The 57,671-nt window shown below is 63.4% G+C and carries 48 protein-coding genes (1 of these 48 running past the window's edge); 24 read left to right on the top strand and 24 right to left on the bottom strand.

Going from position 1 to position 57,671, the window contains the following annotated elements:
* The coding region (locus ACFSUD_RS10490) for a family 16 glycosylhydrolase (protein WP_386374140.1) at positions 1-2,474 on the bottom strand (2,474 nt) is incomplete at its 3' end.
* Between the two features lie 544 nt (positions 2,475-3,018).
* Here ACFSUD_RS10490 and ACFSUD_RS10495 point away from each other — a divergent pair.
* The 4 genes from ACFSUD_RS10495 to ACFSUD_RS10510 all read left to right on the top strand — a co-directional run bounded on the left by ACFSUD_RS10495 (position 3,019) and on the right by ACFSUD_RS10510 (position 7,450).
* Positions 3,019-4,275 (top strand): O-antigen ligase family protein, encoded by a 1,257-nt coding sequence (locus ACFSUD_RS10495; RefSeq protein WP_386374142.1) that lies wholly within the window; start codon positions 3,019-3,021, stop codon positions 4,273-4,275.
* A 96-nt stretch (positions 4,276-4,371) separates the two neighbouring features.
* Positions 4,372-5,466 carry a glycosyltransferase family 2 protein gene (locus tag ACFSUD_RS10500; RefSeq protein ID WP_386374144.1) on the top strand — a complete coding sequence of 365 codons (1,095 nt, stop codon included), beginning with the start codon at positions 4,372-4,374 and terminating at the stop codon, positions 5,464-5,466.
* Entirely contained in the window at positions 5,463-6,374 is a 912-nt protein-coding gene (locus ACFSUD_RS10505; RefSeq protein ID WP_386374146.1) for a glycosyltransferase family 2 protein, read from the top strand. The genes ACFSUD_RS10500 and ACFSUD_RS10505 overlap by 4 nt, the downstream gene beginning before the upstream one ends.
* 56 nt (positions 6,375-6,430) lie before the next feature.
* The gene (locus ACFSUD_RS10510) at positions 6,431-7,450 is read left to right on the top strand and encodes a lysylphosphatidylglycerol synthase transmembrane domain-containing protein (protein ID WP_386374148.1); all 1,020 of its coding nucleotides are present in this window, start codon (positions 6,431-6,433) and stop codon (positions 7,448-7,450) included.
* 16 nt (positions 7,451-7,466) lie between these two features.
* Here the strand turns inward: ACFSUD_RS10510 and ACFSUD_RS10515 are convergent, their stop codons facing one another.
* Positions 7,467-8,711 (bottom strand): glycosyltransferase, encoded by a 1,245-nt coding sequence (locus ACFSUD_RS10515; RefSeq protein ID WP_386374150.1) that lies wholly within the window; start codon positions 8,709-8,711, stop codon positions 7,467-7,469.
* An 84-nt stretch (positions 8,712-8,795) separates the two neighbouring features.
* On the opposite strand from ACFSUD_RS10515, the gene ACFSUD_RS10520 reads away from it, so the two are divergent.
* The 7 genes from ACFSUD_RS10520 to ACFSUD_RS10550 all read left to right on the top strand — a co-directional run bounded on the left by ACFSUD_RS10520 (position 8,796) and on the right by ACFSUD_RS10550 (position 17,861).
* A complete protein-coding gene (locus ACFSUD_RS10520; protein ID WP_386374152.1) occupies positions 8,796-10,067 on the top strand; it encodes a polysaccharide biosynthesis/export family protein in 1,272 nt (423 codons plus the stop codon).
* Between the two features lie 231 nt (positions 10,068-10,298).
* Positions 10,299-11,336: a glycosyltransferase family 2 protein gene (locus ACFSUD_RS10525; RefSeq protein ID WP_386374154.1), complete on the top strand. Its 1,038-nt coding sequence runs from the start codon at positions 10,299-10,301 to the stop codon at positions 11,334-11,336.
* Complete coding sequence (locus ACFSUD_RS10530) at positions 11,336-12,421, top strand: glycosyltransferase (protein WP_386374155.1); 1,086 nt, start codon at positions 11,336-11,338, stop codon at positions 12,419-12,421. The genes ACFSUD_RS10525 and ACFSUD_RS10530 overlap by 1 nt, the downstream gene beginning before the upstream one ends.
* Entirely contained in the window at positions 12,418-13,449 is a 1,032-nt protein-coding gene (locus tag ACFSUD_RS10535) for an NAD-dependent epimerase/dehydratase family protein (protein ID WP_386374156.1), read from the top strand. Before ACFSUD_RS10530 ends, ACFSUD_RS10535 begins: the two co-directional genes overlap by 4 nt.
* A 23-nt stretch (positions 13,450-13,472) precedes the next feature.
* On the top strand, positions 13,473-15,788 hold the full coding sequence (locus ACFSUD_RS10540) for a GumC family protein (RefSeq protein WP_386374158.1): 2,316 nt from the start codon (positions 13,473-13,475) through the stop codon (positions 15,786-15,788).
* Positions 15,766-16,728 carry a sulfotransferase family protein gene (locus ACFSUD_RS10545; RefSeq protein ID WP_386374160.1) on the top strand — a complete coding sequence of 321 codons (963 nt, stop codon included), beginning with the start codon at positions 15,766-15,768 and terminating at the stop codon, positions 16,726-16,728. Before ACFSUD_RS10540 ends, ACFSUD_RS10545 begins: the two co-directional genes overlap by 23 nt.
* Positions 16,725-17,861 (top strand): NAD-dependent epimerase/dehydratase family protein, encoded by a 1,137-nt coding sequence (locus ACFSUD_RS10550; RefSeq protein ID WP_386374162.1) that lies wholly within the window; start codon positions 16,725-16,727, stop codon positions 17,859-17,861. Before ACFSUD_RS10545 ends, ACFSUD_RS10550 begins: the two co-directional genes overlap by 4 nt.
* Here the strand turns inward: ACFSUD_RS10550 and ACFSUD_RS10555 are convergent.
* Positions 17,847-19,013, bottom strand: coding sequence for a glycosyltransferase (locus tag ACFSUD_RS10555; RefSeq protein ID WP_386374164.1), 1,167 nt, complete (start codon positions 19,011-19,013; stop codon positions 17,847-17,849). The genes ACFSUD_RS10550 and ACFSUD_RS10555 overlap by 15 nt on opposite strands.
* Before the next feature lie 618 nt (positions 19,014-19,631).
* Between ACFSUD_RS10555 and ACFSUD_RS10560 the strand changes: the two genes are divergently transcribed.
* Complete coding sequence (locus tag ACFSUD_RS10560) at positions 19,632-20,750, top strand: glycosyltransferase (protein WP_386374166.1); 1,119 nt, start codon at positions 19,632-19,634, stop codon at positions 20,748-20,750.
* A 35-nt stretch (positions 20,751-20,785) separates the two neighbouring features.
* Positions 20,786-21,697, top strand: a complete 912-nt coding sequence (locus tag ACFSUD_RS10565) for a hypothetical protein (RefSeq protein ID WP_386374168.1) — start codon at positions 20,786-20,788, stop codon at positions 21,695-21,697.
* On the opposite strand, the gene ACFSUD_RS10570 is transcribed toward ACFSUD_RS10565, so the two are convergent.
* The 4 genes from ACFSUD_RS10570 to ACFSUD_RS10585 form a co-directional block, all read right to left on the bottom strand.
* A complete protein-coding gene (locus tag ACFSUD_RS10570) occupies positions 21,681-22,469 on the bottom strand; it encodes an acyltransferase (protein WP_386374170.1) in 789 nt (262 codons plus the stop codon). The two genes, ACFSUD_RS10565 and ACFSUD_RS10570, sit on opposite strands and share 17 nt — an antisense overlap.
* Positions 22,470-22,526: 57 nt before the next feature.
* A complete protein-coding gene (locus tag ACFSUD_RS10575) occupies positions 22,527-24,575 on the bottom strand; it encodes an acyltransferase family protein (protein WP_386374172.1) in 2,049 nt (682 codons plus the stop codon).
* 447 nt (positions 24,576-25,022) lie between these two features.
* A complete protein-coding gene (locus ACFSUD_RS10580; RefSeq protein WP_386374174.1) occupies positions 25,023-25,733 on the bottom strand; it encodes a sugar transferase in 711 nt (236 codons plus the stop codon).
* Positions 25,734-25,988: 255 nt separating this feature from the next.
* Entirely contained in the window at positions 25,989-26,936 is a 948-nt protein-coding gene (locus ACFSUD_RS10585; RefSeq protein ID WP_386374176.1) for a glycosyltransferase family 2 protein, read from the bottom strand.
* Between the two features lie 165 nt (positions 26,937-27,101).
* Between ACFSUD_RS10585 and ACFSUD_RS10590 the strand changes: the two genes are divergently transcribed.
* From ACFSUD_RS10590 to ACFSUD_RS10605, 4 genes are read left to right on the top strand one after another with little or no spacing between them, the layout of a single operon-like run.
* On the top strand, positions 27,102-27,839 hold the full coding sequence (locus ACFSUD_RS10590) for a family 16 glycosylhydrolase (protein ID WP_386374417.1): 738 nt from the start codon (positions 27,102-27,104) through the stop codon (positions 27,837-27,839).
* On the top strand, positions 27,832-28,788 hold the full coding sequence (locus ACFSUD_RS10595; protein ID WP_386374178.1) for a glycosyltransferase family 2 protein: 957 nt from the start codon (positions 27,832-27,834) through the stop codon (positions 28,786-28,788). Before ACFSUD_RS10590 ends, ACFSUD_RS10595 begins: the two co-directional genes overlap by 8 nt.
* Positions 28,785-29,942, top strand: a complete 1,158-nt coding sequence (locus ACFSUD_RS10600; protein WP_386374180.1) for a glycosyltransferase family 1 protein — start codon at positions 28,785-28,787, stop codon at positions 29,940-29,942. The genes ACFSUD_RS10595 and ACFSUD_RS10600 overlap by 4 nt, the downstream gene beginning before the upstream one ends.
* 9 nt (positions 29,943-29,951) lie before the next feature.
* Positions 29,952-30,911, top strand: a complete 960-nt coding sequence (locus ACFSUD_RS10605; protein WP_386374182.1) for a sulfotransferase family protein — start codon at positions 29,952-29,954, stop codon at positions 30,909-30,911.
* A gap of 34 nt (positions 30,912-30,945) precedes the next feature.
* Here the strand turns inward: ACFSUD_RS10605 and ACFSUD_RS10610 are convergent, their stop codons facing one another.
* The 3 genes from ACFSUD_RS10610 to ACFSUD_RS10620 are packed head-to-tail and all read right to left on the bottom strand — an operon-like array spanning position 30,946 to position 33,721.
* Complete coding sequence (locus tag ACFSUD_RS10610; protein ID WP_386374184.1) at positions 30,946-31,788, bottom strand: methyltransferase domain-containing protein; 843 nt, start codon at positions 31,786-31,788, stop codon at positions 30,946-30,948.
* A 43-nt stretch (positions 31,789-31,831) separates the two neighbouring features.
* Complete coding sequence (locus ACFSUD_RS10615; RefSeq protein WP_386374186.1) at positions 31,832-33,001, bottom strand: glycosyltransferase family 4 protein; 1,170 nt, start codon at positions 32,999-33,001, stop codon at positions 31,832-31,834.
* Positions 33,002-33,721, bottom strand: a complete 720-nt coding sequence (locus ACFSUD_RS10620) for a class I SAM-dependent methyltransferase (protein WP_386374188.1) — start codon at positions 33,719-33,721, stop codon at positions 33,002-33,004. It abuts the gene before it with no gap.
* 798 nt (positions 33,722-34,519) lie between these two features.
* Between ACFSUD_RS10620 and ACFSUD_RS10625 the strand changes: the two genes are divergently transcribed.
* The gene (locus ACFSUD_RS10625) at positions 34,520-35,941 is read left to right on the top strand and encodes a lipopolysaccharide biosynthesis protein (RefSeq protein WP_386374190.1); all 1,422 of its coding nucleotides are present in this window, start codon (positions 34,520-34,522) and stop codon (positions 35,939-35,941) included.
* Here the strand turns inward: ACFSUD_RS10625 and ACFSUD_RS10630 are convergent.
* The 6 genes from ACFSUD_RS10630 to ACFSUD_RS10655 all read right to left on the bottom strand — a co-directional run bounded on the left by ACFSUD_RS10630 (position 35,927) and on the right by ACFSUD_RS10655 (position 41,767).
* Positions 35,927-37,465, bottom strand: coding sequence for an FAD-dependent oxidoreductase (locus tag ACFSUD_RS10630; RefSeq protein ID WP_386374192.1), 1,539 nt, complete (start codon positions 37,463-37,465; stop codon positions 35,927-35,929). The genes ACFSUD_RS10625 and ACFSUD_RS10630 overlap by 15 nt on opposite strands.
* A 13-nt stretch (positions 37,466-37,478) precedes the next feature.
* Positions 37,479-38,306 carry a hypothetical protein gene (locus tag ACFSUD_RS10635; protein ID WP_386374194.1) on the bottom strand — a complete coding sequence of 276 codons (828 nt, stop codon included), beginning with the start codon at positions 38,304-38,306 and terminating at the stop codon, positions 37,479-37,481.
* A gap of 66 nt (positions 38,307-38,372) precedes the next feature.
* Positions 38,373-39,470, bottom strand: a complete 1,098-nt coding sequence (locus ACFSUD_RS10640) for an acyltransferase family protein (protein ID WP_386374196.1) — start codon at positions 39,468-39,470, stop codon at positions 38,373-38,375.
* A gap of 231 nt (positions 39,471-39,701) precedes the next feature.
* Positions 39,702-40,325 (bottom strand): class I SAM-dependent methyltransferase, encoded by a 624-nt coding sequence (locus ACFSUD_RS10645; RefSeq protein WP_386374198.1) that lies wholly within the window; start codon positions 40,323-40,325, stop codon positions 39,702-39,704.
* 4 nt (positions 40,326-40,329) lie between these two features.
* Positions 40,330-41,082, bottom strand: coding sequence for a CDP-diacylglycerol--serine O-phosphatidyltransferase (gene pssA, locus ACFSUD_RS10650; protein ID WP_386374199.1), 753 nt, complete (start codon positions 41,080-41,082; stop codon positions 40,330-40,332).
* A gap of 10 nt (positions 41,083-41,092) precedes the next feature.
* Entirely contained in the window at positions 41,093-41,767 is a 675-nt protein-coding gene (locus ACFSUD_RS10655; protein ID WP_386374201.1) for a phosphatidylserine decarboxylase, read from the bottom strand.
* A gap of 273 nt (positions 41,768-42,040) precedes the next feature.
* Between ACFSUD_RS10655 and ACFSUD_RS10660 the strand changes: the two genes are divergently transcribed.
* On the top strand, positions 42,041-42,271 hold the full coding sequence (locus ACFSUD_RS10660; RefSeq protein WP_386374203.1) for a (2Fe-2S)-binding protein: 231 nt from the start codon (positions 42,041-42,043) through the stop codon (positions 42,269-42,271).
* Between the two features lie 21 nt (positions 42,272-42,292).
* Positions 42,293-42,778 carry a bacterioferritin gene (bfr, locus tag ACFSUD_RS10665; protein WP_386374205.1) on the top strand — a complete coding sequence of 162 codons (486 nt, stop codon included), beginning with the start codon at positions 42,293-42,295 and terminating at the stop codon, positions 42,776-42,778.
* Positions 42,779-42,990: 212 nt separating this feature from the next.
* Here the strand turns inward: bfr and ACFSUD_RS10670 are convergent, their stop codons facing one another.
* Both ACFSUD_RS10670 and ACFSUD_RS10675 read right to left on the bottom strand, forming a co-directional pair.
* On the bottom strand, positions 42,991-43,638 hold the full coding sequence (locus ACFSUD_RS10670; protein ID WP_386374207.1) for a LysE family transporter: 648 nt from the start codon (positions 43,636-43,638) through the stop codon (positions 42,991-42,993).
* Between the two features lie 92 nt (positions 43,639-43,730).
* Positions 43,731-45,413: an FMN-binding glutamate synthase family protein gene (locus ACFSUD_RS10675; protein WP_386374209.1), complete on the bottom strand. Its 1,683-nt coding sequence runs from the start codon at positions 45,411-45,413 to the stop codon at positions 43,731-43,733.
* A 301-nt stretch (positions 45,414-45,714) separates the two neighbouring features.
* On the opposite strand from ACFSUD_RS10675, the gene ACFSUD_RS10680 reads away from it, so the two are divergent.
* From ACFSUD_RS10680 to ACFSUD_RS10690, 3 genes are all read left to right on the top strand, one after another.
* Positions 45,715-47,508 (top strand): hypothetical protein, encoded by a 1,794-nt coding sequence (locus tag ACFSUD_RS10680; protein ID WP_386374211.1) that lies wholly within the window; start codon positions 45,715-45,717, stop codon positions 47,506-47,508.
* Positions 47,509-47,562: 54 nt separating this feature from the next.
* The gene (locus ACFSUD_RS10685; RefSeq protein ID WP_386374213.1) at positions 47,563-48,633 is read left to right on the top strand and encodes a TAXI family TRAP transporter solute-binding subunit; all 1,071 of its coding nucleotides are present in this window, start codon (positions 47,563-47,565) and stop codon (positions 48,631-48,633) included.
* A 325-nt stretch (positions 48,634-48,958) separates the two neighbouring features.
* The gene (locus ACFSUD_RS10690; protein ID WP_386374215.1) at positions 48,959-49,516 is read left to right on the top strand and encodes a L,D-transpeptidase; all 558 of its coding nucleotides are present in this window, start codon (positions 48,959-48,961) and stop codon (positions 49,514-49,516) included.
* 62 nt (positions 49,517-49,578) lie between these two features.
* Here the strand turns inward: ACFSUD_RS10690 and ACFSUD_RS10695 are convergent, their stop codons facing one another.
* The 6 genes from ACFSUD_RS10695 to ACFSUD_RS10720 all read right to left on the bottom strand — a co-directional run bounded on the left by ACFSUD_RS10695 (position 49,579) and on the right by ACFSUD_RS10720 (position 56,804).
* Positions 49,579-51,213, bottom strand: a complete 1,635-nt coding sequence (locus ACFSUD_RS10695) for a hypothetical protein (protein WP_386374216.1) — start codon at positions 51,211-51,213, stop codon at positions 49,579-49,581.
* Between the two features lie 164 nt (positions 51,214-51,377).
* Positions 51,378-52,112 carry a hypothetical protein gene (locus ACFSUD_RS10700; RefSeq protein ID WP_386374218.1) on the bottom strand — a complete coding sequence of 245 codons (735 nt, stop codon included), beginning with the start codon at positions 52,110-52,112 and terminating at the stop codon, positions 51,378-51,380.
* 61 nt (positions 52,113-52,173) lie between these two features.
* Entirely contained in the window at positions 52,174-52,893 is a 720-nt protein-coding gene (locus tag ACFSUD_RS10705) for a hypothetical protein (protein ID WP_386374220.1), read from the bottom strand.
* Positions 52,890-53,750 (bottom strand): hypothetical protein, encoded by an 861-nt coding sequence (locus ACFSUD_RS10710; RefSeq protein ID WP_386374222.1) that lies wholly within the window; start codon positions 53,748-53,750, stop codon positions 52,890-52,892. The genes ACFSUD_RS10705 and ACFSUD_RS10710 overlap by 4 nt, the downstream gene beginning before the upstream one ends.
* Before the next feature lie 95 nt (positions 53,751-53,845).
* Positions 53,846-54,757, bottom strand: a complete 912-nt coding sequence (locus ACFSUD_RS10715) for a hypothetical protein (RefSeq protein ID WP_386374224.1) — start codon at positions 54,755-54,757, stop codon at positions 53,846-53,848.
* A 25-nt stretch (positions 54,758-54,782) separates the two neighbouring features.
* Positions 54,783-56,804, bottom strand: a complete 2,022-nt coding sequence (locus ACFSUD_RS10720) for a glycosyltransferase family 2 protein (RefSeq protein WP_386374226.1) — start codon at positions 56,802-56,804, stop codon at positions 54,783-54,785.
* Between the two features lie 254 nt (positions 56,805-57,058).
* Here ACFSUD_RS10720 and ACFSUD_RS10725 point away from each other — a divergent pair, with 254 nt between their 5' ends.
* Positions 57,059-57,671: the 5' portion of a M4 family metallopeptidase gene (locus tag ACFSUD_RS10725; protein ID WP_386374228.1), read on the top strand. The gene runs 494 nt beyond the window's last position; the window shows 613 of its 1,107 coding nt (coding positions 1-613); the start codon lies at positions 57,059-57,061; the stop codon falls past the right edge of the window.

The raw sequence follows: 57,671 nt of genomic DNA on the forward strand, positions 1-57,671 counted from the left end.
GTATCGGGCGCGCTGAGCTGCATGTTCCCGTCATCATCGCCGGTATCGGGCGGCGCGCCGCCCTCGAGGATCAGTGATTTTGCGGCGAGGAAGCTCGTCTCGTCCATATCCCGGATCAAAGCGAAGGAGACAGTGCCGCTCGGCAGGTTGATCTTAAGCTGAAGATCGCCGCCGGACGTGTCGCGAAAGCTCAGCCGATCCATCAGCTCGCTCGCGCTCCAGCCATAGAAGCTGCCGATCTGCGAAATATCGACCTTGTCGCCTTCGGCAATCGAGAAATCCTCGATGATATCGCGTCTGCCGTCGAGATCTGCGGCCTTGTAACGGAACACATCGGCCCCCGAACCGCCGGTCAGCCGATCGAGCCCGGGACCGCCCTCCAATGTGTCATTGCCACCGGCCCCGTTGAGATTGTCATCCCCGGCAAGCCCGTAGATCGGCAGGGACCGGTCGCCGTCATAGATGGAATCATTGCCGGACGTGCCGACAAGCTCCTCCAGCGGCGTATAATTCTCGGTGAACTGGGTCGTCGCCAGGCGGATCTCGCTTGCCGCGACATTTTCCACCAGCGCGAGCACGAAGGTGCCCGACGGCGTGGTGATCGCGACCTCGGCCCCGCCGCTGACATCGCTTACCGTAACATTGGCAGCGATTTCCGATGCGTCCCAGCCGAAACTGTCGATGATCGCGCCGAGATCGATGACATCGCCATCGGCGGCGGAATAATCCGTGATCCTGTCGGTCGCGCCATCGAGCGCGTCGAGACCATAGGCGAAAGTGTCGAGCCCGGTGCCCCCCTCCAGCGTGTCGGCACCGCCGCGCCCTTCGAGGAAATCGGCGCCGCCCCGGCCGCGCAGGATGTTGTCCTGCGCATCACCGCCGATCCGGTCGCCTGCTTCGCCGCCGATTGCCTCGCGCGCGGGGGCGAGGGTCTCTGCGATATTGGCGAGATAGCCGTCGGTGAGGCCGATCTCGGATTCGAGCAGGGCGAAAAGTGCCTCGGCATAATGCTGATAACCGAGGTTCGAGAAATGGATGAGGTCTGGCGAGATGTCTTCCATCGTCGTGACCGGATTGTGGAACAGGATCAGCGTTGGATGCTGCGCCTGAAGTTCCGTCACCGTCGCGATCAGACCTTTAACATAAGTGCCATTATTGGCATCCCCCGCGACCATCTGGTTATCGACGATCGAATAGCCCTCGTTGAGATAGCTGGCATATTCGAACGGCACCCCCGCCTTGACCTTCGGCGGCAACGTCGAGATCACTAGGTATTTCTCCGCGGAGCCGGTGACCGCGTAGAACTGGCTTACCGCGGCGGCGATACCGGAAATGATCTCCGGGAAGTCGACATTGCGGAAATTATCTTCGCCGTTGTTCTGGAAATCGTTGGTTCCGGCCATGAAGAGCACGATATCGGGCACTTCATCAGCCAGCGCTTCGGAGAAATCAGACGGGCCGTTCCCGTCATCGACGATGGCCGCGAGATGCTTGCCGCCCACCCCGGCATGATCGCGGTCGGGCATGGTGTCGGGTCCGGTGACTAGCGGGCCGACATAATCGGTCCAGCCGCCGTTGGCGAGGATATGCTCCCATAGATCGAGCCGGTAGCCGTCGCGCTCCGCGGGCGGATCGCTCGGATGACCGGAATGCACCCAGCCTTCGGTCAGCGAGTCGCCGATGGCCATGATCCGCGGCGCCTTGGCATAGGTGTCGGCCGCCAGATCGATGATCAGCGCCTGGTCATGTCCGGCGAAGGACACGGCATCGCCCCCCGCGTCCGAGGGCGTTACGGTATAGGGTGTATAGCTCACGGAGGAATAGACCGCCTGGGTGCTGGCATCCGGCGCAATCGGCCCGTGCCAATGTTCCAGCCCGGTCCCACCGGTCCAGATGTTGGCGTAGATCTTCATCGCCTCATCCGGGATCGGCACGGAGCCGGAGCCGCTTTCGATCTCATAGATCAGCGCGTCATCCGCATACCAGCGGATCGAATCGGGCTGCCAGTCGATCCGGTAGACATGCAGCGCGTCGGCCGCATCGAACCCGAGCGGAATCTGGACACTGCCGTTGTCACCCAGTTTCTCGTTCCCGTAGAAGTAGTTGACGTTCATCACACTGGTGTCGCCACCGAGAAACTCGATGTCGATTTCGTTATGCCTGTCGGCACCGAACAACGTGTTGGTGAAGAGGAAGAAGGACGATACCACCCCCGATTCGCCGGACGGCATCATCTCGACTTCATAGCTGCCATAGCCATAAAAATGATCGGATTGGAATTCCGCGCCGCTATAGGGTTTGCCTTCTATATCCGCGCCGTCGAAGGTCAGGGTCACCTCGCCTGCGTCGCTTGTCAGGTAGGTTTCGTTCCAGCCGGTCTGGTTCCACTGAGCGGCAACTACAAAGTCCGAAATAAACCAGAAATCTTCACTGAAATTGTCAAAATTGTCGCTGAACTTCGTAATGTCGAACATATACATTCCTCACAAAGTTACTCGGTTAAAATAGGGCATTATATCTTCGGCCCCCGAAACGATGTTTCGAAGGCAATAAGGATCATTGATATTGCTACGCAGGGTCGTGAGAAATTGGCGCCGCCGCGACAGTTGAATGGGGGTGGTCGTTAACGAAAATAACAATCAAAAAATCATCCCGACTATGGCGAGCGATCGTTGGCTGGTCAACGCCTGTGCAGCGCAAAGGGTCATTCTCCCGAAAAGGTTGAGTTTTGACCGTCTAAATTACCCGGCCTGATTGAATCTTCGCCAGATTGGTGCGGTTTGGGATAGCGCATGTGGCATCCGGTCCCCGTGTGAGGAGATGATTCCCATAAGTCGGTTTGAGCTGGCATCTGCCCTATGGAGTCATTATGCACCGACTTCTATCTGAGCGTTCCGGCGCCTGTTTTTCGGGTTATTGAACGAATACCCACGCGCGGCGCCGGGCCCTGCTGATATTCCTTTCTCGAAAAGCTTGCTCAAATGGATTTCCCGGCACACACTCCGCGAACAGCATGTGATGGTGACGATGAGCAATTACGCGACCTATCAGCCTTCCCGCAATGCGCTTCAATTGCGTATCACGGCAGCGCAGCGAGATTTCTGGGCCTTCGCCCTGTGGGTGCTGGTGACCTTCGTGCAGTTCAAGAATGACGAGCTGCTGCTCTACCCGCTGGCTCTTTATTTCGCCTATGCGATCTGGCGCGATCAGAAACAGGTTCTGCCGCTGATGGCGCGGGGCTGGGTCGTGTTGCTCTTTGCCCTGTGGTGTCTGATCTCGCCGATCTGGGCTGTCGAGCCGATGGGTGCCTTCAAGAACGCGCTGTATCTGCTGCTGACGATCCTGATCTGCTTTCACGTCGCGGCGGTGCTTTCCGCGCGGCAGATCATGCATGCGGTCGTGTTTGCGACCGGGGCGATCGCCGTGCTGAGCCTCTATGTCGGCCTGACAAGCGGACATCTCAATCTCGGGGTCTTTCCGCAGAAGAATACCATGGGCAAGAGCATGGTCATCCTGTTTGCCGCGGCGAGCGCCACGGCGATGGATTCCGGCAGCCGGCCGTTTCTGCGTCTTCTTGCGGCGGCGCTCGCCATTCTTGCGGCGTTCCTCGCGGCGGTCAGCGAATCCGCCACCGCCGTTCTGCTGCTTCTTGGCGTTGGCGGCGTGGTGCTCCTTGGCAAGATCATCGTGAGCGGCGGTCCGCAGCGGGCCAGCCGCCTGTCGCTGGCGTTCCTGTTCATCTCGGCCCTGTTCTTCGCCGCCAGCGTGGTGGTGCCGACGCTGCAGGAAAACCCGGTGGACCAGGTGCTCGACAAATTCGGCAAGGACAGCACGCTCACCGGCCGGACGCTACTGTGGGATTTCGCCGACGAGCAGATCGCCGAACGCCCCTTCGTCGGGGTCGGAGCCGAAGGTTTCTGGCGCTATAACGCCTCGCCGACGGTCCAGATGATCTTCGAAGAGTTCCACAAGAGACCGGGGGACGCGTTCAACTTTCACAACAGCTATTACGAGATCGCCGTGCATCAGGGGCTGATCGGGCTGACGCTCGCGGTGGTCGCGACGCTCTGGGCGCAGGGCAAGCTGGTTGCCGGAGCCTGGCGGCTGGCCACCATGCCCTTCGTCTTCTTTTTGGCGCAATCCGTCGCGGTTCTGGCGCGCACCGTGACTGAATCCGATTTTCTGCGGCCCTTCGTGCTGTTCCACATGCTATTCTGGATCGGCGCGCTCATCGTCCTGAAGGAGGGAATGCACCGACAAAACGACAGGAGCTAGCGCCACGCCGCGCTGCGACGGGCCGATATTTCTGCTGCCCGAAGCTCCGCCAGAAGCCAGATGATTTGATCAATTATGTTTTCGGGAAATTTCGAATTGAATGATGTCACGCCGCCAGAGGATTGTCTGAACGTCCCGGCCCGCGCTCCGGCGGCACCGGAAGATCCGGGTCATGCGCCGCTGTCTGCGGCCCGCGTGCTCGTTGCCGTACCGACGCTCAACGAGGAAGGAGCGATCGAAACCTGCCTGCGCTCGCTGCTGGGAGAGGATCCGTTCATGGCCGGGGTCGATATCGTCATCGCGGATGGCGGAAGCGACGATGCCACGATCGCGATCGTGCGCCGGTTGCAGAGCGAATTTCCCAATCTGGACCTGATCGAGAACCGGGCCCGCCTTCAATCGGCGGCGATCAATGCGGTCGTCGCCCGGTGCCGCTTGCCGCATCATGCCGTGCTGGTGCGCTGCGATGCGCATGCGGTCTATCCGCCGGGCTATGTCCGGGCGGTGGCCGCCGGTCTTCTGGCCCGGCCCGAGGCGGCTTCGCTGGTGGTGCCGATGGACGCGGTCGGGGAGACCTGTTTTCAGCGGGCAGCGGCCTGGATCGTCGATACGCCGCTCGGTTCGGGCGGTTCCGCGCATCGCGGCGGGCGGCTTTCGCAATGGGTCGATCACGGGCATCACGCCGGGTTCAGGCTCGACTGGTTTCACAAGATCGGCGGATATGACGAGAGTTTCAGCCATAATGAGGACGCCGAATACGATCATCGCCTCGGCGCGGCGGGCGGGCGGATCTGGCTCGAGGCGGACATCCGGCTTGATTACCACATGCGCCCGAGCCTGTCGGCGCTGGCCCGGCAATACTGGAACTACGGACGTGGCCGGGCGCGCACCATGAGGAAACACCGGATGCGGCCCCGGCTGCGGCAGCTGATCCCGGTCCTGCATGTCCTGATGCTGATCCTATCGCTGCTGCTGCTCGGCTGGCATCCCGCTGCGCTGGCCTACCCGGCTCTCTATGCCGCGCTGTTGATGGCGGTATCCCTGCTCGGCGCGTTCCGCCTGAAAAGCCTCTGCGGCCTCTGCGCCGGTCCCGCCCTGGGCGCGATGCATCTGGCATGGGGGAGCGGTTTCCTGCGGGAGATCCTGACGGCGGAACGCCCGAGAGCGCAGCGCGCGAAGGTGCGGACATGAGCGCAACCCAATCGAAGCCGACGCGGATCGACGTGCTGCTCTGCACCTTCCGCCGCCCTTCGGTGACGCAAACTCTGATGTCGCTTGATGCGCAGGTTCAGCCGGACGGGGTCGAGATGCGGGTCATCGTGGCGGATAATGACGATTGGCCAAGCGCGCGGGAGACGGTCGAGGCGGCGGCGGCGAAGATGCGCGTGCCGGTGCTCTATCATCATGCGCCCGCGCGCAACATCTCGATCGCGCGCAATGCCGGTCTGGCGACGGCGGACGCGGATTGGATCGCCTTCATCGATGACGACGAGACCGCCAGCCCGGACTGGCTCGCCACGCTGCTGGCCCGGGCGGTGGCGAGCGGTGCGGACGGGGTCTTCGGCCCGGCGCTGGCCCGCTATGCGCCCCAGGCCCCGGCCTGGATGCGGCAGCAGGATGTTCATTCCAACATTCCCGAGCAGCGCCGCGGTGCGGTTCAGACCGGCCATACCTGCAACGCGATGCTGGCCTGGCGCGGGAAACCATGGCGGGACGAGCGTTTCGACCTCGCCCGCGGGCAGACCGGCGGCGAGGACACCGAATTCTTCTTCCGGATCGCCCGTCTCGGGGCGCGGTTCGTGATTGCCGAGGATGCCATCGTTACCGAGGACGTCACCCCCGGTCGGCTGAAACTCTCCTGGCTGCTGCTGCGCAAATACCGCATGGGCCAGAGCTATGCCGCGGCGGCACCCGCGCCGCTGGCGCGGTTGGCGCTGGCGTTGAGCGCGCTTGGAAAGCTACTGATCTGCGCGGTCGCGACGGTGGCGTTCTGCTGGTCCGAATCGCGGCGCATGTTCTGGCTGTTGCGCGGCGCGTTGCATCTCGGCGTCGTGTCAGGGTGCCTGGCGCTGGCCCAGCCGAAACTCTATGGTCGCTGACCCGATGCCCCTCGGGATGCGCGCAGGGCAACGGAATGAGACGGGAGGAGCCCTCGATGAGCAAGGTCGATGAGGTCCGACCCATGTTGCTGACGCGAAGGCGCGGGCAGCCGGACAGCGGCGCTTCGAAACCCTCGCGCAACTGGTGGCTCTTCGCGATCAAACTCCTGGCATCTGCCGGGCTGATCGCCTGGATCCTGCTTGGTGCCAATCTTTCGGAAGTGGGTGCGGCCCTGCGCGATGTCGATCTGCGATGGATTGGGCTTGCGATGCTGCTGCAATGCTTCGGCGCGGCAATCATCTCGCGCCGCTGGCAGGGATTGCTCGCGGTGCAGGATGTGCGGCCGCCCTGGCTCTATCTGTTCCGCTCCACCATTGTCTCGAGCTTCTTCCGGCAATTTCTGCCCTCGATCATCGGTGGCGATGTGATCCGCAGCCATGATGCCTGGCGCGCCGGTGCCAGCCTGTCGCTGGCGCTGATGTCGCTGCTGCTCGACAGGTTGCTCGGCCTTCTGGCGCTGGCGCTTCTGGCGTTGCTGGCCATGCTCTCCGTCAGCGAGGTGACGGAGCGGCTGCCTGCCCTGCAGCTCTGGCTGATCTGCGCCTTCGCCGGGCTCGCCGCGATCCTGTCGCTGGTGGTCTTGCCCCGCCGCCGGACAGGCGGCGGGGCGGCGCGATTGCCGGGGTTTCTGCCCGATAAACTGCGCAGGAAGCTCGGTGACATCGGCAAGGCGATGACGATCTATCGCGGCAAATCGGCCGCGCTCTGGCGAGGCCTGGCATTGTCGCTGCTGCTACAGGTCAATGTCGTCACCTTTTACTGGGCCCTTTCCCAAGCCCTGGGCCTGCCGCTCAGCTACGGCAGCTTCTTTGCCATCGCCCCGATCGCGATCTTCGTGATGATGATCCCGATCAGCATCAACGGCATCGGGGTGCGCGAGGCGATTTTCCTGTTCCTGCTCGCGCAATGGGGAATCGGCTCCGCCGAGGCGCTGGCGCTGGCCTGGCTCGAATACGGGACCTTCCTGGCTTTCGGGCTGCTCGGTGGAATCGTCTACGCCCTGCGCAGATATTGACGCCGCCGTCAGACGGTCAGATGGTCACATGGGCCCGCGGCGGGAGCCTGTCGCGTTCTTCCAGCCGGTCGGGTGCCGTGCCGCGCTTTCGTGCCGCGAGCCGCAGGCGCGCTGACAGCCCCGCGATGGCGAAAGCCTCGGCATAATCCCGTCGGCGCAGCGCGGCGCGCCCGCGCCAGACGATGCCGCGCACCAAGGCCCGGGCGATGTCGCCACCGGCAGAGGATTGCAGCGCGACATCGCGCAGCGCGCCCTGAACGTCGCGGTCCAGCACCTCGACACAGCCATGTTTGCCAGACAGCGCCCGGCGGCAGATCGCGATCTCGACATCGCTGAGAGCCGTGTCAGGGGCGATCCGCGCGGCCGCGGCGAAGTCTTCGACAGCGCGTTGCCAATCGGTCCGCCGGGCAAAGACGCAGGCGCGTTGCAGATATGCGGCACGCCGCACCAATGCGGGATCCGGCGAATGGAACATCGCCTCGTAAAGCCGCATCGGCAGGGAATCATGGAACGGTGCGAAGACCGCGCGGTCGGCGGCCTTCCAGGTCTCCTCGGAGCGCGCGGCGGCGTGACGGGCGGCGGCCGGGCCGCGATCGCCGTCATGTTTGCGCTGCAGGAACAGCGGCGTTTCCAGCACCTCAATCGGGCCATGGCAGGCGAGCCGGACGATCATGTCATAATCGATGGCGCGGGGCAGATCCTCCCGAAACGGTCCGACCGCATCGAAAGCCGCACGACGCACCATCGTGGCATTCTGGAACAGGAAGATATCCTCAAGCAGGTGGCGCAGGATCGTCCCCCGCGAAAGATCCGGCCAATATCCGGGGCCGATTTCCCTGCGCGCGCCGGTGGCCTCATCATCCGAAAACCGCCGGTAGCCGCCCGCTGCGGCGGTCAGGGACGGATCGGCGTCGAGACGTGCCGCCAGCGTCGCCGCGGCGGTCGGCAGCGCAATGTCATCATCATCACAAACCCAGATGTAATCGCCCCGCGCCTGTGCCAGGGCCCGGTTCAATGCGCGGGATTTGCCGCCGTTCTCGGTTCGGAAATATCGCAGCCGCGGCAAGGGGCCATCGGCCTTCCTGTCGCCGCATACCGCCCCGGCGGAACGCGCGGCCGCCTCGGTCCCATCGGTGGAACCGTCATCCCAGATGATAATTTCATCGACAGGTCGATTTTGGCTGCGTATGCTTTCAATGGCATCACCCAGCATTGCGGCGCGATTGTAGGTTGGGATGACCGCAGTGATGGTTCCTGGCATCAGGGTTCCGATCTAGGGTTTATTGTAAGGAATTTTCTACTGTATTCTCGCGTAATATCAAGTATTCAGGTCCAAGTCGCCCTCATGCTGCAATTCGCGGCCCTGCTGGCCTTCGCCTGCGTGGTTTCGGTCTCTGCCGCGTTCGCCCAGGAACTCGCGCAGGAAGATGATCCCGGCCAATCGGGGGATGTCGCTCAATACCTGCTTGGTGTTTCCGACCGGATCGCGATCCGCATGCTGGCCTGGGATGCCGCGACGCTCACTTTCCGCAGCCTGACGGAGATCGAAGGCGAATACACGGTCACCGCCGAAGGCAAGCTGCAGCTGCCGCTGGTCGGCGCGCTCAAGGCCGCGGGGTCGACGCCGGATGCACTGGCTGCGACCATCACCGAGCGGATGCAGCAGATCTTCGGCTTCAACGAGGCGCCCAGCACCACCGTCGAAGTGCGCACCTATCGGCCGGTCTATGTGATGGGCGACGTTCAGCGCCCCAGCGCCTATGAATACCGCCCGGGCCTGCGCGCCGATCAGGCATTGGCAATGGCCGGCGGCGTCTTTCGCAGCGAAAGCGGCGAACGGGGGCTGATGCGGGCCCAGATCAGGGATGCCGGACAGCTGCGGGAATTGCAGATCGAGAGAGTGCAGCTCGCGGTTCAGGCTGCCCGGCTCGAAGCGGAGACGACGCAGGCGGAATCGGTGGATTTCCCCGAACGCATGTCCCATCCGGAGGGCGAGACGGCGCTTGCGCAGATCTATGAACGCGAGCGCCGGGTCTTTGACAGCCGCAAGGAATCCCTGCGCCGCGGTCTTGCCTCGCTCGACAAATCCGAAGCGCTGCTGGCGACCGAAACGGCCGCGCTCGAAGAAAAGCTGCAGGGTCTGGCCCGGCAGATCGAGATGATGACGACCCAGACCGGCAATATGGAGCAGCTGCTCGAACGCGGGCTGGCGCGCTCGCCGACGCTGATTTCGCTGCAAAGCAGCCTGATCGACCTGCAGGCCCGGGAGACGGATACCGAGACCGCGCTATTCAGGGCCCGTCAGCAGGTGATGGACATCGAACGGTCGCGGATCGACCTTGAGGCGCGGCGTCAGGAAGAGGCGCTGACCCAGTTGCAGCGCGTCAAATCAGACCTGGCGCAGATCGATGCCCGTCTGACGATGCTGATCGCCCTGCAGAACGAGGGCGACGCGGAAATCGCGGCGATGGCGCAGGATCTGGAGCTGCGTCCCGTTTTCCGGGTCACAAGGGAAGATGGCAGCTCGTTCCTCGCGGAGCGCACCATGGTTCTGCAACCGCTCGATGTTCTGGAGGTCGAGCTGATCGCGGTGCCGAGCGACCTGCCGGGTCAATAACATGAGACCGCCTTCCGGTCCGGCGGATACGGAGGGTGCTGGCGGTTCGGAGCGGTCAAAAAAGCGGTGTAAGTTGATGCTGGAGCTAAAGAAAACCGTGAAAACTGCCGAATCGGTGCTATAGTCGGTTCATATTTACAAGTTCTTCTCGCCTCCGGTCATATTGGACCGGATTTTATACTGAGATTTCTACACCAGGTTTTTCCGCTACCCTTTATTCGAGGAGATAGCATGTCCAAGGCTTTTCAATCGCCCGACCTCGCCCAGGAGATCGAGATTTCGGTCTGCGTGCCGGTTTACAACGAAGAGGAAAGTGTCCGGCCGCTCTACGACGCCATCGTGGCCAGCCTCGAGCCTACCGGGCGCAGTTTCGAGATCGTCATCGTCGATGACGGCAGCCGCGATGACACCGTCGCGAGATTGACCGAGATTTCCGCGCTCGATCCGCGGCTCGTCGTTGTGACCTTTCTTCGCAACGAGGGGCAGACCGCGGCGATGACTGCCGGGGTCGAACATGCCCGTGGTCGCTATCTCGTGACCATGGATGGCGATCTGCAGAATGATCCTGCGGATATTCCGATGATGCTCGCCAAGCTCGAAGACAATCATGACATCGTCGTCGGCTGGCGGATCAAGCGTCAGGACAAGTTCATCAGCCGCAGACTCCCCTCGATCATCGCCAACCGGATCATCGGTTTCGTCACCGGCCTGCCGATCCGCGACAACGGCTGTTCGCTCAAGGTTTACCGCGGCGAGATGATCCGCAAGGTGCCGCTCTATTCCGATATGCATCGGTTTATCCCGGCGATGACCATTCCCATGGGCGCGCGCGTCGCGCAAGTCGGTGTGCGTCATCATGCCCGGCAATTCGGTGAATCGAAATACGGTTTATCCCGCATCTTCAAGGTCTTGCTCGACCTTTTGGCGATCAAGAGCCTGCTGCTTTTCGCCCGGCATCCGCTGCGACGTTTTTCCGGCGGCGCCGTCCTCGCCGCCCTTGCCGCCATCGGTGCGGCATTGCTGATCCGCGGGGAAAGCGGGCCGCATGTGGTGGAGATGGCCGTGGTCGGGCTGCTGGCCTCTCTCTCCGTCTTTCTTGTGCTATTGGGGCTGGTGATCAACGTGATATTCCATAACGCCGAACAGGACCTGATACCGAACCTGCCGGTCGCCGATGACCTGCAGCGCGAAGATGTGACGCGTCTTGCTCAGGTCACCCGCGAGGCCGGTTCGGCGAGGCCCCGTGCGCCGTCCCTGGGGGTGGCCTGATGGATATCACCAATACCGACACCCACCGCCAGCGCATTCTCCCCTCCGTGCAAGCCGAACCGGAACTATCGGTGATCGTCGCCGCGAGCGATGTGAAGGGGCTGGCGGCGATGCTGCGCTCCTATCGTCCGGCGCTCGACGGGCTGCAACGCCGGTACGAGGTCATCTGCATGAACGACGGTGCGGAGGCGCATACGCTTGCCGAGCTCCGGCCCCTCGAAGCCGACTGGCCGGAGCTTTCCGTGGTGGCGCAGCGTCCCTGGGCGGGCGATGATTTCGCGTTGCTGGCGGCGATCCGGCGCGCGCGCGGCGCGCTGGTGCTGACCCTCTCGGCCTGGCCGGAAGTGGCGACCCTGGAGCTCGGCAGGCTTTTCGCCGCGCTCGGGGACAATGACATGGTCGTCGCCGCGCGACGTCAATGCGGCAAGCAGACGGCGTTTCAGGGTCTGCGCAAAAGGCTCCTGCACCGGCTGCTCACGGCGCTGTCGGGGCAGGATTTCAGCGATCCCTTCTGCCGGGTCCGCCTGGCGCGGCGCGAGGTCATCGCCGAGGCCGCGGCCTTCGGTTCGCGTCAGCATTTCATTCCGGTGGTCGCCGCCGAACGCGGCTATCGCGTCGTCGAGCTGGAGTTGAGCCCGCCCGAACAGGGCCACGAGAACGTCAGGTATTTCTTCAAGCCGCTGGGCCATCTGCGCGCCCTGCTCGATGGTATGACCCTGTTCGTCGTGCTCAAGTTCCTGCGCCGTCCGATGCGGTTTTTCGGGGCTATCGGCCTGCCGCTGTTCCTGATCGGCAGTATCGCCACACTGGTGCTCGTCGCGTTCCGCCTGTTCGGCGACATGGCGCTGGCGGACCGCCCTGCCCTGATCTTCTTCGTCCTGATGATCGTGCTTGGCGTGCAGATCATCGCGATCGGGCTGGTGGGTGAGATCATGATCTTCGCCAATGCGCGCCGGATCAAGCAATATACCGTGCGCAACCTGATCCAGAACGGCGAGGCCCGCGCCCCGACGGCTGTCGAGGGGACCTTGCCGGAGGCCGATCGCGTCCTGAACACGCCGGGCAAGGAGACCGTGAACCCATGACCCAGAAGCCGATATATCTGGTTACCGGCGCCGGGGGCTTCGTCGGGTCGCATCTGGTGCGCTACCTGGCGGATCGCGGAGTTCGGGTCCGGGCGATGGTTCGCAAACCGGAGCAGGCAGCGGCGCTCGAGGGCCTCGCCGAGGAGGTTGTGATCGGCGATCTGCAAGAGCCCGAAACCCTGGCCCCGGCTGTGAGCGGTGTCGCCGGGATCTATCACATCGCCGCCGTATTTCGCCAGGAGGGGCTGGCAGACGAGGTGTTCCGCGAGATCAACGCAACCGGCGTGCGCCGGATGCTCGACGCGGGGATCGAGGCCGGAGTGCCGCGCTTCATCCTCTGCTCCACCAACGGGGTCCATTCGGATATCGATCACCCGCCCGCCGATGAGAACTACCCGTTCAACCCCGGCGACATCTACCAGCAGACCAAGCTGGAGGGCGAGCTGATCGCCATGGAATACTTCCATGAGGGTCGCATCCGCGGCTTGGCTTTGCGCCCGACGATGATCTGGGGGCCGGGCGACGGGCGGATGCGCAAGCTATTCCGCATGATTGCACAGCGCCGGTTCTTCTATATCGGCCGCGGTGAGGCATTGACCCATTGGATCGACGTGCGCGATCTCTGCGCCGCGTTCAAACTGGCGATGGATGCCGAAGAACTCAATGCCGAAGCCTTCCTGATCGGGGGCGCGACCTTCCAGACCCTGCGGGAAACCACGGCGGAGATCGCCGGGCAGCTTGGCGTCAAGGAGCCTTCCCTGCACCTGCCGGTCGCCCCGATGATGACCCTCGCCTGGCTGACCGAGATGATGTGCAAACCGCTCGGTGTTGAGCCACCGCTGTTCCGGCGGCGGGTGAACTTCTTTCTCAAGAACCGCGCCTATAGCACTGACAAGGCTGAGAAAGTCCTCGGCTTTCGACCCAAGCAGGATCTTGCCGGAGAAATCTCCGACATCATTGCCGCCTACCGGATATCCGGTGATCTGCCCGACAATACCAATATTCAATCACGAGAAATGCACCCCTAAAATTTTTAAAGAGTTGTACCGATATGAAAGAATTGCTGCACGATCCTTTCCGGAATAATAGCAGCCAACCGGCCGGGGGGGGCGATCTCGTTCTGGATTTCGCCCGGATCATCCAGATCATTCGCAACGGCTGGTGGATCATCGCGCTCAGCGCGTTGGTGACCGGCACGATCGCTGCGGCCATGGTGCTGCAGGCCACGCCGGTCTATGTCGCGCGCGCGCAGATCATGATGGGGCAGCCCGGCGGCTCGTCGAACGCCATCGAGAATCTCTTTCCCGAACTGACGCTGAGCAAGGAGGCCATGGCGGGCGAGATCGCCCTGATGACCGCCAGCCGCCAGCTCCGCGCCGTCTCTGAAAAGCTCAATCTGGAGGCCGAGCCGGAGTTCAACCCGGCACTGCAGCCCGAAGGGCCGGAGCCTGGCATATTCGCGCAATTGAGCGAGGCGCTGGAAAGCATCGTCAAGACCCTGCTGGGGGCGCCGGAATCAACGTTTATTCCCATCGCCACCGGCAGCACTACGGAACGTCCGATCACTCATCTGGCGCTGGCCGAGAAACGCGAGCTGGGCGATCAGGATATCTATGTCGGGAAGCTGAGCCAGAACCTCTCCGTGCACCGCGTGGGCAGTTCCTTCCTGGTCGACGTCTATTACAGTTCGACCTCGCGGGAAACGGCGGCAGCGGTCCCCAATGCGCTAGTGGACGCCTATCTCGCCTATCAGCTCGAACAGAAATTCGGCGCCTCGGTGCAGATGACGGAGAAGCTGACCGGCCGCCTGAAGGACCTCGAAGGCAGGCTCGAAGCCTCCGAACGCGATCTGATCCAGTACCGCAATGCGATGCTTTCGGATGGCTATGGGTCGGAAGAACGGGTGACGCAGCAATTGCGCGACCTGTCGCAGCGGTTGACGGTTGTCAATTCGGAGCATACCGAACTGGTCTCGGAACTCACCGAGATCGACCGGCTGGTTGACGAACAGGGCCTCTTGGCCGTCAGCGGCCTGTTTGACTCGCCGCTGGTGAACCGGTTGCGGAACGAGATTTCCGATCTGCGCCAAAGCATGAGCGTCATGGAGCTGCGGTTTGGCAGCGACACGACCCGCAGCGGCGCGGTGGAGAACGAGATCGCCAGTCTCGAAAAGGCGCTTCGCACCGAATTGCAGCAGCTGCGCGACGATATGGCTTCGCAGGAAGCTGTCGCCCGGGCACGTAGCGCGGCGCTGCGCCGCGAGCTGCGCGGGCTCGAAGAACAGGCGCTCGAATTGTCAAAGCAGCAGATCGCGGTGGCGCAGTTGCAGCGCCAGCGGGATGCGAACCGTGTGGTTTATGATTCCTTCCTGGCCACTGTGACCGAAATGAACGAGGTCACCGGGCTGCAGACGCCGGATGCGCAGATCGTGTCCTACGCCAGCCCGCCGAGCTCGGCCGCGTCGCCTCGCAAGAAGGAAACGGTCGCGATCAGCCTTGCCGCCGGGGTCTTCCTCGGACTCGGGATCGTGTTCATCCGCTCGTTGCTCGATAAATCCGTCGGCTCTGCCCAGCAATTGTCCGAGCTGACCGGCGGGCGTCATGTGCTCACGATCCCGCGGATGCGCTGGCGCCTGCTGAAATCCGATCCGCTTGCCTATATGCTGGCGCGCCCGCGCTCGGCATTGTCTGAAGCGTTCCGATCTCTGCGCGGGCAGTTGTTGATGAACGGCTTCGACAGCTATGCACCGCGCCCGCCCCAGACCAAGGCGGCGGAGGGTGGCACCACCGGCGCCGGGCACAAGAAACTGGTCATTACCCTGGTGTCGGCGACGCCCCAGGTCGGCAAGACGACCACATGTATCGCCCTGGCGCGGTCCTTCTCGGAAATGGGTCGCTCATGCGTGGTGATCGACGCGGACCTGCGGCGCGGCAGCATTGCCCGAACGCTTGCGATGGAGCCCTATCCGGATCTCGTCGATATCCTGTCCAACGAGGTCGAACTCGGCAATGCCCTGCATCAGGACGCACATTCGGACGCGCTGGTCGTGACTTCACGCAGCACGCCGAACGATCCCGGCGGCATCCTGATTTCGGATGGGATGGAGCAATTGGTCAAAGGGTTGAGCCAGCATTTCGATGTGGTCATCATCGACACGTCGCCGCTCCTGGCAGTGACCGATGCGGTGCCGCTGGCGCGTCTTTCCAACGAGGTCGTGCTGCTGGCGCGGGCGGGCCGCTCCCGCTCGGGTGATATCGAGGACGTGTTGCAGATGCTCGCCCGGGTCAACGTTCAGGTCACCAGCGTGGCTCTTACCATGGCGTCCAGTCAGGACAGATCCGTCCATGCAGATTACATCCAGAACTGACGAGCGGCCGCGCGCCGATCAGAGCCCGCCTACTTCGGAGCAGCGTGCTTCGGCGGGTTCGGCATTGAAAGACAGGCCCGGAAAGGCCCGTAGGAAGTCGTCGCATCGCCTGACATCGGAGCGGCATTTCATCGTCATCGGTTCGATGAAATCCGGCACCACCACGCTCTATCAACATCTGGTCCATCATCCCGATATCGGCATGTCGCGGATGAAGGAAACCGACTATTTCATCGCCTGCAAGAACTTCCCGCTGGGCTTTTCATGGTATCGCCGCCAATTCCCGGCACAATGCCGGGTGAGCGGGGAAATTTCGCCCAATTACAGCAAGCACGACGTCTTTCCGGGCGTGCCCCGGCGCATTGCCGAAGTCCTGCCCGAAACCCGTCTGGTCTTCGTGGCGCGCGATCCGGTCGATCGTTTTGTGTCCCATTACCGGCATTCCGTGTTGATGGGTCATTGCAGCGTGTCACCGGCAATGCTGCTGAAAAGCAGCGCCGGGGCGCATATGCTGGAAACGAGCCGCTACACCGCACAGCTCGAAACCTATCTGAAGCACTTCTCGCGGGAGCAATTGCTGATCCTCGATTTCGACCAGCTCCGGCTGACGCCGCAGGTGACGCTTGACCGGCTCACCGATTTCCTGGATCTGCCGCCGCACCCGGTGGGCGAAGCTGCGACGCATAACGACGCGGCGTCGATCGCGCGGATGCCGCGGTTCGTGCAGCGGTTGTGGCGCAGCCGGATGATGCGGCGCATCGATCCGCTGATCTCGCGAGACATGCGCGACCGGGCCCGCGACCTGATGTCCCGCGGCCCGGCACGATCAATGCCAGATTTCCCCGATGCGCTGCGCGCCGAAGTCGCTGAACGACTCGCCGACGAGGCGCAGGCGTTTCGCAAGCTCTCAGGTCAAGATTTCCAAGGTTGGTGCATATGAGCAAGTCGGTTCTGGTTCTCGGCGGTGACGGTTATTGCGGCTGGCCCATCGCGCTCAGCCTGTCCGAGGCCGGGCATGACGTCACGATCATCGACAATCTGTCGCGGCGGCGTATCGATGACGCGCTTGGATATCGTCCCCTGCTGCCCATCGCGTCCCCGGGGGAGCGCTGCGGCATCTGGAAGTCGGTGAGCGACCGCACCATCGGCTTTCACCATATCGACATCGCTCAGGATTACGACAGGCTGCGCGCCGTTCTGGCGGATCTGCAGCCTTCGGCGATCGTGCATCTCGCCGCGCAACGTTCGGCGCCCTATTCCGTGAGCTCTCCATCGGCGCGGCGCTACACCGTGACGAACAATCTCGGTGTGACCCATGCGCTGCTGGTTGCGCTGGTTGATCTGGGGCTCGACAGCCACCTGATCCATCTCGGCTCGATCGGGGTGCTCGGCTATACGACGGCCGGGCTCGAATTGCCGGAGGGCAAGGTCGCGGCGACGATCCACGGCGCCGACGGGCGCTGCGCGGAGATGAATATCCTCTACCCCGGCAAGCCCGTCTCGATCTACCATATGAGCAAGGCGATGGATCAGGTCTTGTTTGAGCAATATGCCCGCGACGAAGGGGTAAGGATCACCGATCTCAACCAGGGCATCGTCTGGGGCAGCTCGACCATGACCACCGAGCGCCATCCCGAGCTGCGCACGCGGCTCGATGTTGACAGCATCTATGGCACGGTGGTGAACCGCTTTCTCGTGCAGGCCGCCACGGGGCAGAATATCAGCGTCTATGGCACCGGCGGACAGACTCGCGGCTTCATCCATCTGCGCGACGTGATCCGCTGCGTCGAGTTGGTGCTGAACTCCGAGGCGCGCGGCAGCGAACGGTTCCGCCTGATCAACCAGATTACCGAGACGCTCAGCATCCGCGAACTGGCGCAGAAGGTCGGGGCATTGACCGGCGCGCCGATCGAGTATCGCGAGAACCCGCGGCAGGAACCCGAAGAGAACGAATTCCACGTCGCCCATATGACGCTGCAGGATCTCGGCCTGCGCCCGACGCTGTTTGCCGATCAGCTCGCGCAGGAGGCGGAAACCATGCGCCGGGCCTGTACGGCCTCAATGGCGGTCTGAGGGTTTCGTGGCTTTCGCAGGCTGCTGCTCCCGGATACAGCCGAGCAGGCCCTGAAGGTCGCGCCCGTCCTCGCGAAAGATCTCGCGCTTCTCCATGACCTCGGCGCGTTCAGCGCGGTAGTCCTCGATATCGAAGCGCCGCAGCATGGCGATGAGATTCTCCGCATAATCGGGCGCGATACTGTGACCGATGCCGATCTTGGCGAGCCATCTTTCCATCTCGCTCCCCGCCGGGACGAGCGGCACCGCGCCGTAATAGCCGCCCTGATACATACGGCAGGTCAGCAGCAGCGGCGAGTTTCCTTCCGCGTCGAGGAAATCGAGGCACCAGGCGTAGTGCACGCGCCTGTACATATCGCCGAGATCGTCCGGGACCGTATATTCACCGCCATAGACCCAGTTTGGATGCCGCTGCAGCACTTCCTGGAATTCGGCCATTCCGGTTTCGGTCGGGTAACCGCGCAGATAGATCTCGACCTTGTCGCCCAGTTCATCCGCGACACGGCCGAGGATTTCCATGCTTTTCGTGCATCGCAACGTGCCGAACCAGCCGATCACCACCTTCTCCGTCGATCGCGCCCACGGTTCCCGGCTTCCCGGTTCCGGCAGGCTTCGATCGTCGGTCTGTATCCGGTTCTCCAGCACGTAGCTCGGCCCGTCATAATTCTGCGTCGGGATGAAATAGCCGCGCAGGAAGCCCGGTGACATCACCACGAGCAGATCCGCGCGCCGCAGCAGCCAGCGCTCGATCGCGCGGAATATCCTGCCCTGCAGCGTCGGGCGGAAGAACACCGCCTGAACATCCTCAACCTCGTAGATGAGCTGCGCCCTGCTGCGCGTCAGGTACTTGGCGAAGCAGCCGAGCACCGCGAGATCGAGATTGCGGGCATAGATGAAATCGGCGCGCCGAAAGGTCTCGCCATGTCGCAACATGCGCCAGAGCCCCTTCGCGAGGGCCGGGAGCCGGTAGAGATACCGGCGGTCCACGGTAGTGCCGAGATGAACGTTGTTCCAAAAAGGCCGGAAATCACGGTTGAATTTCTGACGACGGAAGGTGAAGCCCGTGAGCGTGACACCGGCGCGCAGAAAGGACCGGATGCGCAGGATCAGCGTCGGGTTCGTCGCATCGACCCCGATATAGACGCAGTTCAAATCGCTCTCTTGTTCGCTTGCGGACATCACGCTTTGATCGCGGGCTGCCGCGCCGGGGATCAAAAGGTTTTCAGGCGGCTGGATCGTCATCGGATCGACCCGACAATCCCGGTTCCAAACCTGCCGTCTGCCGAGGCGCCTGTGCCGTCTGGCCCACGCCAATCGCAGCCGGTCAGGATACCATCAGCGAAAAGTATCGGCGCCGGACGCAGGGCAGAGTGAAGCGCTTGGCTATGTAATTGACCAATCAGGGGTACCATGGGTGAACCCTTTAAAAATCGTAAAACTATCCATTTCAGTATCGCCGCCCCTGAAAGAATTGCAAAGAAAATTTGTTGGTCGATCCTTGGACTTGGCAGCGAAGCGCTTCGGACTTAGTATCTCCGAGTAGATTTATTAATTGTTTTTCCATGATAGATTCGGAGGCTCTGTGGCAATCCGTGTAATCGGCATCGAAAGCATGAAGGCCGCGGCGTCACGTTTCGTCCTCGCACCGGTTTTCATTCGCAGAACCAGCCGATCCGGTTTCCGGCGGGGCCTTCCGCTCAGGTCGACAGGATGATCCGAACGCCCCGGAAGATCGCTTTCTTTGGGTGCGACGCGGCGGAAGCGGCGCAGATGCGGCGCATCAGATCCTACCTTGCCTGTGGCTTCGATGTGCAGGGCTTCACCATGCGGCGGGACAATATGAATCCCGATTTCGAGCCCTTCTGGCCCAATCTGCACCTCTACAATGTCCAGAACGAACGGCCGCTCGACCGTATCTGGGTCATCGCCAAATCGATTGTGAAGGTCGCCCGGCATCGGCATCTGCTGAAAGATACGGACGTGATCGTGGCACGCAGTCTCGACATGCTGTCGATCGGTGCGGTGGCATGCTGGCTCGCGCCGGGACGGCCGCGGCTGATCTACGAATGTCTCGATATCCATGACATGATGGTCGGCAATGGCCTGAAGAACCGTATCTTTCGCTGGGCCGAACGCCGCTTGCTCGACCGGTCGGACGCGTTGATCGTCTCCGCCCCGGCCTTCATCGAGAATTATTTCGAACCGATGCAGAATTGGCAGGGCGAGACGACGCTGATCGAGAACAAGCTCTGGGTTGATGATCCCGCAGGTCTGCCGCGCCCCCTGCCCGCATCGGTGCAGCAACGTGCCGAGATCAGCGAGGAGGCACCCTTGATCTGCGGCTGGGTCGGCACCTTGCGCTGTGCGCAGAGCCTCGCATTGCTGAGCGCCGCGGCCGCTGCCTTGGGGCCGCGTATCCGTATCGTCATGCATGGTGTCGTCCATGCCCATGCCCTGCCCGATTTCGACGAGGTCGTCGCCCGGCATGACAACATGCATTTCGAGGGTCCTTACGAATATCCCGGCGGGCTGGAGGCGATCTACCGCGACTGTGACGTGGTCTGGTCGCAGGATCTGTGGCAATTCGGCACCAATTCGACCTGGCTGTTGCCCAACCGGATCTATGAAGCCAGCTATTTCGGCTGCCCGAGCATCGCGGTCGATGGCACGGATACGGGCGCGCGGGTTATGCAGGGAATCGGCTGGACCATCAGCAGGCCCGACGCGGACGAATTGATCGACCTGCTGCGCAGGCTGGAGGCATCGGAGCTGACCGAGAAACGGCGGGAAATTCTGTCCCGGCCCGACGCCGAGTTCCGGCAAAGTCATGACGAGATCCTCGCCGCGCTGGAGCCGACGGACCAATGGCAGCGCCGCGCGGCGTCCTGACGCTGCCTGTTTCGCGTGGGGAAGATCATCCGACGATGCCAAACACGCTTGCTCATATCGGTATCCAGTCATTGGCGAGTCGGGGTCTCCTCGGCCGTGCGGATATCAAATGGGTCTGGTTCGCCTGCGTGCTGCCGGATCTGCCGTGGATCGGGCACCGGCTGGCGAAACTCTTCGCCCCGACCATTCCGGCAATCGACCTGCGGCTCTATGCGGTGGTACAGAGCAGTCTGATGTTCTGTCTGATCCTAGCGGCGGGGCTGGCGCTCGTGTCGCGCAGGCCCGGAAGGGTCTTCGTCGTCCTGGCCTTCGGCTCGCTGGTGCACCTGCTGCTCGACGCGAGCCAGATCAAATGGGGCAACGGGATCGTGCTGTTCGCGCCGTTCGACTGGCGCGTGGTGAACTTCGGCTTCTACTGGCCGGAGCATCTCACCAGCTACCTGCTGACGGCTTTCGGTTTCGGCTATGCAATGCTCGTCTTCCTGCGGAATGACGCTTCAGCCTGGCGCATGTCACGACCGGGCACCGGCAAGAGCAGTGCTGCCCTGTTCTGCCTGATCCTCTGGGGCGCCGCGCCGCTCGCTTTCATGTCGGCGGCAGAACGGGCCAATGTCCATGATACGCAGGTGCTGCGCCAGAAGGAGGCGCGGATCGGCCGGGAGATCGCATTCGATCGAACGAATGTGCTGCCAGATCACGGGCAGAGGCGGGAAATCCTTCCGTGGTCGGGCGAAAGACTGACGATCTCGGGAGATATTCCAACGGATGCCGGAAAGATTTCCCTGCGCGGTCATTTTGTCGCCCCCGATGTGATCGAGGTTGCGGCGGTGCATGTCCATACCAGCGGTCCGCGCGACTGGTTCAGCTATCTCGGCCTCGCGATGATCTTGGCCCTCTGGGGCCATAGCTGGTACCGCGGGCGACGGAGTCTCAGCTGCGCTGACTGATCACCTTGGCCGGGCAACCCCCGACAATGGTGTTTTCTGCGACATCGGAGATCACCACCGCACCCGCCGCCACGATTGCGCCGTCGCCGATGCGGACCCCGTCGAGCACCCGCACCCCGCTGCCGAGCCAGACATCATTGCCGATGATCACCGGCCCCTTGGTCTGCAACCCCTGCCTGACCATAGGCCCCGCCCCGAGCGCCGTGCGATAACGCCCGCCGCCGATATAGCATTGCCCCGCGATGATCGCGTGATTGCCGATCTCGATGCCCGAGACGGCACTGAGACAGCATTGGCTGCCGATCGACCCGTCGGCTCCGATGCGCAGATAGCCTTGTTTTACCAGCAGAATCGTATTACGCGCGATCAAAGTGCGCGCGCCGATGACGAAATCCGCGTCATCGCGCGCACCGCGGGCATCCAGCGCACAGCCATCGTCGATCGTCACATGATCGCCGAGCCGGATCCGCGCCGGGCAGCGCAACGACACATCGCGGCCAAAATTGACGCCCCGGCCGACCCGCGCGAAAAGCCCCGGATAGAGCGTCTTGCGCAATGCGAAGCCTAGGGCACCGCGCGCGCCCTGCGCCAGGAGCATCGCCGCCTCATAGCGCAGCAGGGCCGCCCAGCCCTTTCGGCCGACAAAGAAAGTGCGGTACTTCTCCAGGGCCGAACCGGAACCTGATAGCGCGGCGACGACCTGATCCTTGGCAACGGATTCCTGCGCATCGGGCGGCGTGGCGCGGCCCGGGATTTTGACATTCTCGTTCATGGGCGGTTGTGCGAACCTTTCGTTGGGAAACAGCGCGGCGTCATCGGCGCCAGCATATCAATCGCTCAAGGTTCTGGCGACCTCAGGCGTGGTGGACAGGGTGGCGAAGAGCGGATCGAAGAGAGGCGCCAGTTTCTCCGAGACCGGCGGCGAGAGATGGTTGCCGTCCGAAAAGATCGGCATGCCCTCCAGAGTCAAACGGCACAGGGATTCATCGCAGAAGAGGTCATGGGGCCGCACTGCGTAGAGGCCATGGCGCTTGCTGATCCTGTCAAACCCGGCGATGAGCGGGCCGCTGCGTCGCTCGAACACCTCCCGCGGCAGGGTCAGGTCTTCCGCCGCCTGACCCCGGACATGATAGCGGACGAGACTGCCCGGCACCTGCGTGCCGGCCTCGGGGAGCGGATAGATCAGCGCCACGGATTTCCCCGCCCCCAGCAGAGCTTCGATGGTGGTTTCCAGTCCGGTCAGGAAAAACTCGGTCCGATCGACATTCGCGCCGAGCGGGCCGCTGATATCCCCGATCAGGAGCGCCTTGCGGTCTCGCTCGACAAATCCGTAATCGACCCAACCCTGCGCGTAAAGCGGCGCGCGCAGGGCATAGATCACCAGCTCGATCTGCGGATGGTCCCTCAGCGCCGCGAAGGTGTCGCCCAGAAAGCCTGCGCAGCTGTGATCGCTGCCGATCCAGAAAACCTCGAGCCCGTCGATGCCGGGGCAGCCGTCATGACCGTAAAAGGCGATGCGCTGTTGCCATTTGCGCGCGGCGATCTCCAGTCCCGGGAGGTAGGACGGACCGTGGCTGTCCGACCAGAGCGCCACTCGGACGGGCATGCCTCCCTCCGGATCCGCGCCGAAGATGCAGGGGTCAAGCCAGGTTTTCTCCTGCATCTTCTGGCGGAAACATTCCCGATACTGGCTGTCACGGTCGATGTCGAAACGCGCGATCGCGAGCGCTTCCGGCGTCAGGCGCCCGGGGATCCCGTCGAGCACCGCGAGCGCGACGCCGAAAACCGCGGTGCAACCTGCCACCAGCCCCGCCCCTGCGAAGAGACGCGATCTTCTGGCGGTCCGGCCCGGGTGGCGGAACGGCTGTTCGACGAAACGCCAGCTGACCCAGGCCATGACGATGCTGGCCAGGAACAACAGGATCGCCGCGCCCGGGCCGGGCAGTTCGAAAGTCCAATAGACGAAGAAGACGATCAGCGGCCAATGCCAGAGATAGAGCGAATAGGAGAGCTTGCCGATCCAGACCGGAAGTCTCGCGGAGAGCAGGGTGCCGATCATATTGGAACCATCCCGCCCGGCCTGGATGATCAGCGCGGCCCCCATCACCGGCGCCAGCGCCGCGACGCCGGGGAAACGGGTGGTCTTGTCGATCATCAGCGCCGCCGCAAGGATCAGGCAAAAGCCGACGATTCCGGCCAGATGGCGCGCAAGCGCTCTGCGCAGACGCGGCGCCATGTCAAGCGCCAGCATCGCGCCGATACCCAGCTCCCATGCCCGCCAGGGCAACAGGTAATAGGCTTCCGAAGGATAGCGGTTGGTGGTCAGGGCGCTGAGCAGGAAGGAGAGCAGGGTCAGCAGCGCGACCCAGAAACCCATGTTCAACCAACGGCTTGCGCGCCCCGCCGCCAAGAGCATCATCAGCAATGGCAGGCCGAGGTAGAATTGCTCCTCGATCGCTAGGGACCAGCTGTGCAGGAGCAGTTTGGTATAGGCCGATGCGTCGAAATATCCTGTCTGGGCATAGAAGAACAGGTTGGACAGAAAGACCGTCGCCGCCGCGACGCTCTTGCCGAGATCGTTGAGATCATCCGGCACGAACAGCATGGTGGCGACGACGAGCACGGTGCCGATGACGAAGAAAAGCGCCGGGAAGATCCGCCTGATTCGACGTTCATAGAATCTCAACAGCGAGAAGCGATCCTCATCAAGCTCGCGCGCGATGATGGAGGTGATCAGATAGCCAGAGATGACGAAGAAGACATCGACCCCGACGAAGCCGCCGGGCATCCAGGCGAAACCGAGGTGGAACATCACGACCGGCAGAACCGCGACGGCCCGCAATCCGTCTATATCGGCACGATACCGGATTGGCGTCACGGTGATATCCTCCGTCCGGCGCAGCCCTACGGGCAAACGCCTGATAGTTTCATCCAGGACACAGTAATTTCGAGCGATCATGCAACCTGGCGCAGAAAACGTGCATAAGTCTCATAACCCTGCTTTAATCCCGGTAGCGCGACAGATGAGTTGTGCGCAGACGATTCCCTTCCTGCGGGGATCTTTCAAAAGGAGCGGATCCGGTTTCCCTATGCTAGTGTCTCTTCTGTCGGGCTATGGCCCATGTTTCGTTATCTGTCTCGCCGGTTTCCTGGTGTATGGCGGCGCGCCGCTTCTGTGGTTGCTCGGTTTCTGGCTCGCGGGAGCCCTGCTGACGGTTGCGGTTGCTGTCGTCAGATCGCAAATGCAACGCACCCGCCATCGTCCGGAGACCTATGTCGCGCAGCTCAGGTAATCGCGGTCGGCCGTTCTGGCCGACACAATCGTTCAATAGGCGCTGGAAGATCTGAGCCGCAGTACCATGAAAGCGGTGCTTGCGAGGATCTTGATATCGCCGAAAAACGTCCAGTTGTTGATGTAATTCACATCCAGTTTCACCCGTGTCGCGAAATCACATTCCGACCGGCCGCCGATCTGCCAGGGCCCGGTCAGGCCAGGCCGCACCGAATAATACAGTTTGGCAAAATGACCGTAATGCGCCATTTCGGACTGTACGACAGGACGCGGACCGACAAGGCTCATGTCACCCAAAAGCACATTGATGATCTGCGGCAGTTCATCGAGGCTTGACTGGCGCAGGAAATGCCCCACTCCCGGAAGGATCCGCGGATCGCGGCGCAGCTTTTGCTTGACCTCCCATTCCTTCGCGGCCTTCGGATCATTGGCCAGAATATCCGCAAGCCGTTCCTCGGCATCATCCACCATCGTACGAAACTTCAGACAGTTGAATTCATTGCCATCCTTGCCGACACGACGATGCGCGAACAGAACATTGCCACCGTTCAGACCATAGCTCAGCCCAGCGATCAGCAGCATAAGCGGCAGGAACATGATCACCAGAAGCACGCCAATCACGATGTCGCACAGACGCTTCATGATATGGCGCAGCGGGATCGTATTGGCAGAGGAAGGCTCGATAATCTCGTGATCGTAAGGGCCTGACAGGCTATCCATAGGAAATTTCGGAATATCCGTCATCGATATACTCCTAATAAAATAACATTAACGTGAGTGAAAAATTCACTCAGGCACAAGCTGTGAATAAATGCGCTCCGGAACATCCGGGATAAAAATATAGGAGATCGTTACATGCCGATGCTATCATCAACGGCAGGAATGAGAACACATTTCTTGCAACTTTTCGCCAATTATTCTTAATCGAGAACATATTTCTCTCGATAGGCGAATTATGTGAAGGTTTTCAGCCTGAAAGATGCAAGTAGGTTGTCTTTATCAGCGACTGCTCAACCTTTTGGAGAAAGCATGGAGCAATTGGCGGCCGAATCGTGGCACCGCGCCGGGACGGGACAATAATGCAGAGAGCGCGGAGCCGGATCTGCGGTCGCGCAGCGCCCGCATGGCGGCTTCAGCCGAGGCAAGATCCGCCAACCGCCGCCGCCGTTTGCGCATCAGCGCCAGTTCGGTCCCGGGTAATTTGCCATTGTTCCGGGCGATGAACCTGTCCGCCGCCGCGATCAGGTGTTGGGCATGGTCGAGGTTCAGCCGGTTGGAGATTGATCCCGCCCCGGTCGTGTAGATATAGCCTGCATCGGGCAGGTAACATAATCTCGCCCCTGCGTTCAGCGCATCCAGCATCAGATGAAAATCCTCGCCATTGCGCAGCGCAGGATCGTAGCGCAGGTCATGCTCGGACACAAAACTGCGCCGGAACAACGGCTTGAGATAGCCGAGTGAGGGTTTGCCGGGGCGTGCGAGATTGTTCGACAGGAAGAAGCGCAGATCCCAGCAGGCGGACCGGTCGAAACCAGGACCAAGCAGGTAGGGCCGGATCGTGGCATCGGGATCGGCGGCATCACTGATGGCGAGGTTGTCATAGACCGCATCGGCGCGCGTCTCCTCCGCATAGGCAACGAGCCGCGCGAGCCGGTCCGGCGCCATGGCGTCATCGGCATCAAGCACGGCGAGCCAATCGCCCCGCGCCGCATCGAAGCCGGCATTACGTGCCGCCGCGGGGCCGCTGTTACGCGCGAGGGCGATCGATCTGACCTGCGGATGTCGACCGGCCAGATCCCGCGCCAGCGCCGCCGTGCCATCGGTGGATGCATCGTCGACGATCAGCACTTCGACGGGGATGTCCCGCTGCGCAAGGCAGCTCATCACGCTGCGTTCCAGGCTGCGGTCTGCGTTCCAGGCAGCGATGATCACTGACACTTTGGTCACTCAACAGGCTCCTGTCACCGTCATGTCATGACACCGGCCGCTCGATACGCTTGATTAACGAGCGGCATGGCTGCAGACTGGCATCATTATACATATTCGATCTTTTCAAACCTACCAGAAAGTTTTTACACGATGGTTTACAAGGCACTAGCCTTTTCAGCATACATGGTCTTGGCTGCCCTGCCCGCCCGGGCGGATGAACCCTTCTATTCCGAGCTCGAACGGCTCGACGAAAAAGTCTGGTTCCTCGGGAATTTCACGATGAAGAACCCGGCGTTTCGCACCGCCTGGAAACGTCAGCAGATCGACAGGACCGATGAAGGGGCGCTGAGGCTATCGGTCGCCCCCGCCCCCGAAGCGGCGGAGAAGGATTTCTGGGGCGCCGAGGTGCAGTACAAGATGCGCAGCCATTATGGCCGCTACGAGGTCGTAATGACCGCTGCGCGTGGCAATGGCGTGATTTCTTCCTTCTTCACCTATACCGGCCCGCATTTCGACGATCCTCACGACGAGATCGACTTCGAATTCCTCGGTCGCGATACCACCAAGGTCTGGGTCACGCGTTTCGCCGACGGGGCACGGCTGCCGGGGCGCTGGGTCGATCTGCCCTTCGATGCCGCGGACGCGCCGCATCTCTATGCATTCGAATGGTTGCCCGACAGGATCGTGTGGTATGTCGACAACAAGGAAATATTCCGGGTCACCGAGGCGCAGACCACTCTGCCAGTCACCCCGGGCCGCATTCACATGAGCATCTGGGGCGGTGGCGAGGCGCAGCGAGACTGGTCCGGCGTGGCCTCCGACGATACGCGAACCGCTGCCACCTACGAATGTGTTTCCTATGTGCCCATGGGCCAAAAGGCCCGGCAATGCAGCGACAGCTATGCGCCCGCCAATGAGTGAACCCGCGGTAAGCATCGTCATCGCCGCCTGGAACGCCGAGCAGACCCTGCGGCGCGCGCTGGCCAGTGCGGCGGCGCAGATGCTGCCGGTCGAGATCATCCTGGTCGATGATGCGTCGAGCGACGGCACATTGGCATTGGCCAGGGAGATGGCCGCGGCGGATGATCGTATCGTCGTGCTGGAGCAATCGCGCAATCTTGGTCCCGCGGCGGCGCGCAACCGGGCAATCGCTGCAGCGCGCGCACCCTGGGTCGCGATACTGGACGCCGACGATTTCATGGCGCCCGACCGGCTGGCGCGTCTGCTCGACCTCGCGCTTGGTCAGGATGCCGATTTCGTGGCCGATGATCTTTACAAGGTTGCCGAAGCGGCGCCCGACGGGCCGCGACAGCGCATGTTTTCGGATCACGAGATCGGCCTGCAATGGCTCGACACCGCCGCTTTCGTCAATGCCAACCTCTCGGCAAGACACGGCGGGCGCCGCGAGCTCGGGTTTCTGAAGCCTTTGATGAGACGCCGGTTTCTGAGCGATCATGCCCTTACCTATGCGGATATTCGGCTTGGGGAGGATTACGTGCTCTATGCCAGTGCGCTGGCGCGGGGCGCGCGGTTCCTGCTCACCGATCCGGCAGGCTATTGCGCGGTGGTGCGGCCACATTCGCTCTCCGGCGCGCATCCGACCTCGGCCCATGCCGCGCTGATCGCTGCGGATCGCGACCTGCTCGCCCTGCCCGACCTTCCGGCAGAGGCGCGGCAGGCGCTGCGCGCGCATCTGGCCGAACAGCAGAAGAAATGGGCCTGGCGGCGGCTTATCGATGCCGGGCGGGAGCGGGATTATCTGCGCGCGATCGGCTGTTTCTGGGCGCCCCCGCCCGTTGCCGTCGATACGGCCGGCCGACTTGCCCAAGAGCTGATGCGACGCGCGCGCCGCGGGGCGTCCGCTTCATGAACGTCTCGCGAAACGATTTCGACGTTCTCGTCGTCGCCGATAGCCGTTTTGCCGGGGGCAGCACCGAGGCATTGGTCGCCGATGTGACCGCCTTCGCCGCGCTGGGGCTGCGCATCGGGCTGCTCTTTGTGCGCTCGTCCTATCTTCATGACGACCGCGACCCGGCCAATCCGAAAGCCCTGGCATTGCGCGATCTGGACGGGGTCACGACATTGCGCGACGGCGCGACAGCCCGCGCGCCTGTCGCCTTCCTGCATCATCCGCTGGTGTTTTACCGCGGCATTGAGGAACGGGCCGATCTGACAGCGCAGCGTGCGGTGATCGTGACGCATCACGCACCCTTTCGCGCAGACGGGTCGCTCGAATATGACCCGCTGAAGACACTCGGCAATATACGCCGCGCGTTGGGCCTGCGCGCCTGTTTCGCGCCGATCTCAGGCGTGGTTCGGCGGCAATTGGCGAGTTTCGCGCCGCTGATCTCCCTCGCGGCCGAGGATTGGCCGAACATATTCAATCCCGCCGACTGGCCCGACCGACGTCCGCTTTTCCAGGGGCCGCTTGTCATCGGGCGACACGGGAGAGCGGATCCGCTCAAATGGCCCGCCAACGGCCCGGATATCAACGCCGGCCTGCCCGCGCGGCCGGATCTGAAAGTCAGGGTGCTCGGCTGCCCGGTCGAGGCGCTGCGCGCCAAGGGCGCCCGGCTCGGGGATTGGGAAATTCTCCCCTTCGGGAGCGAGGCGGTGCCGGATTTCCTCAATTCGCTCGATGTCTTCGTCTATCACTACCACCCCAAATGGGTCGAAAGCTTCGGGCGCACCATCGCGGAAGCGCTGCTTTGCGGTCGACTCTGCCTGCTCGATCCGCGCCTGCGGGCTACCTTCGGCTCCATGGCGCGGTATTGCACGCCACAGGAGACTGCCGATGCGCTAGACAATCTGCGTGCAAACCCGGCGGCGTCCCGGAATTTTGCCGAGGATGCGCGACAGGGAGCCATTTCAGCCTATGGTCGCGAGACCCTTGCCGCCCGGCTGGCCCGTCTGCACAGCCAGCAGCCCGCACGCGATCGTTCGCAGGCCAGCGTGCCGCCCATCCGCGTGGCACGCAAGCTGCTCGGTCATCACCGGCGGCGGGCCGATGGGGCGACCGGATAGGATGGCGTCATGATTCACTCTCCTCCCATGAAGAATGCCGTGATCCGGGAACGGCGCTACGGTCTGACGCGGCGGTTGACCCGTTGGGGATACGACGTGACGCTCAATCTGCCGCGAATCCGCAAGGCCGACAATGTCGCCGGGCGGCCCATCTTCGTGATCGGCTCGGGGCGCAGCGGCAACACGCTCGTGCGGCGGGTGCTGCTGGCTTCCGGACAGGTCTATGTCCCGCCCGAGACCTACGTGCTGGGCGACATACTCGAAACCTGGCATCGCGGCACCGGTCTGCCCTGGCAACATCGGGTCTGGCTGTTCTGCGGTCATTTCGAGCGGCACCCGCATTTCGCCACTTTCGGCATCGACAGTCTCAACGACTTTGCCGCCGAAGCGGTGGAACTGCCAAGGTCGCGGCGCAATATAAGGTCGCTGATAAACCTCTTTTATCTGCATCTGGCGCGCCACGCCGGATCGAACGCGCAGCGATGGGGCGAGAAATCACCCTGGAATGTCTATCACCTCCCGGCGATCGGCTGGCATTACCCGGACGCCTGCTATCTCTGGCTCGTCCGTGACGGGCGTGACGCGGCGCTCTCCTATCTCGAGGCGCAACTCTATCCCGATCTCGCGACATCGGCCCGGCGCTGGACGGAGGCAAACCAAGCCTGCGACCGTTTCGCGGCCCGTATCGGCAGGGTCAGGCGTCAGCGCTACGAGGATCTTGTCGCTCATCCCGAACGCGAATTCGCAGAGATTTTCGAATGGGCGGGGCTGCAGTTCGATGCGAAGATGCTCGAGTCACAGACCGGGCCGATGGGCGATGTCGAGGCGCTCGCCCATCATGCAAATGTGCGCAAGCCAATCTCCGCCGCCTCGGTCGGACGCTGGCAGCGTGGTCTTGATACCGACGATCTTGCCGCATTACCGCGGGATTTCTGGGCGCAGATGGAGAGGCTCGGTTATGGCGCGTGACTGACGATTGACCGGGGTCCTGCCGGTGCTGCCGTCACGGACCGCTGGCCCGATCATGCTCCCCCGACCCGTCGCGCGCTTTCGTGAGCGGCGGCGCGGTCCGCGCCCTCCTGCCAAGCGCTGCTTCCAGAGGTCGGGTCGCGATATAGATCGCATCCCCGGGGATCAGCCCATGCATGGCATGATCCGCACCGCTCGCCGTGACGACCTCGAGCTCGAAACCGGCCGCCCTGATCCGGTCCTCGATATCCCGGCCGAAATAGCGCACGTGATCCTGCTGGCCAAAATGCAGATGTCGCGCCGCGGCAGAGGTGATGCCCTCGGGCTCGTAGCTCTGCTCCCAGGACTGGATGACCGGTATGGTGAGGATCGCGCGTCCACCCGGTCTGAGCACGCGAAAGAGCTCGGCCAGGGCCTTTCTGTCATCCACATGTTCGAGCACATGATTGGCCATCACCGTGTCGAGGCTGTCATCGGGCAGATCGATATCCTCGATATTCAGCACCAGATCGGCGCGGCCGGGCTCGATATCGGCGGATTGATAGCTTTCGCAACGCCCGGCCAGCGCCCTGCTCATGATCGGTTCGGGCGCGAAATGCAGGAAACTGCCGAGCTCCCTGCCGCTCGCATCCTGCTCCAGCCAAAGCTGCAGGAACCGATGCCGCTCGCGGGAATGACAGCGCGGGCATTGCGCCGACAGGCGGATCGCCTCGGCACCGACTACCGGTTCGAAGGGCCCGTGATAGCGACAGATCGGACAGATATAATCATGGGTTTCATGTCTCGGTCGACTTTGATTGAGAAACATCAGGCCGAGTCGTGTCGTGTCCCGTTCCTTGAGCCTTTCGGCCAGTCTTTCGGCAAGTCGCCAACCCAATTTCCTGATCCGTCCCACGATGTGTCACCCTCTTCTGCTTGCTTCAGCTCCCCCGGCCGAGTGCCAGCCGCGGCTCGATCCTGTCGGCCAGGAATCTTGTCAGTTTGCGGGCATAGGCCTCGGGACTGAATTCCGCCGCGACCCGGTCGCGCGCCCGGGCGGCAAGCCCCGCGCGCAGGACCGGATCTTCCAGCAACCGCGTCAGCCCGCGCGCGACATCTTCGGGCTCCGGCGTCACCAGCATGGCAATCTCGTCGCTCAGCACCTGCGTATGGGTCGGCAGGCGCGTGGCCAGCAGCGGCTTGCCACTGTCGAGATAGGAATAGACCTTCATCGGCGTGTTGCGCCCCTTTGTGCGGGGTGAACATACGATCGTCGCCTGACCGAGATAGTCGCCGATCTGTTCCACCGGACGCGGTCCGAGCAGCGAGACCTGCTGCGCCACACCCAGTGTTCGGGCGAGCTCCTGATGCTGCTCCACATGGGCCGGGCTGCCGCCGATGATCACCAGCCGCGCGACCGCCCCGGCCTTATGGGCCAGCGCGAAACCCTCGATCAGTAATCCAACGCCCTGATATCCTTCGAGATTGCCGACATACATGACCACCGGATCTGCAAAGTCGCAATCCATGGGGCCGGTTTCCGGCAGATCGCCTGACAGCAGGGTGACATCCTCAAGGGTCTGGACAGGCAGGCCCGGGGCCTGCCGCTCGACCAATTCCTGCAGCGCCCGGCAGCAGGTGATGGCGCCGATACTACCGCGTGCCACCCGCGCCTCAAGCCCGCTGAACAGGCGGCGCAGCCAGCCCGGCAGGCCGAACTTGTCGTCGAGCTGCTCGGTGATCGAACTGTCGATGTCACAAAGATAGGGCACCCCGAAAAACGGCTTCAGCGCCTGCGCGATGAAGGCCGCTTCCTCCACGGCGATGACGAGATCGTATTTCTCCCGCCACATCTGCTGGGCCGCCATCGGCAGCATCAGCGCGTCGGCCGCCAGCTTGCGCGGCGAGAAGCCGGGCGGCATCAGCGCCCGGCCCGGCACCGGCACCCGCCGCAGGCGCACGCCTTCCACCTGGGGATCGGTGCCGCCCGCCAGGACCAGCGCATCGCAGCGATGGCCGAGCGAGGCGAGCACCTGCAGCAAGGCGCGAACGGCAATCGGCGTGCCGCGGGTCACGAAGAACGGTTGCGGGGCGAGCACCAGGATCCGCATCTATGGCACCTTCCGGCGCGCGCAAAGGATCATCGGACTGCCCAGCGACGGCGCGAGGAATCGCAGCCGTCGTTCCAGATACCGCGAAAGCCTCGGACGTTTCAGGAAGCGATGCAATACCATCGGCAGGACAAACTGGCCGGTCCGCTCGCGGATCTCGAAACCCTGTGCCTCCAGCACCCCGCTCACCTCGGCCAGTGTCATGGTGGCATAGGCGCGGGTATCGCCTTCGAATGTCTTCTTGAGCCTGAACAGCAATTCCGAAATCAGCGGCACCCGCCGGGATCGGGGGAAATCGATGATCACGACGTCGCGCGAGCGGGCACAGGCGGCGACGAGGAAAGCCCGCCAATCCCGCACATGGGCCATCATCCGCATTGCCACCACGGCATCGAAGCTGCGCTCATCAAAACCTGTGGCATCGAGATCTCCCGTGACAATGTCCGCATCAAGACCCAGACGGGCGCGGAGCAGCGTCCCGGCCGATGGGGCACTGATCAGCGTAGTCACACGCCAGCCCTGATGCAAAAGCGGCGGCGTAACCTGCATATGACCGCCTCCGATATCCAGCGCATATCCCGGAACAATACCCGAGAGCCCGGAAAGAATGGCTTCCGTTTGCACCGAAAGCAGCCAGGCACCGGTGCATCCTTCAAAGCGGCGGACGTAAATCTCCGTGGAGGACGCAATATCGGGAAGATCCGCCTCTGAAATTCGCATCGTAATATCTCCTACTCATAAACTTGACATGTTGATACTTGATAAGAGTACTATAAATCAGCTTGTTAACGGTTTAGAGAGATGTAATCGTGACCTTTTCACGAAATCGAAGGAAAGCTACATCCGGTCAGACAGGCAAACGAGAATTCTCAATAATCTGATCGAGGGGCGATACCTTGCTAATAAGAAGTATAAAACCCCTGCTGCATGATCCTATTGCGGAAATGCCCGGTCGCCTGTCTATTGCGTATATCGTTCAATGAAATGACTCACCTGATTGTCACGCCGACGAAGATCGTCAGCAGTCCGGCGGAAAAACGCTCAAATCGTCAATCATAGAAACTGATACTTGCATGAGATTAACAGCCGGATCTGGGAACGCCAACGACATTTTCACTTGGATTGCGTCTGGGCAGCACAACCCCGCGCACCGCTACTTCTCGGCGCGCGCGTATATATTGGGATCACTTACCGTATTTGTCGGCAGATATGGTACCCCGAGGGTCACCATCGCACCTGTCGGTAGAAAATTTATGTTATAGGTTGCATGCGCGCCTATGGCGCTCGGCCTTAAGCAGTCCTGTCGCGCCGCGCCACAAGTTGCCATCCGGCCAGACCGATTCGCGAGGTCGGAATAATTCATCCATCTGGCGCTGCTCCATTGACAGGGCAGTCCCCGCGTGGGCACGATCAGCGCATTACGAAGACAGGCACTTAAGCAACAAACTGGCAATTTTCCGCCACGCCGGGTGAAATCCGGGCGATCCTGTCGCTGACCTGGACGCATAGCGAGTTGAGATGGCCCGACGTTTCATTCTGAACACTGCCGCCTTGTCGGGTTCACGCCTCGCAACGACGCTGTCACAGATCCTCATCCTGCCGGTGATCGCCCGCTATCTCAGCATCGAGGATTTCGGTGCCATGGCGCTGGCGATGACGGTGGTGATCTTTGCCCAGCTGTTGAGCGATGCCGGTATCGGACGCTCGCTGATCCGTCAGTCGGAAATCGATGCCGCCGAGTGGAACACGGTGTTCTGGATGCTGGTCCTCGTCGGATTCGCCCTGATGCTGGGGCTGATGCTCATCGCGCCCCTCGCAGCATGGGTTTTCGGTATCGAACAGACCCGCGAGTTGATCATCGCGCTGTCGCTGGTGCCGCTGTTCCTGTCACTCGCCGCCGTTCCGGTCGCCCGGATGGAGCGTGACGGCGCCTTTGCCGGCATTGCCGTGATCCAGGTCATCGCCGCGATGGTAGCCCTGGTCGTCGCGCTGGTGATGGCGCTGCAGGGGTTCGGCGTCTGGGCGCTGGTGGCGCAGCAGCTCACCATGCCCGGGCTGCGCTGGCTGCTGTCGGCGCGTGTCAGCGCCTTTCGTCCAGGCTGGCCGCGCGGGCTGGTCGGCATTACGGAACATGTCCGCTTCGGTCGCGATACCATCGGCGTCGCCTTCCTGTTTACCGCCCAGCGGCAGGTTCCGGCGATGCTGATCGGGCCGGTGCTCGGCGCCCTGCCGCTCGGCCTCTACGCGATGAGCCAGCGGATTCTCAACATTCCCCAGATGGCCCTCGCCGGTCCTTTTTCGCAGGTCGTCTATGTCCGGATGACCCAGCTCAAGGCGACGCCCGGGGCCATTGCGGATATCTATCTGGTGGCGCTGCGCGCATTGTCCCTGATGATCTTTCCGCCCATGGCGATACTGGCCGCCGCCGCACCGGATATTTTCGCATTCCTGCTCTCAGAGCCATGGCGCGCCGCCGGCGGAATCTTCGCGCTCGCGGCTCCCGGTATCGCGCTGGAATGCGCGACATCGAGCGCGGGTGTAATGTTCCTCGCAACGGGACAGACCGGTCTGCGGCTGCGCATGGCCTTCGAACGTACCTTGTTGAGGCTCACGGCGATGGCGCTGGCCCTGCCCTTCGGGATCGAGGCCGTGGCGCTGTCCATCACGATTTTCGCGATCCTCTACATGCCGCGCTATCTCGCCTTCGCCCGGCGCACTGACCATTTTTCGATCCGCGCGGCGCTGCTGGCCCTGCTGCCCTCTGCGGCGCTGGCGCTGCTGGCGGCGGTTCTGATGCTATGGCGGCTGCACACTACGCCGGACCTCTCGGACCTGCGTCTGCTGAGCGAGGCCGGGCTGCTGGCACTCGTCACCTGGCTGGCGGCGGGGGCGCTGCAATATCGCGCGCTCAGAAAGAGCGTTTCGCTACTCGGCGGTTAGGCCAAGTTCTTCCGCGCAGGCTGCGACTTCCCGCGCCAGCCGAGTCGCGTCCCAGCCGCAATATTCGCCCATCTGGCGTGCCAGCGATCTCAGCCGAGGCAGCCCCCCGGCCCCGGCGAAAGCACCGGTCTCGGCCAGCAGGCTGCGCCGCAGAACCAGATCCGAAAGGCTGCGCGCCATTTCCACGTCCACGGCGGTGCGCAGACGCAGCGCGAGGCTCGCGGCATCGTCGATCCGGCAATCGGAATCGGCGACCTGGGGCAGCGCTGTGTCGAGACTGGCGTCGCCCGCTCGCCGCTTCGGGCCGAGCTGCGTCTCGGCACGGTCCAGCGCCCGGGCGCAGACCAGGCGCGCGGTGGTGTATTTCACCCCGATGACACTGATCAACCCGCCCACCCCGTGATGCACCGCATGATCGACGAGGCTGTCGCGGGTGCTGCGCGCCACGTTCGCACGCGCGTCGTCGATATCCGCCGGGATCAGCCCGGAATGAATATGCAGGATATCCTCTTGGCGCAGGTCGAGCGCGGGACAGGCGTGGTTGAGCTCGGCCAGGAAGGCTGCCGCATCCCGGGCCATTTGCGCGCGGTCGCGCGGATTCTCACCCGGGCGTGCGGGCGATTCATGGGTTCCGGCGATCGTCAGCCCGCGCCAGGGAGTGAGAAAATACATCCGCCCGCCCCGGTCTATCACAGCATCCGACCGGCTGCGGCTGACGAGGCCGAGCCCGGCATCGGAAAAGCGGCAATTCAGCACCAGATTGGTCGCGCGGGCAAAGGTCGGGAAAATCTGCGCCCCCTGTTCCGGCAACCCGGTCGCGACCAGATCGCCAGTCCCGGCGCCGGTGCAGCAGAGCACGATCCGCGCCGTGACCTCGCCCGTGGCACCGCCGATTTCATCGTGGGCCCGCGCCCCGGTGATGTTCTGCCCATCCCGCAGCAGCGTCTCCACATTCATGTAATTGGCAAGCGCGCCGCCCCCCGATGCCGCTGCTTCGAGCGTCGCGAGCAGCAGGCGGTTGGCATCGTCGATCTGCCCGTCGCGCCAGTGACCGGCGCCGGTGATCCCAGCCGGTGCGAGCCCGTTCATCCGCCGCCGCGCCGTCTTGGGCGTGAATACCCCGGCCCCGGCGAAAGCGCGCGCGCCAGCGCCGCGCGCGGCGGCGCCGTGCAACAGGGCGGCGGCGGCAAAGGCACCGGGCCCCTTGGCCCCCCAGCCGGTCAGCGGGATCAGGAATTCGAGAGGTCGTATCAGGTCCGGCGCTGCGCTGTGCCAGAAGGCCTGCTCGCGGGCCGAGGCGCGCAGACGGGCGAAATCCAGATGCTGTACGTAGCGAATACCGCCATGGATGATCTTCAGCGAATTATGCGAGGTGCCGCTGCCGAAATCGTCCCGTTCGACAAGGGCGGTGCGGTAGCCGCGCAGCACCGCCTCGCGCGCCGCCATGGCGCCATAGATTCCCCCACCTATAACCAAAACGTCATAGGCGCGTGCCGTCAGGTCATCGAGCGACGCGCGCTTCATCCCCCGGCCCCGTTCATCGCGCGATCCGCAACCTGACCTGATCCTTCAGGGCGACGAGCGGCGAGACCCGGTGGCCGAAGACCGCGAGCTGCTGGCGCAGGTGGCGCAACTGCTGGCGCAATGCCTCGCCAAACCGGGCATGATCCAGCCGCGCCTCGAGCAGGAATCCATATCCGCCCGCCTGGATCTCCGCGCCGCGCAGCGGCAACGGATCGCTGCCGGGCAGCACCGGGATGCCGAGCTGCCGGGCGCGCCCGAGCAACCTGCCGGAAGGCCAGCCACGCGGCCTGCCGCCGTTATCGCCAAGCGAAAACGCAGGGTACGGCGTCTCCCGCAGCAGCGATTGAACCAGCGCCCCACGCCCGCCCGTCCATTTGCCGAGTGCCCAGGGCAATATTGTCGGTATATCCGCTGCATGGAGTTCGTCGAGAACCTCCGTGAGCGGTCTGCCATCCGCGAACCGGCGTCGGGTGACCAGGGCGAGCACCTCGAGCCGTTCGGCCGTGATGATCTGACGCCCCGCGACCAGCGCCAGATCCCGCCCCGCCCCGCCGCGCAGCCAGAGCACAGGGGGATCCGCCTCGCTCCGGGACATATGCCAGCCCGGTATCGTGAAATCTCCCTCGGCGAGGCGGGAGAACACGTCATCCTTCGCAGTCTCGGTCAGGAGCAGCACGCCCGGCACTGTCTTATCGAGCCCGAAACCCTCTGCCGCGCGGTCGAAATGGCCCTGTGCCGCCGCGAACAACCTCGCCGGATCGAAACAGGGATAGATATGCACATGCGCATCGATCAGCGCCGCCTCTGCCACCCCTTGTTTTTCATCGAAAAGATCACGCATCCCGCGACACCCTACCGAACACGAACCAACGGCGCGCGCTGCGATGAACTTTGGCGCGGCAGGCTCTCATGTGGCCGCGGCCCTTCGAATGCGACCACGGCGCAAGGCGGAGATGATCGGCTTCTCGGCAAAGACATGCAGCAGCCCGCCGGCCAGCATCGCGCCGACAAAGAGCAGGATTGCCAGTACCGGCGTCGGCAGGTCGCCCAGACCGAGCTTCTTCAACACGAAGGCGGTGATCGACATGGCGGCGATATGGATCAGGTAGATGGCGTAGGACGCATTGCCCAGGAATACCAGAAATTGCGGGACACGCAGCCGCGCGGCATTCTCGAGCGCCGCCAGCGCGGCGATGATGAACGCGCCCCCCACGCCGTAGAGCAGGGTGCGCAGCGGTTTGTAATATTCCACACCGCCCAAGGCCTCGCCGAGCCCCGTGACGAGGAATATCATGATACCGAGCCCGAACAATACCGGGGCGCCGGAGGTCACGCGCGGCCAGAGCATCGCCGCGAGCAGGCCGAGGAGGAACAGGAGGTTATAGGCCGAGAACAGGAACAGGATCGCCGTTGTGCTGCTGCCGATGAGCGCCAGAATGGCACAGATGGCGAACCACAGACCGCCGAGCAGAAGCCCGATCCGCAGGTTCAGGATCAGCAGACCGAAAATCAGGTAGAAGAGCATCTCGAAAGACAGGGTCCATTGCACTCCTAGCACATGCAGTTCCTTGAACGGCAGCAGCATGGCCGAGACCGCAAGTGTCAGCGCGCCCGGCACCTCGCCCCCGGAACCCAGACGCAACAAGACGATCAGCACGAGCACGAGCCAGAAGAACGGATAGATCCGGGTGAAACGCTTGCTCAGATAGGACCAGAACCGATCCGGCCGCCCGAAATCTCCCGAATGGACATAAAACATGATGAAGCCCGACAGGACGAAGAAGACCTCGACCCCGGCATAACCCATGTCGAAGCCGCGCCACAGCGAGGGAGCCGACAGCGTATCGGGCAAGGTGTGCACATTCATATGGAACATCACCACCAGCAGGGCTGCCACCGCTCTCACCGCCTGCAGCGACTGAAGCTGCCTGCGCGGCACATGGGCGGCGGGCCCGCGCGCGGCGCTCCATGTCCGGGTCACCTGATCTGGGGAGTCACCTGTCAAACTACAGCCTCCGGCAGCACGGAGCAGACATGGCGATCACGCCAGTCCCAAATTGTCCCGCTCAAATAGATGGTCGTATAAATTTCCCTATACCCAGATTTGTACCGGCTGCCGAGCGATCTGACAACAGTTTCCCACGACGCCCCGCTGCCAGGCAAGGCGGAACCGGCGAAGATCATTCAACGCTGCCGCCGCGCTTTGCCGCCCCGAGGCAAACGCAGACATCGTCCATCAACTCGCCTGCTTCTTCTCCAGCACCAGCAGCGTCATCATTCCCATCGGCGGCAGCGGTCTTTGCTGTTCGATCACCAGGTCGGGCTCCTGCAGCACCGTTTCGATCTCGAAATCGGAATGCCAGCCGATGACATTGGCGAAGGGCGCCGAGAGCCGCTCCAGCGTGCCCAGCACGCCCTGCCTGCGGGTGAAGTGGTTGGTGATCACCACCTTGCCGCCGGGCTTGGTGACCCGCGCGATCTCGCACATGACCCTTTCCGGCTCGGGCACCACCGAGAGCACATGCATGGCCGCCACAGTATCGAAGGACGCATCGGGGAAATCGAGATTGCGGGCGTCCATCTGGCGCAGATCGACGACGTTGTGCAAATCCTGCTCAGCGACCTTGCGGCGGGCCTTTTCCAGCATTTCCGCGCTGAAATCGATCCCCGTGACCCTGGTGTTGCCGTGATAATGCGCCAGCGACAGCCCGGTGCCGACCCCGACTTCGAGGACCGAATTCTGCCGCGCGTTGATATAGTCCACCGCGCTGCGCCTGCCGCTGCTGGTCAGTGCCCCGAAGGACTTGTCATAGACCGGCGCCCAGCGGGCGTAAGAGGTTTGTACGGATTTGATATCCACTACGTTAACCTTTCTCCTGAGGATCGGGTTTGCGCGCCAGCCAGGCCCAGCTGACGGCGATGATATAGGCAAGACAGAGCACCAGCAGGGTGATCCAGGCATAGGTCATCACCGCCGCCCCGACGAAGGCGAGGCCGACGAGCAGGTATTTGACCTTCTCCCGCGGAATCCGCGCCGATTTGAACGAGCTGATCCGGATCGGGCTGATCAGCAGCAATCCGATCAGGATCATGTGCAGACAGATCAGGTAATCGGGCAGCAGGGGCGCATTGGCGAAGGCGAAGGACACGAACATCGGCAGCAAGACCAGAAGCGCGCCGGCCGGGGACGGGACGCCGACGAAATAGGCGCTGCTGTCGGGATCGCTGTCGAGCTTGCTGCTGACGTTGAACCGCGCCAGCCGCACCACGCAGCAGACCGCGAAGAACAGCACGGCGATCCAGGCGGCGCTGGCATTGTCCTCAAGGGCCCAGAAATAGAGCACCAGCGGCGGCGCGACCCCGAAGTTGAGGAAATCCGCCAGCGAGTCGAGCTCAGCCCCCATCTTGCTGTCGCTGCCGAGATAGCGCGCCAACCGCCCGTCGAGACCGTCGAGCACGCAGGCCGCGAGGATGAGCTGCACCGCGAGCACGTAATTGCCCTGCACCCCGAAACGGATGGCCGAGAGCCCGGCACAGATCGCCACGATCGTCAGCATGTTGGGCAACAGCTGGACGATCGCGATCTCGGATTTGCGCTTGTCGTTGGAGAGCGGCATCGGCGGTGTCCTAGCCCCGGTCCGCGGTCGGCAGTTCGGCCAGCACGGTCTCGCCCGCCACCATGGTCTGGCCGATGCGCACCATCGGATCGACCCCCTCAGGGAGATAGACATCGAGCCGCGAACCGAAGCGGATCAACCCGAACCGTTCGCCGCGGCGCAGGGGCGCGCCCGGTTTCACGAAACAGACGATGCGCCGCGCCACCAGCCCGGCAATCTGCACCACGGCGATCTCGTGCCCCTCGGGCATGGCGATGCGCAGGCTGTTGCGCTCGTTATGTTCGCTGGCCTTGTCGAGCGAGGCATTGAAGAATTTACCGGGCCGATAGGAAACGGCCTTGACCTCACCGGCCACCGGGGCGCGGTTCACATGGCAGTTGAAAACATTCATGAAGACGCTCACCCGCGTCAGCGGCGTGGCGGGCATGCCGAGCTCGGCGGGCGGCACGGCCGGTTCGATGAGCGAGATGATGCCGTCGGCCGGGCTGACGATCAGCCCCGGTCGGCGCGGCGTGACACGTTCGGGATCGCGGAAGAAATAATAGCACCAGATCGTCAGCCCGACCCCGACCCAGCCGAGGATATCGGCCAGCATGAACAGCACGAGGGTGACGAGCGCGAAAATCGCGACGAACTTGCGCCCCTCCCGGTGCATCGGTTTGACGAAAGTGTCGAGCATGTTCATTACAATCTTCCCCTCAGGACAGCGGTGACGCCACACATATTGAGATCATCCGCCAATGCAAAGCCCCCGTGGCGGCCCCGGCGGTCCCGGCCTTCGGACAAGCGGATATCGGCGGGTCCGACGCCTCAACGCATGACGGGCCGACCGCGCACCAAATTTTTCCGATTGACTTTGCCCAAGCTTTTTTGTCAGGAATGGCCAAGGGCGTCACCGGCGTACCGTCAAAATCACGCCCGGCACGGGAACCAGCTCAGTCTTGCAAGGAAATTCCGCATGATCGTCTGCCATTGCAACCGCATCAGCGATGAGGATATCCGCGCGGCGGTCGACTGGATGCGTGCCGCGGATGGCGATACGATCATCACCCCCGGCAAGGTCTATCACGCGCTCGGCAAACGCCCCGATTGCGGCGGCTGCATGGGACTTTTCCTAGCCACGATGCGCAAAAATGATAACCTTGCGGTACCGCGCGAACTTCGGGGGCTGCGCTCCGGGGTTGCGTGAACGCAAATCAGGGAGTGCGACATGCAAGGCGACGCCAAGGTCATCGACTATCTCAACAAGGCCCTCAGGAGCGAGCTGACCGCGGTCAGCCAATATTGGGTGCATTACCGGATGCAGGAAGATTGGGGTCTCGGGCGCATGGCCAAGAAAAGCCGCGAGGAAAGCATCGAGGAGATGCATCACGCGGACAAGCTGATCGCCCGGATCCTGCTGCTCGAAGGCCATCCGAACCTGCAAAAGCTCGACCCGCTGCGCATCGGCCAGACCGCCAAGGAAACCCTTGAGTGCGATCTCGCCGCCGAACGCGAAGCGCAGAAACTCTACAAGGAGGCGCGGGCCTATTGCGTCAGCGTCGAGGATTACGTCTCCAAGAACCTGTTCGAAGAGCTGCTGTCCGACGAGGAAGGCCATATCGATTTCCTCGAAACCCAGCTCGGCCTGCTCGACCGGATCGGCGAAGCGAATTACGAGCTGAGGAATTCCGATTCGATGGACGAGGCGCATTGAGGCCGGGGGTGACGTCGGCGTCAGATCGGCGCGGCTCACCTCTCCGTGTGAGTTGCGCAGATCTCTCGTGTGATTTGTCGGCTGCGCGGACGGGCTTTCGCTACATGGCCTGCGAAGGCCCGGTTCAGTCAGGCAGGGCGTGCGAATCTGTCGGTAGGAGGTCGCGGCACGACACCGCGTCGGGATGACCACGCCCGTCAGGCGCCCATCCTCTAGGCGCGCGCAGCGAGCAGGCGTAACCCCGCCGCCCCAAAGAGGACGCCGAAGGCACCCTCAATCCACCGTCCTGCCCGCGCGTAGAAGTGCCGGATTGGGTCGGCGGCGAAGAGCGCTCCGTAGCCGAGGAAGACGACGAACGAAACAGACGAGAGCGCGGCGAAGAGGCCCCAGACCGCCGCCCATGAGGCGCCGGGAGACAGGGCAACCGCGTAGACGGCGCCCCATGCCAAGATGGCCTTGGGGTTGGTAAGGTGGATGAACAGACCGCGCAGGAACGCGCGGTGGGCGGGCGGGGCGGTCTCGACGCGGGGCGACGGTCGGACAGCACCCTTGAGAGACTTGTAACCGAGCCAGATCAGATAGAGCGCGCCAGCGATGCGCAGCGCCTCGGCCAGCCAAGCATAGGAGAGCATGAGCGCCGAAATCCCCAGGGCAGCGGCCACACCCCACGCGGCCGATCCACACCAGACGCCGAAGCCGGTCGCGAGACCCGCGTGTCGGCCATGCCGCATGGCGGCACCGGAGATGGCGAGCGTGGCCGGGCCGGGGCTGCCGCCGGCGAGACCCCAGGCGAGGAGCAGGAGTGGGAGGGCAATAACCGTCATCGGGATAGCGTAACGCCCGGTGTCTTTCTTATCCATAATATTAGACGTCGGGGCCACAGTTTCGCGGGGGCGCATCCCGGCAAGGCCCTCGTCACACCCGGTAAGGAGCACGCACTCCCGCGCCCGTTTCACGCCAGCCGACGCGCCTCTTCGCCGCGCGTCGGCATCGCCACGGCATAGGGGCCATGCGGCACCGCTGCCGGGGCGAAGGTCCCGGAGGTGGCGCGGCCCCAGCGCTGATGCCATGCCGCAAGCTCGGGATATTCGCTCCCGGCCAGCAGAAACCCTTCGGGCAGATACGCGAAAGCCTCGTTCCCGTCCTGGAAATCATTGTCCTTGGTGCGGAACATCATGTGATAGGGCAGGAAGTCTCGCGGATCCGACAGCCCCGCGGCCCCGGCGATTTCACCGAGCGCGCGCAGCGTGTTGCGATGGAACCGCGCCACCCGTTTGCTCTTGCTCTGCGGATCGAGCGCGCGCTGGCGCAGGCTGTCCTGGGTGGCGATCCCTACCGGGCATTGGTTGGTATGGCAGGCCTGCGCCTGGATACAGCCGATGGCGAACATGAATCCGCGCGCCGAATTGCACCAGTCGGCCCCGAGGGCCAGGGCGCGGGCGATGTCGAAGGCGCTGACGATCTTGCCCGCCGCGCCGATGCGGATCTCGTCGCGCAGCCCGGCGCCGCGCAGGGTGTTGTGCACGAAATGCAGCCCTTCGAGCATCGGCATTCCGACCCGGTTGGCGAATTCGAGGGGCGCCGAGCCGGTGCCGCCCTCCTTGCCGTCGACCACGATGAAGTCCGGGGTGATGCCGGTCTCGATCATCGCCTTGACGATACACATGAATTCGCGGCGATGCCCGATGCAGAGCTTGAACCCGACCGGCTTGCCGCCGGACAGATCGCGCAGCTCTCCAATGAAACGTATCAGCTCAAGCGGCGTGGAGAAGGCGCTGTGCGCCGCCGGTGAGATGCAATCCACCCCCATCGGAATGCCGCGCGCCTCGGCGATCTCCCTGGTAATCTTGGCGGCGGGCAACATGCCGCCGTGGCCCGGTTTGGCACCCTGACTGAGCTTCACCTCGACCATTTTTACCTGCTCCTGCGCCGCCTGCGCGCGGAAACGTTCAGGGCTGAATCGTCCGGTCTCGTCGCGGCAGCCGAAATAGCCCGAGGCGACCTGGTAGATCAGATCGCCGCCGCCCGCCCGGTGATGGCAGCTGATGCCGCCCTCACCGGAATCATGGGCGAAACCGCCGAGCCGGGCGCCGGTGTTGAGCGCGAGGATGGCATTGGCCGACAGCGAGCCGAAGCTCATCGCCGAGATATTGTAGATCGAGGCGTCATAGGCCTGGCGACAGGCCGAGCCACCGATCCGAACCCGGAAATCCGTATCGGCGATCACCTTGGGCACGACCGAATGGGTGACCCAGGAATAGCCGGATTGATAGATCTTCTCGGAAGTGCCGAAGGCCTTCTTGTCCTCGACCCCCTTGGCGCGCTGATAGACGAGGCTGCGGGCCTCGCGGCTGAAGGGTTCCTCGTCGCGGTCGCCCTCGATCATGTATTGGCGAATCTCGGGGCGGATGGCTTCGAGCAGGAAGCGCACATGGCCGACGACCGGGTAGTTGCGCAGCACCGCGCGGCGGCTCTGGGTGATGTCGCGCAGTCCGAGCAGGGTCAGCGCCGCGAAGACCAGCAGCGGCGCGAGGAACCAGCCGCCCCAGACGAGGCTCAGGGCGGCGAAGACAAGGCTGGCGAGGCAAACGAGGATGAAGATTGTGTAGCGTCTGAGGGAGGGGATCGGGGGCATGTCTGAGGGCTCTGCGATTGGAACGACCTGCGTCGCCCATAGCCCATCGGGCGGGGGTTAGGAACCGGCCTTCGGCGCGCAGGGCCGGAAGCTTTCCGCGCTTCGAGTGCGGCTCCGCCCGTCTGCGCGAATTTCTACCAATGCGCGAAGTATATGAGAGTTTTGCCTTTTAAGCGCTTTCATGTAGTCTCGAGTCATTCAGACGGAATCTTGCAGCCGAGGTGACTGGGCCATGCAGAACCAATTTCTTTTAAGTGTATTCGTAACCGTCGCAATGTTATCCCCCCTCAACGCCAAGGTAATGGCGACAGATGCGCCCCCCGCTGAGAGCGACGGCAGCACATTCATTCGGCTCGCCCAGGGGCAGGAGGCGGAAATTCTGCCGCCCGATGCCGCCGCGCCGCCGAGGCTGCCCGATTCCCCTGCACAGGAATCGCCACCCCTGCCCGCGCAACCGGCCCCGACCGCCGCGCAGATCGACCGGCAGATCGAGTACCGTCTCTCTGAGCTCAAGGGGCTGACCGAGCAATGGTCGGAGATGCGCGATCTCATCGCCCAGGCAAGCGGGCGGATCCATGACCTGCAATCGCAGATCCTGACCCTGGAAGACGAGCTTACCGAGCGGCGCCGGGAACTGGCCGGCCTGCCGCCCGCACGTGGCGGCGGCGAGGCCGCGGGCAATGCCGAGCAGCAGGACCAAATCGAAACGCTCGAGGCGGAGCTTGCCGAACTGAACGAACTGCTGAAGGCGGCCGAGACAAAGCTTGCGCGGACCGAAAGCGAATCGGTTGTCCAGCTGAAGGAATTGCAGGCCCAGAATGCCGAGCTGGCGGCGCGGTTTTCCGAACAGCAGAAGGAAAGCGAGGCCGCCGCGCGCGAGGCGGAATTGCAGAAGACCAGCAGGGCCCTGCAGGCGCGGATCGAAAGGCAGAAACGCGAGGTCGCGGCGCTGGAGGATCAGCAGCAGAGCCTGAAGTCCGAGATCGAGGCGGCGGGGACACGGCGCGCGCAGCTTGAGACCGAGACCGCGGCGGCCTCCGATCTTGCCAAGATCGACGAGGAGATCGCGCAGCGCCGCAAGCTGGTCGAGAGCCTGCAGATCAAGCTTACCGAACGCGAGGAGAGATTCGCCTCGCTCGACAGCGATCTGGCCACCGGCAGCCAGACCCTCGCGGCGATCCGCGATGCCGCTTCGGCGGCCGAGGCCAGGCGCGACGCGCTGCTCGGCGAGATCAAGGCCGCCGGCAAGACGCTGGAAGAAACGCAGGCCAGGCTGCAGGAGACCGAGAAGGAGCTGGCCGAACGGAGCAAGGCCCGGGATGCGGCCCGGGCCGAGATGGAAAAGCTGCGCGCCAGCGCCGAGAAGGCGCGTCAGGACGCGGAATCCGCCGAGGCCCGCGCCAAGCAGGCCGAGACCGAACTGAGCGAGCTGGAAAGCGCCACCGCCGCGTCGCTGTCGCGTCGGCAATCCATCGAGGAGCGGTTCAGGCAGCGCGAGGAAGAGATCGCCAAGCTGCAGGAAGAGGAAGCGGCGGCACGGGCGGCGCTCGACGAGGCCAATTCCGAACGCCTGTTCCTGCACCGCGAGCAGAAGGCCGCCCAGCAGGAAACCGCGGCACTGCAGGAACAGATGGAGGACTTGCGCGACACCATCGAGCAGGAGCAGCAGCGTCGCACGGCGCTGAACAAGGAACAGGAGGCCCTGCGGACCGAGGTGGCGCTGCTCGCCCGGACCCGGCTGGCGATCAAGGAGGAGATCCTTGAACTCGGCGCCGCCCGCCAGGCGCTGGTTGCCCCTGCGCCCCCGCCGGTCGAGGAACCGGCCGCGCCGGACCCGACGGCGGCGACACCAAGCCAGGAAGACCCGCCCGAAGCGGAGCCCGCCGCCCCGCAGGAGACCGGCCGTGCGCCGGAACTGGTGGCCGAAGCCCTGCGCCGCGCCCCCGGCCTGCCCGGTCCCGGCAGCAGCGAGCGCGCACGGCTGAGCGAGCTCCTGATCTCCGGCGCCTGCGTGACCGACGCGATGATACAGGCGCTGGGAAGCATCAACCGGCAGACGCTGGCGGCGCTGGTGCGCAGTCTCGGAGGCTGTTGAATCTTTTTTATGACCTAATTTTTTCTGTGGTTTTTATGAGCGGAGATTTGAAAGATGACATTAATCGGTATCCTGAAACGGACATTCGGCGCGCTGAGCGGGCTGCTGCTGCTTTTCGCGGCACAGGCCGCGCCCCTGCAGGCGCAGGAATTCGAGAAGAACATCATGACCGGCGGTCCGAGCGGCACCTATATCCAGATCGGCCGCAATCTCAGCGAGGTCGCGCGCAGCTGCGATCTGACCCTTAACGTCGTGGAAAGCGCCGGCTCGCTGGAAAATTTCCTCGCCGTGCGCAACCGCCGCAATACCCAGTTCGGCATCGTGCAGAGCGATGTGCTGGAATATCTCCGGACCTTCGCCTCGGACGATCCCGATGTGGCGCGCGCGATCCTCGGGGTGCGCATGGCCTTCCCGCTCTATAACGAGGAAGTGCATATCCTGGCGCGCAAGGACATCACCGATCTGAAGGGGCTGGCGGGCAAGCGCGTCGCCATCGGGACGGAGAATTCCGGGACCTATCTCACCGCCTCGCTGGTTCTCGACCTGGCGCAGATCAACCCGGCCGAACGCGTCACCATCAATGCCAATGATTCGCTCGAGGCCCTGCTGGCCGGGCAGATCGACGCGTTCTTCTACGTCGCCGGCGCCCCGGCGAGCCTGTTCCAATCCGACAGGATCGACCCGGCGGAATATCATCTTCTGGGAATCGACGAACCGACCCTGCAGGCGGTCTATGTCCCCGCGCAGATCGAGGCGGGCACCTATCCGTTCCAGCAGGAGGCGGTGGATCTAGTCGCGGTGAAGGCGGTGCTGATGACCTATGAATACCAGACCGCCCGCAACAATTATCACCGCACCTCCTGCAAGGCCGTCTCCGACATCGCCTATCTGCTGACCTCGCGATTCTCGCGGCTCCAGGAAAGCGGCCACCCGAAATGGAAACAGGTCGATCTCGCCGACCTGCCGCCGGGATGGGACATCAGCGCCTGTGTGAACACCGGGCTCGCGCCGGATTATTCGCTCACCTGCCGGAGCGATGACACGCTCGGCGTCGAAGTGGACAGCCTGGAATCGGAGGCCAACGCCGCCTATCGTGCGCAGATCTGCAAGGTGATGGGCTGCTGACCCGGCGACTTTCCGCCGGGGCCGGATTGCACCCAGAGGCGTTATGCGACCGGGGTGAACAGCCCCCGCGCCGGTTCAATATCCCGGATAGGCTCGGCTTTGCCGATATCCGGCTATCCGGGCGCGTCCCCGCCTGCGCCATGGCGCTTCACCCCTCGCATCACGCCGCGCCCAGCCAGGGCTTGCGCAGGCTGGCGGCGATGAGTATCGCCCTTCCGATCTTCCCCGTCTGCCCGCGCGGTAAAGCGCCCTACCCGGTGCAGTCTTAAGGCTGGCTTAAGACAGGGATGATTCCACCGCCCTATCATTAGGAAAGGAGCAGAGAATGAGCAGTTTCCTGACCCGGCGGGCCGCCCTGCGCGCCGGTCTCGCCAGCGCCGCCGGGCTTGCCGCCCCGGCGCTCGTACAGGCCGCCGAAAGCACGCGACGCAACGTGTCGAGCTTCGCCAAACAGGATTGGCGCGCGCATTTCGAGACGCTCGGCGCCGCGTCGATCGTCGCGGACACGACGTCCCGGGCCCTGCATTACTGGAATGCCGACGGCAGCGATTACCGGATCTACCCGACCTCGGTACCGATGACCGAAGAGCTGACCAAACGCGGCTATACGGAGATCGTGCGCAAGAAGGTCGGTCCCGACTGGACCCCGACCGCCTCGATGATGGAGCGGTTCCCGCATTACAAATACATGCCGCCGGGCCCGGACAATCCGCTCGGCACCCACGCGATGTATCTCAGCTGGCCCGCCTATATCATCCACGGCACCCACGACACCCGCAAGATCGGCCGCCGCTCCTCGGACGGCTGTATCGGGCTCTATAACGAGAAGATCGAGGAGCTCTTCGCCCTCTGCCCGATCGGCACCCAGGTGCGGATCATCTGATCGAGATGCAAATGAAGGGCGCGGCCACGTCGCGCCCTCCCCGCTTCGCCCGGCCCGCCCCCTCAGGCGGCGCTGCGGCAATAGCAGGACGCGCGGATCGGCACGGTCGCCCGTGCCGCCGCCTGATCGAGCGCCAGCCTGACATGTCTGGCCTCGGTCAGCTCGCCGCGTTGCACCAGACATTCATGCAGCCCGTGCAGGCTCCAGACATTGCGCGGATGCTGACAGGCCCGCGCCAGCGTATCGTCAAGCCCCAGGTCGGCACGATAGACCGCCTCGGCCGCGTCGAAACGGCCATCTTCCATCAACAGCGCCCCAAGCACATGACGGGTCGGCTGCATCCAGCTCCAAGGCTCGTCATAAAGCAGGTTGTCATCGAGCTCGACAGCCCGGCGCAGATGTTCGAGCCCCTCGTCCCGGCGTCCGCATTTGAAGGCCAGCTCGCCCCGCATCATCGCCTCGCCGATCTGCAGCACGTCCTCGCCGGTATTGTTGAACACCATGCGCCCCTCCGGCACTGCCTCGCGCGCCGCGACGGCCCGTTCGCATTCCTGTTCGGCCTCGTCGAGCCGTCCGACATTGGCCAGCGCGACGCAGCGCGCCTGGCGCAGCGCCGCGGTGGTATAGCTGTAAAGGGCACGATCCGCCGGAAAGGGCTCGTCGAGAATCTTCTGCCATAGCCCGAAACGCACCATCACATGCACTTTCTTGCCATAGAAGGATTCAAAGAGATCGGGCATGAACCGCACGACCTTCTCCGGCAGCATCCGCATCAGTACCTGCGCGGCGGCCAGCGCCGTTTCCGGCTGCCCGAGAAACATTGCGCCATAGGCTTCGAAATGCACGTTATGGATGCGGTACAGCGTATAGAAATTCTCCGCCCCCGCCATCTCCTCGTATTTGCGATCCACCGCCGCCGCCCGCCGGTTGCGCCAGACCACGTTGTGATAATCGCCGCAGAGCACGTCGATATGGGTCGCCATATGCACCAGATGGCCGCTGTCGGGCACCAGGTCCCCCAGCCGGTCGCCATGGCGCAGCGCCTTTTCCGGGGTCGGCGACATTTCCATCAGATGGATATACATATGCAACAACCCGGGATGATCCCAGGCGCCGGGCAATTGCTCGAAGGCCGCCTCGAGCGCCGCCTGCGCCTCCAGCGTGGACGCCCCCTCCCGCGGCCCCCCGGTGGCCAGGTCCCAGAGCAGCCAGGGCGTGCGGTTCATCAGCGCCTCGGCGAAGATCGCCACGACGTCCGGATCGTCGCGATGCGCGGCATAGACCTGACGCATCTCGTCCGAAAAGGCATCGTTCCAAGGCCCGTAATCCTCGATTTCGGGATCCTGCGGAAACCGCGACGCCAGCGCGGAGATCAGCGCCGCCTCGACCGTCGGCAGCCCGTCGCGCAGGGCCATGGCCCGACCGATCGCCCGATGCGCCCGCTGCAGCGCGACAACGCGTTCACCGGCATCGAAGAATTCCCAGGGCCGGTTGTAATTCGGCCCGACCGCATAGGCGACGCCCCAATGCGCCATGGCGCAATCGCCATCCGCGCGGAGCGCCTTTTCGAAGCAATCCGCCGCCGCCTCGTGATTATAGCCATAGAGCCAGACCAGCCCCCGGTTGAACAGGTCCCGGGCGCGGGGCGAGGACGTGGTGACCTCCCGCGCATAGGTTCCAAGATCAAACTCCGCCATCCCGCATCCCCCTTGCTGAACGCGGACCGGCGGGTCGATACACCGCCGACCACGCCCCATCATAGCACGAAAACCGGCTTTCTCCCGCCCGCTTCTTTATGCGGGAAATACTCCGGGGGTCCGGGGGCCGGCCCCCGGCGTCCCTGGCGGTGCAGGCAGCCCTGTCATTCGGCCGCGCCGCGCTCCCAGCGCAGTGCATAATCGCCCTGCGCGGTCTTGGCGATGCGCTCGGCGGCATTGGCCGTGCCGGGTTTGCGGATCGCATGATAGAGATACCAGCGCCCCTCGAGCTTGCGCGCCCGGAACCGGGCGCCCTGTTTGCCGGTATCCATCACCTCGACCGGCGGCTCCGCGGGATCGATCGACACCGCGCGGCAGGCAAGCACCTCGCAGCCCCGCGCATCCTGCCAATAGCGCCAGACCAGCTCCGGGCTGAACTGGTAGAAGCCATGCCCGGCCCAGCCGCTCATCCCGTTGATCGACAGGAATATCCCGCCCTCGCGCAGCAGGTGGAAAACATTGTCGAGCGCCTGCGGCGTGTTGAACACATGTTCCAGCGTGCCGCCGTCGATGACCACGTCGAAGCGCCCGCGCAGATGCTGTGGCAGCGGGTCGTTGAGATCATGGGTGATGGCGCAATTCTCATAGGCCGAAGCATCCATCGCCTGCATTTCGGGATAGCCGATCTTTTGCAGAAAGGTCTCGGCAAAACCGTCCTCCTGCAGGTAATCGGGATAATTGCGCGACAGATCCCGCGCCGCCAGCGCGCGGCGCAGATATTTGCGGTGGCCCTGTCGCACCGCGAGGCCCTGACGGCCGAGCATCAGCCCCGCGGATCTGCCCTGCACCAGCGGCACCGCCTCCAGCAGCTGCAGGGCGAAGGCGCAATCGATACCCATGTGAAAACTCCGAATTGTCCTTGCCGAGGGGTCGCGCGCCCGCCGCGACGCGCCCCGCGCCCTAGCGTTTGTGAATCACCGCCACCTGATCGCGGCGCTGCTTCTGATAGCGCACGGGATGGACGATACAGGCGGAGATCTGCGGGATCAGCGCATCGAAGGCCGCGGCGATGGCGCTGTCGGCATGGCTGAAGCGGCGGTCATCGATGAAGGAACGCAGCAGCGCGGCGGTCTTGGTGATGCCCTCCTGCTCATAACTCTCCGGCTGCCAGCGCAGATCCTCGATCACATAGAGCCCGCCCGGCGCCAGTTTCGGAAAGATCTCGAGAAAGGCGTTCTGCTGGTGATGGCTGGCATGGCTGGCGTCGTCGATCACGATATCGGGGCTCGGCATCGCGGCGGCCACACGGGCGATTTCCGCGCGATCGTCCATGTCGCAGCGATGGAAGCTGAAACGCTCATGGGAAAACCAGGAGAAATCCGACACGTCGAGCCCGTGGATCTGCGCCTTGGGAAAATATTCCAGCCACATGCGGATCGACGGCAGGTCCGCGGTCTCCCGGTCCTTGTCCATCCCCTGTTCCGGCCCGCCGATCAGCAGACCCATCTCGAGGAAGGTGATCTTGCGCTGCCGATAGGGGTGGAAAAGCATGTGATAGAGCTCGGTATAGCGATGCTTGCGCGAGCCCTTGTCCGAGCCGTACCGATCCGCCAGATCAGTGAGGTTGAGGTTCCTGCCCGCGCCCCGCGCTGGCGCTTCGGTCCCGACAGGCTGCGTCATTGCGCAACCGCCTCTGCCTGCGCCCGTCTGACCGGGATCGGCGCCGCACGCGGGTCGATCCGGTGTTTCTCCAGCAGATGATCGATCAGCCCGCCCGCATCGGGCAGTCCGTCGGGCCGGGAGGCGAGGAATTCACGGATCCGGCGACCATAGAGATGAATCGATGTGGTCGCCTCGCTGAGATAGGCCTCGGCCGCGCTCCGACGTCCCGATTTGACCAGTCGGCGGCGCTTCTGGAACGGCACCGGATAGAGCACCTCGCGGCTGAAGGCATGGCGATCCTCACCGGATTTCTGCAGATAATGGGTCACCGCATGCGGACCCCAGACCCCCCAGGGCAATTCGCTCACATGCAATGGCACGCCGTTTTCCGCCTGGAGCCGCAGCTTGTCCCGCATCTCGTCGCTGTACCATTCCGGAATTCCATACTCGTCGCCGCACATTTCCAGCAGCCCCGCCAGCGCCGGGCTGTCCTTGGGGAGGCCGAGCACCCCGCCGTTGATGTGTTTCCCGCTTTCCCAGCCGAAGTAATGGCCGGTCCCGGTGACGAAGGGCTTGACGCAATAGGCATCGGTATCGGCCCAGATCACCCGGTCGGACTGGTTGAGCAGGTGATAGCGGAAGACATCCGAGAACAGCGCCAGCGAGTTGGTCCGCCCGTGCTGGATGAATTCATCGCGTTTCAGCACGACGTCGCCATGCACCAGCGTCGCGCCCTCGGGCACGTTGAAAACCGGCTTGTAATGATAGAGCGTCACCGCATGGCCCGCGTCGAGAAAAGACTGGACGCAAAGCTGCTCGACATAGCTCAGCGGCCCTTCGACCCATAGCATCGCGATTTCGTGTAGTTCACTCATGACCCTGTCACCTGATATCTGCAGATCCGTTTACCGAACCCGCCTTTCGCAAAGGTTACGCCGCGATTTCGGCGGGCGCAATCGCCGCCGCATGTTCAGGGACACAGGAGCGTCACCCGCTTGCGCATGGCAATCTCTGCGAGGTCCCGTTCGTAGATCCGCGCCAGATGCGCGCGTTCCGCACCGCTCCAGGGATCATAGCCGGGATAGGTCGGCCCCCGCGGATAAGCATCCTGGATCTCCACCCGCCGCGCCAGCGCCGCTTCGCCGCCCTCGCGCTCGATCTGCAGCAGGATCTCGCGCACCGCGCGATGGCTCGCCGAGGGCCGCCCGCGCTTGCGCTTGGGAGCGGCCAGCGTGGCGGCATCGACATCCGGTCCGCACAGATTGCCGATTACCCGCCCCGAGAGTGCGTGAAAATCCTCGAAGCGCCAGATCGTCAGGTCCGCCAGCGGAAAACAGCTCAGCACCAGATCGACGAAACCGGTCCAGCTCGGCAGCCCCGACAGGACCGCGCGTTTCATCTGGCCCTCGCCGATCAGGTTCTCTCCCGAGGCCGAGCGCAGGAATTCGACGAAGACGGACGCGAAGAAATCGGCATAATTGCGCAGCGCCAGATGCACTTCGCGCACCGGATAGGGAACATGCGCCGCGAAGATCGGCAGCAGCGTGTCGCGGCGTCCGTAGAGCTGGCCAAGCCGCACGCAATGTCCGCTGTGCCCCGGCATGTTCTCGTCCGACAGGATGATCCGCTCGCCCGGCCCGGCGCCGATTCCGTCAAAGAAGAGCCGCGCCTTTCGCGCCAGCAGCTCGTCGGGCATCTTGGTGCGGTAGCCCAGCCCGAGCTTTTCATAGCCGTTGAGCTGGGTCGGATAGGTAAAATCCCTGCGGGTGTCGCGGTGATGCACGTAATGCACGCCATGCCTGCGCAGCCGCCCGGAATTGCGCTGCAGGATCGACTGGATATGGCTGGTGGCGGTCTTGTGGACACCGCCGTGCAATATCACTTCGGGCAGCTTCGGTGAAATCGGCTCAGCCCTCTTGACGCTCGGGCGCCGCGTTGATCGCGGTGATCGCCGCGCGAAAGGCGTCCCAGCCGTCGCGACGCCGCAATTCCTCGATCTTGCCGCGATGCCAGTCGATGGCACCCTGGTGCAGCTGTGCAAGCTGCGGATCTTTCAGCAATTCCTGCATTTCCCGGCGCAGCCCCGGCAGACGGGCCTGGATCGTGACATCCCGGTCGCTGTTGTAGTTCATGTTGCTCCAATAGCTGATGCCCTGATCATCCGCCACATGGTTGGTCCGGCCCCGGTCGCGCTTGACGAGGAAACTGTCGACCGAACGCACCGCGTAGTGATGCAGCCGCGCATAATCGTGACGGAAACCGTCGAATGCCTTCCAGCCCTGCACCAGATAGGGATCGGGCATCGGCTGCCCGCCGCCATCGACCCAGGCGATATCGCCGCGGTCGAGATGGAACGCCGGACGGTGGATGCGCAGCTTGCGGAACCGCTCGTTGTTGCGCACCAGCGTCTTCATGCCCAGAGCGCGATAATTGGGAAACTCCTGCTCTCCGCACGCCCGGTCGAATTGCTCGATGACCGGCAGGTCGCGATAATCTATCTGACCGCTGTTGCCGAACAGCTTCCAGCAGACAGAAATCGCATCGGCCTCGCCGATCGCCGCGAACAGATCATCAAGCCGCCCGTCGCCGACCCGGATATTGAGAAATTCATCGCAATCCGCGCAGATCAGCCAATCGGCGTTTTGGACAATCTCCTCATTGCCCGCGTCATTGAGCGCACTGCGCTGCGGGCTGGCACCCGGCCTGAACGGGTTCTCGCGATGCTGCCCGATGCCGAGCTGCTCCAGCCGCTGCGCGATCCTGTCGGTGCCGTCATCGCAATCATTCGTGTAGATCAGGAAATCTGTAAAGCCGATCAACCGGTTATAGGCCACCCATTCGAGCATGAAGGGGCCTTCGTTCTTCATCGTGGTGACAATGACCCGGCTTTCGGCACCGCGCTCCGGCGCGGCCTTGCCGCCGGGGTTTTCCGGCAGACGGACGCGCGCCTGCGGCCCCTGAGCGGGGGCCTTTGTGTCCTTGATCCTCGGCTGGGCGGCGATCTCGGCGAGTGCCTGCGCGGTGACCTTGCCCGGTGCGGCCGCCGGTTTTGCCTCGGCCTTGCGCAGGCGCAGCTGGCGGCGGAATTCGATGTCGAAACGATCCGCCAACGCGGTGCGGCCGCGCTCGCGGAAATAACCGGAGACGGCGCCGCGATACCAGGGCAGATTGCGCCGCGCACGATACATCCGATAGAAATCCTCGGGTGTGAGCTCATCCGTCAGCGCGCGGTTCATGACCTCCTTGAGCACGCCGATCTTGCGCAGGAACACCGCCGTCTTGTGGCTCGAATGGCGGCATCTGAAGATCCGCAGATTATCGCCGCTGAACCGGTCCACATGTTTCTGATCGAGCGCGTGATAGGGATCGTAGAAGATGTTGACCCGTTCCGCCCCGGCACTCAGCGCCGCGCCATCGCCGAGCGGCAGGCTCCAGTCCTGGCGCCGCCCGTTCTCGTAGCGGGTCTCCCAGGGGACCAGCGCCGGATCGAGCGTGCTCTGCGGATTGATCGCCACCACATGCGCACCCGGCACCAGCGAAGAAAAGGCCAGCGCCGCATAGGCTCCCATCGACACGCCGGCGAAAAGCACCCTTTCATAGCCCTCGAAGAAGCCTTCCTCGGCCAGAACCTCGAAACGCCGGATCAGCGCCGCATCGCGATACCAGTCGCTGACATGGGCCATCACGCCGAGATGCGAATGGCAATTGTCGCGGGCGAATTTGAAGGCCCAGGGGTCGCGGCCCGGAGCGGTGTCATTCACGTTGCTGAGGTTGTCGAAGGTCACCAGCAGCCGGTCGCTCTGGCGCCGCGTGAAGAGCAGCGAATGGCGCAGGTTCTTCTCCAGAAAGCCCTGCCCTTCGGAACCGGGGCGCAGATCGTCGAACCACAGCGGGGCGCCGGGGCCGTCTTGGGTTGTTTGCTCAGCCATCTTGTCGGGTATGCACTTCCTGATCGAACCGGGTAAATCGTCACTTCGCCCGCAGATAGGACGACAATGCGGCGCTTTTGGGGCCTGCCGATGATTGCGGTCGTTGCAGGGCGAGGTCAAGGGGGCGGTGCCACAACCCAAGAGCATGGAGAGCGGATGAATTTCGCGCATTTCCATGTATACTGCCCGCGAGGCTGCCCCGAGGTTGCAATGTCCCGGTGTAGAAAAGTGCAGGTTTCAAAGGATGAGCTTCGATGTGCCAATGCCACGCGTCACCCGGCCCGCGCCAGCCGATCAACTGCATCGTACCGCCCTATATGCTCGAGGTGCTGGCCATGCGCGGCGATGCGAAGACCGCGAAAGCCGCCCGCGCCCAACTCGAGCTCAACGAGAAGGCCCGGCGCGAGCGACAGGATCGGCAGAGCCTGCGCATGACCCCGCAAAGCACCCTGCCGACCTTCGATTTCGTGACCCCGGCGCTGTCGCAGGCGACGATGCAGCGCAATCTCGACCGCGCGGTGCATGACGGGGAGCAGAAGGCGGCGCTGCCCGGCAAGCTGGTGCGCAAGGAGGGCGATCCGCCGACCGGGGATGTTGATGTCGACCGGGTCTATGACGGGGCGGGCCATGTCTATGACCTCTATTTCACCCATTTCCAGCGTGATTCGCTCGACGGTCTCGGGATGAAGCTCGTGCAGACCGTGCATCACCGCAAGAATTACAGCAACGCCTTCTGGAACGGCGAGCAAATGGCCTATGGCGATGGCGACGGAGAGATCTTTTCGACCTTCACCGAATTGTCGGTCATCGGCCACGAGCTCAGTCACGGGGTCGTGCAATTCTCCGGCGGTCTGGTCTATCAGGGGC

The sequence above is a fragment of the Sulfitobacter aestuarii genome, assembly GCF_042685005.1.
GTDB lineage: Bacteria > Pseudomonadota > Alphaproteobacteria > Rhodobacterales > Rhodobacteraceae > Sulfitobacter > Sulfitobacter aestuarii.

Bases quoted from the DNA above. Each gene is read 5' to 3' on its own strand.
- ACFSUD_RS10495 (WP_386374142.1), top strand. From the start codon at position 3,019: ATGGTGACGATGAGCAATTACGCGACCTATCAGCCTTCCCGCAATGCG.
- ACFSUD_RS10505 (WP_386374146.1), top strand. From the start codon at position 5,463: ATGAGCGCAACCCAATCGAAGCCGACGCGGATCGACGTGCTGCTCTGC.
- ACFSUD_RS10510 (WP_386374148.1), top strand. From the start codon at position 6,431: ATGAGCAAGGTCGATGAGGTCCGACCCATGTTGCTGACGCGAAGGCGC.
- ACFSUD_RS10515 (WP_386374150.1), bottom strand. From the start codon at position 8,711: ATGCCAGGAACCATCACTGCGGTCATCCCAACCTACAATCGCGCCGCA.
- ACFSUD_RS10520 (WP_386374152.1), top strand. From the start codon at position 8,796: ATGCTGCAATTCGCGGCCCTGCTGGCCTTCGCCTGCGTGGTTTCGGTC.
- ACFSUD_RS10525 (WP_386374154.1), top strand. From the start codon at position 10,299: ATGTCCAAGGCTTTTCAATCGCCCGACCTCGCCCAGGAGATCGAGATT.
- ACFSUD_RS10530 (WP_386374155.1), top strand. From the start codon at position 11,336: ATGGATATCACCAATACCGACACCCACCGCCAGCGCATTCTCCCCTCC.
- ACFSUD_RS10535 (WP_386374156.1), top strand. From the start codon at position 12,418: ATGACCCAGAAGCCGATATATCTGGTTACCGGCGCCGGGGGCTTCGTC.
- ACFSUD_RS10540 (WP_386374158.1), top strand. From the start codon at position 13,473: ATGAAAGAATTGCTGCACGATCCTTTCCGGAATAATAGCAGCCAACCG.
- ACFSUD_RS10545 (WP_386374160.1), top strand. From the start codon at position 15,766: ATGCAGATTACATCCAGAACTGACGAGCGGCCGCGCGCCGATCAGAGC.
- ACFSUD_RS10550 (WP_386374162.1), top strand. From the start codon at position 16,725: ATGAGCAAGTCGGTTCTGGTTCTCGGCGGTGACGGTTATTGCGGCTGG.
- ACFSUD_RS10560 (WP_386374166.1), top strand. From the start codon at position 19,632: ATGCGGCGCATCAGATCCTACCTTGCCTGTGGCTTCGATGTGCAGGGC.
- ACFSUD_RS10565 (WP_386374168.1), top strand. From the start codon at position 20,786: ATGCCAAACACGCTTGCTCATATCGGTATCCAGTCATTGGCGAGTCGG.
- ACFSUD_RS10570 (WP_386374170.1), bottom strand. From the start codon at position 22,469: ATGAACGAGAATGTCAAAATCCCGGGCCGCGCCACGCCGCCCGATGCG.
- ACFSUD_RS10580 (WP_386374174.1), bottom strand. From the start codon at position 25,733: ATGACGGATATTCCGAAATTTCCTATGGATAGCCTGTCAGGCCCTTAC.
- ACFSUD_RS10590 (WP_386374417.1), top strand. From the start codon at position 27,102: ATGGTCTTGGCTGCCCTGCCCGCCCGGGCGGATGAACCCTTCTATTCC.
- ACFSUD_RS10595 (WP_386374178.1), top strand. From the start codon at position 27,832: ATGAGTGAACCCGCGGTAAGCATCGTCATCGCCGCCTGGAACGCCGAG.
- ACFSUD_RS10600 (WP_386374180.1), top strand. From the start codon at position 28,785: ATGAACGTCTCGCGAAACGATTTCGACGTTCTCGTCGTCGCCGATAGC.
- ACFSUD_RS10605 (WP_386374182.1), top strand. From the start codon at position 29,952: ATGATTCACTCTCCTCCCATGAAGAATGCCGTGATCCGGGAACGGCGC.
- ACFSUD_RS10615 (WP_386374186.1), bottom strand. From the start codon at position 33,001: ATGCGGATCCTGGTGCTCGCCCCGCAACCGTTCTTCGTGACCCGCGGC.
- ACFSUD_RS10620 (WP_386374188.1), bottom strand. From the start codon at position 33,721: ATGCGAATTTCAGAGGCGGATCTTCCCGATATTGCGTCCTCCACGGAG.
- ACFSUD_RS10625 (WP_386374190.1), top strand. From the start codon at position 34,520: ATGGCCCGACGTTTCATTCTGAACACTGCCGCCTTGTCGGGTTCACGC.
- ACFSUD_RS10630 (WP_386374192.1), bottom strand. From the start codon at position 37,465: ATGAAGCGCGCGTCGCTCGATGACCTGACGGCACGCGCCTATGACGTT.
- ACFSUD_RS10635 (WP_386374194.1), bottom strand. From the start codon at position 38,306: ATGCGTGATCTTTTCGATGAAAAACAAGGGGTGGCAGAGGCGGCGCTG.
- pssA (WP_386374199.1), bottom strand. From the start codon at position 41,082: ATGCCGCTCTCCAACGACAAGCGCAAATCCGAGATCGCGATCGTCCAG.
- ACFSUD_RS10655 (WP_386374201.1), bottom strand. From the start codon at position 41,767: ATGAACATGCTCGACACTTTCGTCAAACCGATGCACCGGGAGGGGCGC.
- ACFSUD_RS10660 (WP_386374203.1), top strand. From the start codon at position 42,041: ATGATCGTCTGCCATTGCAACCGCATCAGCGATGAGGATATCCGCGCG.
- bfr (WP_386374205.1), top strand. From the start codon at position 42,293: ATGCAAGGCGACGCCAAGGTCATCGACTATCTCAACAAGGCCCTCAGG.
- ACFSUD_RS10670 (WP_386374207.1), bottom strand. From the start codon at position 43,638: ATGGATAAGAAAGACACCGGGCGTTACGCTATCCCGATGACGGTTATT.
- ACFSUD_RS10675 (WP_386374209.1), bottom strand. From the start codon at position 45,413: ATGCCCCCGATCCCCTCCCTCAGACGCTACACAATCTTCATCCTCGTT.
- ACFSUD_RS10680 (WP_386374211.1), top strand. From the start codon at position 45,715: ATGGCGACAGATGCGCCCCCCGCTGAGAGCGACGGCAGCACATTCATT.
- ACFSUD_RS10685 (WP_386374213.1), top strand. From the start codon at position 47,563: ATGACATTAATCGGTATCCTGAAACGGACATTCGGCGCGCTGAGCGGG.
- ACFSUD_RS10690 (WP_386374215.1), top strand. From the start codon at position 48,959: ATGAGCAGTTTCCTGACCCGGCGGGCCGCCCTGCGCGCCGGTCTCGCC.
- ACFSUD_RS10695 (WP_386374216.1), bottom strand. From the start codon at position 51,213: ATGGCGGAGTTTGATCTTGGAACCTATGCGCGGGAGGTCACCACGTCC.
- ACFSUD_RS10700 (WP_386374218.1), bottom strand. From the start codon at position 52,112: ATGGGTATCGATTGCGCCTTCGCCCTGCAGCTGCTGGAGGCGGTGCCG.
- ACFSUD_RS10705 (WP_386374220.1), bottom strand. From the start codon at position 52,893: ATGACGCAGCCTGTCGGGACCGAAGCGCCAGCGCGGGGCGCGGGCAGG.
- ACFSUD_RS10710 (WP_386374222.1), bottom strand. From the start codon at position 53,750: ATGAGTGAACTACACGAAATCGCGATGCTATGGGTCGAAGGGCCGCTG.
- ACFSUD_RS10720 (WP_386374226.1), bottom strand. From the start codon at position 56,804: ATGGCTGAGCAAACAACCCAAGACGGCCCCGGCGCCCCGCTGTGGTTC.